This is a genomic window from Caballeronia sp. INML3B (genome assembly GCF_023631305.1).
GTDB lineage: Bacteria > Pseudomonadota > Gammaproteobacteria > Burkholderiales > Burkholderiaceae > Caballeronia > Caballeronia turbans.
This window is the reverse complement of the sequence record NZ_JALQDI010000040.1, coordinates 1-55725: the sequence shown is the minus strand read 5'-3', so window position 1 is coordinate 55725 and position 55725 is coordinate 1. Positions and strand designations below refer to the sequence as shown.

The 55725-nt window shown below is 64.2% G+C and carries 55 protein-coding genes and 1 pseudogene (1 of these 56 only partly in view); 19 read left to right on the top strand and 37 right to left on the bottom strand.

Going from position 1 to position 55725, the window contains the following annotated elements; genetic code table 11:
* The 16 genes from hutG to NCS58_RS15680 form a co-directional block, all read right to left on the bottom strand.
* On the bottom strand, positions 1–787 hold the 5' portion of the coding sequence (gene hutG, locus NCS58_RS15755; RefSeq protein ID WP_061118165.1) for an N-formylglutamate deformylase. It extends 17 nt beyond the left edge of the window; only the first 787 of its 804 coding nucleotides appear in the window; the start codon lies at positions 785–787; its stop codon lies off the left edge, out of view.
* An 8-nt stretch (positions 788–795) separates the two neighbouring features.
* On the bottom strand, positions 796–2175 hold the full coding sequence (locus tag NCS58_RS15750; protein WP_061118343.1) for a formimidoylglutamate deiminase: 1380 nt from the start codon (positions 2173–2175) through the stop codon (positions 796–798).
* 35 nt (positions 2176–2210) lie between these two features.
* Positions 2211–2780: a HutD family protein gene (locus NCS58_RS15745; protein ID WP_086961034.1), complete on the bottom strand. Its 570-nt coding sequence runs from the start codon at positions 2778–2780 to the stop codon at positions 2211–2213.
* 5 nt (positions 2781–2785) lie between these two features.
* On the bottom strand, positions 2786–3481 hold the full coding sequence (hutC, locus tag NCS58_RS15740) for a histidine utilization repressor (RefSeq protein WP_061118167.1): 696 nt from the start codon (positions 3479–3481) through the stop codon (positions 2786–2788).
* Entirely contained in the window at positions 3478–5007 is a 1530-nt protein-coding gene (hutH, locus tag NCS58_RS15735; protein ID WP_061118168.1) for a histidine ammonia-lyase, read from the bottom strand. Before hutH ends, hutC begins: the two co-directional genes overlap by 4 nt.
* Before the next feature lie 128 nt (positions 5008–5135).
* Entirely contained in the window at positions 5136–5609 is a 474-nt protein-coding gene (locus NCS58_RS15730) for a GNAT family N-acetyltransferase (protein ID WP_061118169.1), read from the bottom strand.
* Between the two features lie 163 nt (positions 5610–5772).
* A complete protein-coding gene (gene crcB, locus NCS58_RS15725) occupies positions 5773–6150 on the bottom strand; it encodes a fluoride efflux transporter CrcB (RefSeq protein WP_061118170.1) in 378 nt (125 codons plus the stop codon).
* Between the two features lie 33 nt (positions 6151–6183).
* Positions 6184–6402 carry a hypothetical protein gene (locus NCS58_RS15720; protein WP_061118344.1) on the bottom strand — a complete coding sequence of 73 codons (219 nt, stop codon included), beginning with the start codon at positions 6400–6402 and terminating at the stop codon, positions 6184–6186.
* A 90-nt stretch (positions 6403–6492) separates the two neighbouring features.
* A complete protein-coding gene (locus tag NCS58_RS15715; protein ID WP_061118171.1) occupies positions 6493–7317 on the bottom strand; it encodes a M55 family metallopeptidase in 825 nt (274 codons plus the stop codon).
* Positions 7314–8324: a P1 family peptidase gene (locus NCS58_RS15710; protein WP_061118172.1), complete on the bottom strand. Its 1011-nt coding sequence runs from the start codon at positions 8322–8324 to the stop codon at positions 7314–7316. The genes NCS58_RS15715 and NCS58_RS15710 overlap by 4 nt, the downstream gene beginning before the upstream one ends.
* Positions 8321–9211, bottom strand: a complete 891-nt coding sequence (gene gsiD, locus NCS58_RS15705; protein ID WP_061118173.1) for a glutathione ABC transporter permease GsiD — start codon at positions 9209–9211, stop codon at positions 8321–8323. The genes NCS58_RS15710 and gsiD overlap by 4 nt, the downstream gene beginning before the upstream one ends.
* Positions 9212–9218: 7 nt before the next feature.
* The gene (gene gsiC / locus NCS58_RS15700) at positions 9219–10139 is read right to left on the bottom strand and encodes a glutathione ABC transporter permease GsiC (RefSeq protein ID WP_061118174.1); all 921 of its coding nucleotides are present in this window, start codon (positions 10137–10139) and stop codon (positions 9219–9221) included.
* Between the two features lie 47 nt (positions 10140–10186).
* Positions 10187–11734: a glutathione ABC transporter substrate-binding protein GsiB gene (gsiB, locus tag NCS58_RS15695; RefSeq protein WP_250538629.1), complete on the bottom strand. Its 1548-nt coding sequence runs from the start codon at positions 11732–11734 to the stop codon at positions 10187–10189.
* Between the two features lie 33 nt (positions 11735–11767).
* Entirely contained in the window at positions 11768–13666 is a 1899-nt protein-coding gene (locus tag NCS58_RS15690) for a dipeptide ABC transporter ATP-binding protein (RefSeq protein WP_061118176.1), read from the bottom strand.
* Entirely contained in the window at positions 13663–14628 is a 966-nt protein-coding gene (locus NCS58_RS15685; RefSeq protein ID WP_061118177.1) for an isoaspartyl peptidase/L-asparaginase family protein, read from the bottom strand. Before NCS58_RS15685 ends, NCS58_RS15690 begins: the two co-directional genes overlap by 4 nt.
* Complete coding sequence (locus tag NCS58_RS15680) at positions 14625–15599, bottom strand: MurR/RpiR family transcriptional regulator (protein WP_061118345.1); 975 nt, start codon at positions 15597–15599, stop codon at positions 14625–14627. The genes NCS58_RS15685 and NCS58_RS15680 overlap by 4 nt, the downstream gene beginning before the upstream one ends.
* 219 nt (positions 15600–15818) lie before the next feature.
* On the opposite strand from NCS58_RS15680, the gene NCS58_RS15675 reads away from it, so the two are divergent.
* Together NCS58_RS15675 and NCS58_RS15670 are read left to right on the top strand one after the other, a co-directional pair.
* Positions 15819–17084 carry a mechanosensitive ion channel family protein gene (locus NCS58_RS15675; protein ID WP_061118178.1) on the top strand — a complete coding sequence of 422 codons (1266 nt, stop codon included), beginning with the start codon at positions 15819–15821 and terminating at the stop codon, positions 17082–17084.
* Positions 17085–17271: 187 nt separating this feature from the next.
* Positions 17272–18264 carry a LysR family transcriptional regulator gene (locus NCS58_RS15670; RefSeq protein ID WP_061118346.1) on the top strand — a complete coding sequence of 331 codons (993 nt, stop codon included), beginning with the start codon at positions 17272–17274 and terminating at the stop codon, positions 18262–18264.
* Positions 18265–18277: 13 nt separating this feature from the next.
* On the opposite strand, the gene NCS58_RS15665 is transcribed toward NCS58_RS15670, so the two are convergent.
* Positions 18278–18574, bottom strand: a complete 297-nt coding sequence (locus tag NCS58_RS15665) for a YciI-like protein (protein WP_061118347.1) — start codon at positions 18572–18574, stop codon at positions 18278–18280.
* Between the two features lie 149 nt (positions 18575–18723).
* Between NCS58_RS15665 and NCS58_RS15660 the strand changes: the two genes are divergently transcribed.
* Both NCS58_RS15660 and NCS58_RS15655 read left to right on the top strand, forming a co-directional pair.
* On the top strand, positions 18724–18960 hold the full coding sequence (locus NCS58_RS15660; RefSeq protein WP_061118179.1) for a hypothetical protein: 237 nt from the start codon (positions 18724–18726) through the stop codon (positions 18958–18960).
* A gap of 138 nt (positions 18961–19098) precedes the next feature.
* A complete protein-coding gene (locus NCS58_RS15655; protein ID WP_061118180.1) occupies positions 19099–20913 on the top strand; it encodes an OmpA family protein in 1815 nt (604 codons plus the stop codon).
* A 98-nt stretch (positions 20914–21011) separates the two neighbouring features.
* Here the strand turns inward: NCS58_RS15655 and NCS58_RS15650 are convergent, their stop codons facing one another.
* The gene (locus tag NCS58_RS15650) at positions 21012–21500 is read right to left on the bottom strand and encodes a hypothetical protein (RefSeq protein WP_061118181.1); all 489 of its coding nucleotides are present in this window, start codon (positions 21498–21500) and stop codon (positions 21012–21014) included.
* Between the two features lie 205 nt (positions 21501–21705).
* On the opposite strand from NCS58_RS15650, the gene NCS58_RS15645 reads away from it, so the two are divergent.
* Entirely contained in the window at positions 21706–21957 is a 252-nt protein-coding gene (locus tag NCS58_RS15645) for a GlsB/YeaQ/YmgE family stress response membrane protein (protein ID WP_061118182.1), read from the top strand.
* Positions 21958–22022: 65 nt separating this feature from the next.
* On the opposite strand, the gene hutI is transcribed toward NCS58_RS15645, so the two are convergent.
* The 3 genes from hutI to NCS58_RS15630 form a co-directional block, all read right to left on the bottom strand.
* Positions 22023–23243 (bottom strand): imidazolonepropionase, encoded by a 1221-nt coding sequence (gene hutI, locus NCS58_RS15640; protein ID WP_061118183.1) that lies wholly within the window; start codon positions 23241–23243, stop codon positions 22023–22025.
* A complete protein-coding gene (hutU, locus tag NCS58_RS15635) occupies positions 23240–24913 on the bottom strand; it encodes a urocanate hydratase (RefSeq protein WP_061118184.1) in 1674 nt (557 codons plus the stop codon). Before hutU ends, hutI begins: the two co-directional genes overlap by 4 nt.
* Positions 24914–25057: 144 nt before the next feature.
* Positions 25058–25522, bottom strand: a complete 465-nt coding sequence (locus NCS58_RS15630; RefSeq protein WP_061118185.1) for an Lrp/AsnC family transcriptional regulator — start codon at positions 25520–25522, stop codon at positions 25058–25060.
* A 129-nt stretch (positions 25523–25651) separates the two neighbouring features.
* Between NCS58_RS15630 and NCS58_RS15625 the strand changes: the two genes are divergently transcribed.
* Positions 25652–26278 carry a LysE family translocator gene (locus tag NCS58_RS15625; RefSeq protein ID WP_061118186.1) on the top strand — a complete coding sequence of 209 codons (627 nt, stop codon included), beginning with the start codon at positions 25652–25654 and terminating at the stop codon, positions 26276–26278.
* A 2-nt stretch (positions 26279–26280) separates the two neighbouring features.
* On the opposite strand, the gene NCS58_RS15620 is transcribed toward NCS58_RS15625, so the two are convergent.
* Positions 26281–27504 (bottom strand): ROK family transcriptional regulator, encoded by a 1224-nt coding sequence (locus NCS58_RS15620; protein ID WP_061118348.1) that lies wholly within the window; start codon positions 27502–27504, stop codon positions 26281–26283.
* Between the two features lie 225 nt (positions 27505–27729).
* Here NCS58_RS15620 and NCS58_RS15615 point away from each other — a divergent pair, with 225 nt between their 5' ends.
* On the top strand, positions 27730–27939 hold the full coding sequence (locus NCS58_RS15615) for a hypothetical protein (protein WP_061118349.1): 210 nt from the start codon (positions 27730–27732) through the stop codon (positions 27937–27939).
* A gap of 12 nt (positions 27940–27951) precedes the next feature.
* On the opposite strand, the gene NCS58_RS15610 is transcribed toward NCS58_RS15615, so the two are convergent.
* The 3 genes from NCS58_RS15610 to NCS58_RS15600 all read right to left on the bottom strand — a co-directional run bounded on the left by NCS58_RS15610 (position 27952) and on the right by NCS58_RS15600 (position 32826).
* On the bottom strand, positions 27952–30921 hold the full coding sequence (locus NCS58_RS15610) for a bifunctional diguanylate cyclase/phosphodiesterase (protein ID WP_250477332.1): 2970 nt from the start codon (positions 30919–30921) through the stop codon (positions 27952–27954).
* 156 nt (positions 30922–31077) lie between these two features.
* Entirely contained in the window at positions 31078–31854 is a 777-nt protein-coding gene (locus NCS58_RS15605) for a hypothetical protein (RefSeq protein WP_061118188.1), read from the bottom strand.
* A 549-nt stretch (positions 31855–32403) separates the two neighbouring features.
* Positions 32404–32826 (bottom strand): hypothetical protein, encoded by a 423-nt coding sequence (locus NCS58_RS15600; protein ID WP_014251177.1) that lies wholly within the window; start codon positions 32824–32826, stop codon positions 32404–32406.
* A 227-nt stretch (positions 32827–33053) separates the two neighbouring features.
* On the opposite strand from NCS58_RS15600, the gene NCS58_RS15595 reads away from it, so the two are divergent.
* Positions 33054–34355: an EAL domain-containing protein gene (locus NCS58_RS15595; protein ID WP_086961036.1), complete on the top strand. Its 1302-nt coding sequence runs from the start codon at positions 33054–33056 to the stop codon at positions 34353–34355.
* 3 nt (positions 34356–34358) lie between these two features.
* Here the strand turns inward: NCS58_RS15595 and pip are convergent, their stop codons facing one another.
* Positions 34359–35348, bottom strand: a complete 990-nt coding sequence (pip, locus tag NCS58_RS15590) for a prolyl aminopeptidase (RefSeq protein ID WP_061118189.1) — start codon at positions 35346–35348, stop codon at positions 34359–34361.
* A gap of 157 nt (positions 35349–35505) precedes the next feature.
* Between pip and NCS58_RS15585 the strand changes: the two genes are divergently transcribed.
* Positions 35506–36219, top strand: a complete 714-nt coding sequence (locus NCS58_RS15585; RefSeq protein ID WP_061118190.1) for a 1-acyl-sn-glycerol-3-phosphate acyltransferase — start codon at positions 35506–35508, stop codon at positions 36217–36219.
* Between the two features lie 7 nt (positions 36220–36226).
* On the opposite strand, the gene NCS58_RS15580 is transcribed toward NCS58_RS15585, so the two are convergent.
* Positions 36227–36595 carry a response regulator gene (locus NCS58_RS15580; protein ID WP_250477331.1) on the bottom strand — a complete coding sequence of 123 codons (369 nt, stop codon included), beginning with the start codon at positions 36593–36595 and terminating at the stop codon, positions 36227–36229.
* 201 nt (positions 36596–36796) lie between these two features.
* Entirely contained in the window at positions 36797–37735 is a 939-nt protein-coding gene (gene pcaQ / locus NCS58_RS15575) for a pca operon transcription factor PcaQ (RefSeq protein WP_061118192.1), read from the bottom strand.
* 115 nt (positions 37736–37850) lie between these two features.
* Here pcaQ and pcaH point away from each other — a divergent pair, with 115 nt between their 5' ends.
* The 3 genes from pcaH to NCS58_RS15560 all read left to right on the top strand — a co-directional run bounded on the left by pcaH (position 37851) and on the right by NCS58_RS15560 (position 39561).
* Positions 37851–38552: a protocatechuate 3,4-dioxygenase subunit beta gene (gene pcaH, locus NCS58_RS15570; protein ID WP_061118193.1), complete on the top strand. Its 702-nt coding sequence runs from the start codon at positions 37851–37853 to the stop codon at positions 38550–38552.
* Between the two features lie 6 nt (positions 38553–38558).
* Positions 38559–39167 (top strand): protocatechuate 3,4-dioxygenase subunit alpha, encoded by a 609-nt coding sequence (gene pcaG / locus NCS58_RS15565; protein ID WP_061118194.1) that lies wholly within the window; start codon positions 38559–38561, stop codon positions 39165–39167.
* Positions 39168–39255: 88 nt separating this feature from the next.
* Positions 39256–39561 carry a DUF2288 domain-containing protein gene (locus NCS58_RS15560; RefSeq protein WP_061118195.1) on the top strand — a complete coding sequence of 102 codons (306 nt, stop codon included), beginning with the start codon at positions 39256–39258 and terminating at the stop codon, positions 39559–39561.
* A gap of 20 nt (positions 39562–39581) precedes the next feature.
* On the opposite strand, the gene NCS58_RS15555 is transcribed toward NCS58_RS15560, so the two are convergent.
* Complete coding sequence (locus NCS58_RS15555) at positions 39582–40670, bottom strand: AI-2E family transporter (protein ID WP_061118196.1); 1089 nt, start codon at positions 40668–40670, stop codon at positions 39582–39584.
* Positions 40671–40847: 177 nt separating this feature from the next.
* On the opposite strand from NCS58_RS15555, the gene NCS58_RS15550 reads away from it, so the two are divergent.
* Complete coding sequence (locus NCS58_RS15550; RefSeq protein ID WP_061118197.1) at positions 40848–41375, top strand: OmpA family protein; 528 nt, start codon at positions 40848–40850, stop codon at positions 41373–41375.
* Here the strand turns inward: NCS58_RS15550 and NCS58_RS15545 are convergent.
* Genes NCS58_RS15545 through NCS58_RS15535 form a run of 3 tightly spaced genes read right to left on the bottom strand, consistent with a single transcriptional unit; the run spans position 41365 to position 46185 of the window.
* Positions 41365–43368: an acetyl/propionyl/methylcrotonyl-CoA carboxylase subunit alpha gene (locus tag NCS58_RS15545; protein ID WP_061118198.1), complete on the bottom strand. Its 2004-nt coding sequence runs from the start codon at positions 43366–43368 to the stop codon at positions 41365–41367. The genes NCS58_RS15550 and NCS58_RS15545 overlap by 11 nt on opposite strands.
* Before the next feature lie 17 nt (positions 43369–43385).
* Complete coding sequence (locus NCS58_RS15540) at positions 43386–44993, bottom strand: carboxyl transferase domain-containing protein (protein WP_061118199.1); 1608 nt, start codon at positions 44991–44993, stop codon at positions 43386–43388.
* 10 nt (positions 44994–45003) lie between these two features.
* Entirely contained in the window at positions 45004–46185 is a 1182-nt protein-coding gene (locus NCS58_RS15535; RefSeq protein ID WP_061118200.1) for an isovaleryl-CoA dehydrogenase, read from the bottom strand.
* Between the two features lie 174 nt (positions 46186–46359).
* Here NCS58_RS15535 and NCS58_RS15530 point away from each other — a divergent pair, with 174 nt between their 5' ends.
* Positions 46360–47094: a TetR/AcrR family transcriptional regulator gene (locus tag NCS58_RS15530; protein ID WP_061118201.1), complete on the top strand. Its 735-nt coding sequence runs from the start codon at positions 46360–46362 to the stop codon at positions 47092–47094.
* Here the strand turns inward: NCS58_RS15530 and NCS58_RS15525 are convergent.
* Positions 47084–47980 (bottom strand): hypothetical protein, encoded by an 897-nt coding sequence (locus NCS58_RS15525; protein ID WP_061118202.1) that lies wholly within the window; start codon positions 47978–47980, stop codon positions 47084–47086. The two genes, NCS58_RS15530 and NCS58_RS15525, sit on opposite strands and share 11 nt — an antisense overlap.
* A gap of 217 nt (positions 47981–48197) precedes the next feature.
* Between NCS58_RS15525 and NCS58_RS15520 the strand changes: the two are divergent.
* The 3 genes and pseudogenes from NCS58_RS15520 to NCS58_RS15510 all read left to right on the top strand — a co-directional run.
* Positions 48198–48691 (top strand): annotated as a pseudogene (locus tag NCS58_RS15520) (EmrB/QacA family drug resistance transporter); the annotation flags it as partial.
* A 202-nt stretch (positions 48692–48893) separates the two neighbouring features.
* The gene (locus tag NCS58_RS15515; protein ID WP_061118204.1) at positions 48894–49688 is read left to right on the top strand and encodes an ABC transporter substrate-binding protein; all 795 of its coding nucleotides are present in this window, start codon (positions 48894–48896) and stop codon (positions 49686–49688) included.
* Positions 49689–49882: 194 nt separating this feature from the next.
* Entirely contained in the window at positions 49883–50998 is a 1116-nt protein-coding gene (locus tag NCS58_RS15510) for a succinylglutamate desuccinylase/aspartoacylase family protein (RefSeq protein ID WP_061118351.1), read from the top strand.
* A gap of 9 nt (positions 50999–51007) precedes the next feature.
* Here the strand turns inward: NCS58_RS15510 and NCS58_RS15505 are convergent, their stop codons facing one another.
* Positions 51008–51376: a nuclear transport factor 2 family protein gene (locus NCS58_RS15505; RefSeq protein ID WP_061118205.1), complete on the bottom strand. Its 369-nt coding sequence runs from the start codon at positions 51374–51376 to the stop codon at positions 51008–51010.
* A 239-nt stretch (positions 51377–51615) separates the two neighbouring features.
* Between NCS58_RS15505 and NCS58_RS15500 the strand changes: the two genes are divergently transcribed.
* A complete protein-coding gene (locus NCS58_RS15500) occupies positions 51616–52812 on the top strand; it encodes a porin (RefSeq protein ID WP_061118352.1) in 1197 nt (398 codons plus the stop codon).
* Positions 52813–53167: 355 nt separating this feature from the next.
* Here the strand turns inward: NCS58_RS15500 and NCS58_RS15495 are convergent, their stop codons facing one another.
* Both NCS58_RS15495 and NCS58_RS15490 read right to left on the bottom strand, forming a co-directional pair.
* Positions 53168–54229 carry an alkene reductase gene (locus NCS58_RS15495; RefSeq protein WP_061118206.1) on the bottom strand — a complete coding sequence of 354 codons (1062 nt, stop codon included), beginning with the start codon at positions 54227–54229 and terminating at the stop codon, positions 53168–53170.
* A gap of 55 nt (positions 54230–54284) precedes the next feature.
* Complete coding sequence (locus NCS58_RS15490) at positions 54285–54578, bottom strand: helix-turn-helix transcriptional regulator (RefSeq protein ID WP_061118207.1); 294 nt, start codon at positions 54576–54578, stop codon at positions 54285–54287.
* A gap of 218 nt (positions 54579–54796) precedes the next feature.
* Here NCS58_RS15490 and NCS58_RS15485 point away from each other — a divergent pair, with 218 nt between their 5' ends.
* Positions 54797–55201: a DUF6232 family protein gene (locus tag NCS58_RS15485; protein WP_061118208.1), complete on the top strand. Its 405-nt coding sequence runs from the start codon at positions 54797–54799 to the stop codon at positions 55199–55201.
* Positions 55202–55431: 230 nt separating this feature from the next.
* Here NCS58_RS15485 and NCS58_RS15480 read toward each other — a convergent pair whose 3' ends face one another.
* Positions 55432–55590: a hypothetical protein gene (locus NCS58_RS15480; RefSeq protein ID WP_250538628.1), complete on the bottom strand. Its 159-nt coding sequence runs from the start codon at positions 55588–55590 to the stop codon at positions 55432–55434.
* Positions 55591–55725 lie beyond the last annotated feature (135 nt).

The following is a 55725-nucleotide window of genomic DNA, read 5'->3' as shown; positions in this document are numbered from 1 at the left end:
AGGTCATCGCGGAAATCAGGAGTTCGCGCAGCAAAGGTTGGATCGCGGTCGCCTTGGCTTCGTCGTAAGCGAAAGGCGACGATTCCTCCATGTAGCTGATCTGCGTCAGCTCCAGTTGCACTGCGTGAACGCCCTTCTCAGGCTCGCCGTATCGCCGTGTGATATAGCCGCCCTTGAAGCGCCCGTTGGCCACCGTCGAGAAGCGGCCGTCGCGCTCGACGATCCCCGCAAGGTACTCGGCGAGCCCCGGCGCCGCCGACGCGCCGTCCGCCGTGCCGAAGTTGAAATCGGTCAGGCGCCCGTCGAAGAAACGCGGCACGACCGAGCGAATCGAATGCGCTTCCCAAAGGAGCACGCGGCCATGCGACGCCCGCAACGCGTCGAGTTCACTTGCGAGCGCATCGTGATACGGCTGCCAGTACATCGCGCGACGCGCATCGATCTGCTCGCGCGACGGCTCGTGGCCGGGCTTGTATAGCGGCGCCTTGTCGAAGGTATCGACCGGACACAGGCCCGTCGTGTCGCGGCCGGGATAGAGGTTCGCGTCATCGGGCGGACGGTTCAGATCGACGACATATCGCGCGTATTGCGGCGTCAGTATCGATGCGCCCAGTTCGCGCGCGAACGCGTAAAGCCGCTCGAGATGCCAGTCGCAATCCTCGGTGAGTTTCGCGATGGGCGTCATCTCGTCGGCGAGCGCGCAGGGAATGCTCGTGCCCCGGTGCGGAATCGAAATCAGCAGCGGCGCGCCGCCGCGTTCCAGCGTGAAAATCGAAGACTCGTTCATGGATGACCTCAATCGAGCAAGCCGCGCAACGCGGCGCGATAGCGCGCGAGCGCTTCGTCTTCCTGCGCGTGGCGGCGCGCGTCGATCACCTTGCGGCCGGAGACGAAAACATCGCGGATCGGCGTGTCGCCGTGTTCGCAGAAGACCGCGCTCGAAAGCCACGTTTCGGGCGCATGGCCGCCGATGCCCGGATGCGCGTCGTCGAGCACGAGCCAGTCGGCGCGCGATCCCTGCGCGAGCGCGCCGACGGGCCGTCCTGTGGCGTGCGCGCCGCCGTCGAGCGCGGCATCGAAGAGACGATCGGCGGGACGGCTCTGCGTCGGCGACGCAAGCACGTTGCGCTGCTGGCGGCACAGGCGCTGGCCATACTCGAGCAGACGCAGCTCGGAGCGCCAGTCCACGCCCACATGACTATCCGAGCCGACGCCGATGCGTCCGCCGGCATCGAGATAATCGCGCGACGGAAATACGCCGTCGCCGAGATTCGCCTCGGTCGTGAGACACAGGCCCGCGACCGCGCCGCTCAACGCGAGACGCGCGCACTCGTTTGCATCGATATGCGTCGCGTGCACGAGGCACCAGCGCTCGTCGACGTTGAAATGATCGAGCAGCCATTGAACCGGGCGATGCCCCGTCGCCGCCACGCACGCCTCGACTTCGGCGGTCTGCTCCGCCACATGGATATGCACCGGCGCACGGACGAAGCGCGCGTCGAACCCTTCGATCACCGCCGCGAGCGATTCGCCCGACACCGCTCGCAGCGAATGCGGCGCGACGCCGTAACGCCGCGCGCCGTTTTCGGGCCGCGCGCGGGCGAGCGTGTCGATGAGCGCGAGCAGCGTGTCGGGCGTATTGAGAAAGCGGCGCTGATCCTCGCGCGGCGCAGCCTGGTTGAAACCGCCGTGCTCGTACAGCACCGGCAACATCGTGATGCCGATGCCCGCGCGCCCGGCCGCATCGACGACACGCTCGGCGAGTTCTGCGCGATTCGCATAAGGCGCGCCGCCGGGTGCGTGATGCACGTAGTGAAACTCGCACACCGACGTGTAGCCCGCCTTGAGCATCTCGATGTAGAGCCAGTGGGCGATGTCCGCGAGCGACTCCGGGCCGATCCGCGCGGCGAAGCGATACATGAGGTCGCGCCAGCTCCAGAACGTATCGTTGACGCTCGCGCGATATTCGGTGAGGCCGGCCATCGCCCGCTGGAACGCGTGGGAGTGCAGATTCGGCATGCCGGGCACGACCGGCCCTTTCGCCCGCTCGACGCCCGCGGGCGCAGCGCTGTCCGGCTCGACGCGCAGCAACGTGCCGTCGTCGTCCCATTCGAGCAGCACGTCGCGCCGCCAGCCGCCGGCGAGGCGCGCATGATCCGCGAAGAATGCGCTCATCTTCCTGTCTCCCTTTTCATACGACGCGCGGCTGCTCACACATTGTCGATGCCGATGTGCAGCCACGACGTATCGTCCGACGCCTCGCAATGCAGTTCTGCCCCACGATCGAGACACAGCGTATCGCCTGTTTCGAGCGTATGACGCGTGTCTGCGGCGGCCTTGATATCGATCCTTCCAAGCACGCAAAAGATGAAGGTCAGATCGTGGCCGGCATCGAGCGAGCACGACGCGCGCCGGGCATGCACCGTCGCGCGGGCGCGATCGCGGCGCACCATCACGTTGAAATCGCGCGTCGGGCCGTCGATCAGCGTCGCGTGAATCGGCGTTTCGCCGGCAAAGCGCGCGATCGCGAGCGGCGCATCGAGCGTATGCACGCGGCCTTCCGCTTCCGTCAGACGCATGCCCGCGCCATCGAGCAGCACGAGCACGCGATCGACGCCCGCGAAACTCGAGAATGCGCCATCGGACGCCACATCGGCCAGCGACAGACGCCATGCGAACGCATCGAGCGACGCGCCCGGCGGCCCCGCCGCGATCTCGCGCGTCATGCCGCCGCCGTTCTTCCAGCGCGTAGCCGTGAGCGAATCGGCTCGAATGATCATGGCGTTCAGAAGTGCCCCGTGAATTGATAACGATCGCCCGGATGCCAGAGATTCGCGACCGATGCGACCGCGTCACGCGACCACGTGCGCCGATGCAGCAACAGACACGGCTCATGCTCCGCCATCGCGAGCGCGAGCCGGATCTCGGCCGACGGCACCGAGGCCTCGATCCGGTATTCGACGCGCTGCAACGGCGCGGCCGTCATCAGGTACTGGTTCGGCGTGATCGTCGTGAAATCCTGGCGCGCGTATTCCGGCGCGAGCGCGGGATTCACGTAGCGCTCTTCCATCTGAACCGGCTCGTCGTTCTCGAAGTGCAGCACGCGCGAATGAAACACCGGGCTGCCCAGCGCGAGATGCATTTCGTCGGCGAGCGCATCATCGACGATCGATGCGCCCAGATGCAGCACCTGCGCGCGATACACGTGGCCGCGCGCGACGATTTCATCGGAGATGCTGCGAATCTCGACGAGCGTCGACGCGTATTTCGGCTGCGCGACGAAGGTGCCCGCGCCCTGCACCCGCGTCAGCACCTGCTCGGCGGTCAGCTCCCGCACCGCGCGGTTCACGGTCATGCGCGCGACCTTGAACTCGCGTGCGAGCTCGTTCTCGGAGGGCACCAGATCGCCCTCCTTCCATTCGCCGATATGAATGCGCTGGAGAATGTAGTCCTTGATCTCCTGATACGCAGGCGTGCTCATACAGGCTGTTCCGACGCGAACGCGAACGGGCTGTGCTGCGCGATCGCGCCTTCCTGCACGAGCGTCGCGATCGCGGCGATGTCCGGCGCGAAGTAGTGATCGAGGTCGTAATGCGCCACGTGCGCGCGCAGCGTCTTCATCACTTCGAGCAAGGGCGCGCTCGTCCGATGCGGCGCGCGCAGATCGACCCCTTGCGCGGCCGCAAGCAGTTCGATCGCGAGAATGTTCGCCGTGTTGCTCGCGATGTCGCCGAGCTTGCGCGCGGCGAACGTCGCCATGGAAACGTGGTCTTCCTGGTTCGCGGAAGTCGGCAGGGAATCCACCGATGCAGGATGCGCAAGCGTCTTGTTCTCCGATGCGAGCGCGGCAGCCGTCACGTGCGCGATCATGAAGCCCGAGTTGACGCCGCCATCGCGGACGAGGAACGGCGGCAGGCCCGAAAGCGTGGCGTCGATCAGCAACGCGATGCGGCGCTCCGCGAGTGCGCCGATTTCGGCGGCCGCGAGGGCGAGGTTGTCGGCCGCGAACGCCACCGGCTCCGCGTGGAAGTTGCCGCCCGACAGCACTTCGCCGGTGTCGGGGAAGATCAGCGGGTTATCGGAGACGGCATTCGATTCGATCAGGAGGACGTCGGCCGCGTGGCGCATCTGGTCGAGGCACGCGCCCATCACTTGCGGCTGACAGCGCAGGCTGTACGGGTCCTGCACCTTCTCGCAGTCCGCGTGCGACAGATTGATGCCCGAGCCCTTCAACAGGGTGCGGTAGGCCGCCGCCGCCTCCATCTGCCCGCGATGGCCGCGCAGCTCGTGGATGCGCGCATCGAACGGGACGACGGAACCCGCCGCCGCATCGACGGACAGCGCGCCCGCGACGAGTCCGGTACGGAACAGATCCTCGATCGCGAAGAGGTTGTAGAGCGCGAGCGCCGCCGACGCCTGCGTGCCGTTCAGCAGCGCGAGACCTTCCTTCGCCTGCAGCGTGAGCGGCTTGAGGCCCGCGACCGCGAGGCCGTCGAGCGCACTCGCGCGCTCACCGCGAATGGTGACCTCGCCGATGCCGAGCAGGACCGTCGACATATGCGCGAGTGGCGCGAGATCGCCCGATGCGCCGACCGAGCCCTTGATCGGGATGATCGGCAGCACGTCGGCGTTGAAGAGCGTGATGAGCGCGTCGATGACTTCACGGCGGATGCCCGAATGACCGCGCCCGAGACTCGACAGCTTGAGCGCCATCAACAGACGCACAACCGGCCGCGACATCGGCTCGCCGACGCCCACCGCATGAGACAGCACGAGATTTTTCTGCAGCAGCTCCAGCTGATCGGCCGGAATGTGCGTATTGGCGAGCCGCCCGAAGCCCGTATTGATGCCGTAGGCCGGATCGCCCTTCGCGGCGATCGCGGCGACGGCGCGCGCGCTCGCGTCGATGGCATCGAAGCTGGCCGGATCGAGTTGAAGCGGATCCGAGCCGCGCGCGATGCGGCGCAGTTGCGGGAGCGTCAGTTTTCCGGGCGTAAGCGTGATCATGATTCGTCCTGTCTATACAAGTTAGACTCAAGTCTAAACGGGCTCGAAGGACGAAACAAGGGGATATCCGGGATATCACTAGGATCATCCCGGCAAGCATGACACGTCTTGTCTATACAGATTTGACGTTACAAGACCTTTTCCATCACGAACTGGACGAAGCGCTGCTCGCGCACGATGACCGCCCGCGCCAGCAGCATCGTGAACCCGCAATACTCGAAGAACGGCCGCGCGGTCACGCTCGAGTAGGTATGCAGCGTTTGCAGACCGGCTTCGTCGGCTTCGGCCTCGATGCGCGCGAGCAGCGACGTCGCCACGCTTTTGCGCTGATGCAGCGGATCGACGAACATCATGTCGATGAGACCGTTCTTTTCGAGATCGGCAAAGCCCGCGAGTTCGCCGTCGACGAGCCCGATCCAGGTCGGGCGGCTCGCGCGGGCGAGTTCCCATTCGTCCCGGTCGGCTTGCGCCCACGCTTCGATCTGCGCCTCGTTGTAATCGGCGGATGCCGTTTCGCGAACGGCGCGTTGAAACAGATCGATCACACCGTCGAGATCGCTCGCACGATACGGTCTGACTTCGATGAGCGGCAGGCCTGGCATTTCTTCACCTTCGTTTACTGTCAATAAAAAAACCGCTGCGGAGGCAGCGAGGGTCTAGCGTTGATAACGCGGGAATCTGTACGGGATTGAATCGGAAACGGGCGCGCGCAAACGTTCTAATCGGAGGAAACCGGATGCGGGAAGTGCGCGGTCGGCGAGTCCTTCAGGAAGCCACTGCCACCGTCGCGATGCCGAGCGCGGTCATCACGAGCGATGCGCAAACGTGGAGCGCGATCTCAGTGAGCGCCCAGCCGAGCCGCCCTTGCTGCAAATGCGCGACCACTTCGGCCGAAAACGTGGAAAACGTGGAGAGCCCGCCCATCAGTCCGGTGATGATGAATAGCCGCCATTCAATCGAGATATCCGGAAAGCGTGCGAAGAAGGCGACCGCCACGCCAATGATGTAGCCCGCGATGACGTTCGCCGCGAACGTGCCGAGCGGCAGATTCGGAAAAATCGCATTCAGGCGCAGGCCGAGGACCCATCTGAGCAGCGATCCCAGGCCGCCGCCGAGCCCCACGGCGATGATCGACAGATACATGACTTGTGTGAGTTCGATTCGAAATTAACTGCGTTATGCCTCGCGAGCGAGCCGGTCGATCAGTGCGCCTCGACTCGTCTCGACGATCCAGCCGACCCTGTGCCGCACATGCGCCACCCACGTGCCGTCGCGCCGTTGTTCCCAGCACCCGGCATCGTGGCCGTCGATGAAAAGCGAGCCGCGCACCACGAGCTGGGGATCGGCGGGGTCGAGCACCTCGTCGTCATTGTGTTCGAGCTTCACCGTGTGCATGAGCGTCGTCTGCAAAAACACGTCAAGACCGGAGCCAGTCTCGCGAATGGCTCCATTCTAACGATACTCGCAGGCCCTGCGTCCAAACGCTCACCGTATCATGAAGGACATTGCCGAAAGGCAGTTGAGTATCCGTACGACATGTTCGACGCAAGGCGCATCGAAAGCGAGCGTCACGGCATCGATGCGCTCGAGTGTCGGCCATTGGCAAAAGAGATCGGCGAACGCGGTCGTCTGCGCGCGCAGTTCGCAGCGATGCCCGGTGATCGCCGCACGCTTGGCATGCACTGAAGACGCCGCTGCTTCGATCGTCTCCCGCGCGGCGAGCCGGATCGCGTCGCATGCCGCGGCGGGCGTTTCGGTCACGCCGCTCGAATAGCCGTGCGCGGTCTTCACGCATAGAAAGCGCGCGCCGGGAAACGCGGGCAGCGTCTGGGCGCCGAACACGTCGTCGCCTGTGAGCAGCGCGACGCACGCGCCGTGTTCCTCGGCGAGCCTGCCGTAAAGGCCCGCCTCGCCGACTTCCTCGCCGTCAAGCGTGACGCGCGCGAACGCGGCGCTGTTGATCGTATGCGCGAGAATGCCGCGGCTTTGCGCGCGCGCGTGATAGCCGATCATGAAGACCACTTCCGGCGATGCCTCCAGTCCCGCCATCATGCCGAACGTGCGCGGCTTGCCGAGCACGAGGCGCGCGCGCGGATCGAGCAGGTCGGGCAACAGGTTGCGAAAGCCGCCGTGCGAATCGTTGATCCACACCTGGGATGCGCCGCCATCGAACGCGCCTTGCGCAGCCGCATTCGCTTCGCGCGTCATCCAGCGGCGCGCCTGCTCGTATTCGGCGTTGCCCGCACGCGTCTGCTCCGGATGAAACACGCCCGCGATGCCTTCGATATCCACCGAGATCAGCACTTTCATGGTCTTGTTCTCAATGCGTCCTTGAGCGATATGCGCCGATGGCCGTCGCGCCCGGCAACCGTCTCCGCGCTGAAGAGCGCATCGAGAATCGCTTGTTCAATGCTGTCGGCCGCGGCCTGAAAGAGAGGATCGAGCCGCGTGTCGCTGACAAGCGGCGGCACCGCGATGAAGTCCGCCTCGTGCGGCACGGTGTAAGCGGTCGTGAAAGCGAGCGCGATGTCGCCGCTGCCATGACCGTACACCGAACCCGTGCGCGCGAGGCCGGCGGCAGAGCGCATCGCGAGGCGGCGCAATCGACGCGCGTCGAGCGGCGCATCGGTTGCGATCAGCATGATGATCGAGCCTTGTTCGGGCTTCACGTTCGCTTCTTTCGTCAGCGTCTTTCCGACGGCATCGCCCCCGATCACGAGTTGCGGCAGACGGCCGAAGTTTGCGAGCACGAGCGCGCCTGTCGTGTACGCGCGCTCGTTGACCCGCACGACGCGCGATGCCGAACCGATACCGCCTTTCAGTTCGAAGCACGACATGCCGCGCCCCGCTCCGACCGCACCGCGTTCGAAATCGACGCTGCACGCATCGAGTGCGCTCATGTAATGCGCTTCGTGAATCGCGAGCGCCTGCATGTCGTTGAGGTAGCCATCGTTGCATTCGAACACGAGCGGATTCACGCTCGGATCCTCGCGCCCGATGCGCGGATTCGCCGCGATCGCCGCGCGAATCTGCGCGTTTGCGATGGTGCCGACGCCGAAGGTATTGGTCAGCGCGACCGGCGTTTCGATCACGCCGAGTTCGTCCAGTTGCACGAGCCCGACGCTCTTGCCGAAGCCATTGATCACGCACGCGGCAGCCGGCACCTTGTCGCGATAGACATCGCCATCGTGCGGTCGGATCACCGTGACGCCCGTTTGCACCGCGCCCTCAGAGAGCGTGCAATGACCGACCGTCACGCCCGCAACGTCGGCGATCGTGCCGCGCGGACCCGCTTCGAGCGAACCGATATGCGTCATGGCCGGTCGAGCTTCGGATCGAGCGCGTCGCGCAGGCCGTCGCCGAGCAGATTGAACGCGAGCACCGTGAAGAAGATCGCGAGGCTCGGAAAGATTGCGACGTGCGGCGCCATCGCCATGTCGGCGCGCGCTTCGTTGAGCATCGCGCCCCACTCGGGCGTAGGCGGCTGCGCGCCGAGTCCGAGGAACGACAGACTCGCCGCGGTGATGATCGATGTGCCGATGCGCATCGTGAAGTACACGACCACCGACGAAATCGTGCCCGGCAGAATATGCCGCGCGAGTATCGTCCAGTCCGATGCGCCGATGCTCTTCGCCGCCTCAATGTATGTGAGATGCTTCAGCGCGAGCGTATTGCCGCGCACGAGCCGCGCGAACGCGGGAATGCTGAAGATCGCGACCGCGCACACCACATTGACCATGCCGTTGCCGAGAATCGCGACGACGCCGATCGCAAGCAGAATGCCCGGAAACGCGAACAGCACGTCCGCAATGCGCATCACGATGCGGTCCCACCAGCCTTCGTAGTAGCCCGCGAGCAGACCGAAGAACGTGCCGATCACCGCACCGAGCACGACGGAGACCAGCCCCGCCGTCAGCGAAATGCGGCTGCCCACGAGTATGCGGCTCAGAATGTCGCGGCCCAATGAATCGACACCGAACCAGTGCGCGGCCGAGGGACCGGCGTTGAGCGCATCGTAATCGAAGTAATTTTCCGGATCGTATGGCGCGATATACGGCGCGATGATCGCGATGACGACCAGCAGCAACACGAACACGGCCGCGACCATCGCGACGTGCTGTTGCCTGAACTTGCGCCAGAACTCCGTCCACGGCGTGCGGATTTCTTGCGGCGCATGCACCGCGCTTTCGGCTGTCACGCTCATCGCGTCCTCACTTGAAACGAATGGTCGGATTGATGATCGCGTACAGCACATCCACGATCAGATTGATGACGATGAATTCCAGCGAGAACAGCAGCACTTCCGCCTGGATCACGGGGTAGTCGCGCATCTCGACCGCATCCACGAGCAGGCGGCCCAGCCCCGGCCAGTTGAACACCTTCTCCACGACGATCGAGCCGCCGAGCAGAAAGCCGAATTGCAGCCCCATCATCGTGACGACGGGGATCATCGCGTTGCGCAGGCAATGCTTCACGATGACCATCGGTTCATGCACACCCTTCGCGCGCGCGGTGCGCACGAAGTCCTCGCCGAGCACCTCGACGAACGAAGCACGCGTGAAGCGCGCCATCACGGCGGCGACGGCGGCCCCGAGCGTGATCGACGGCAGCACATAGCCCTTCCATGTGCCGTCATTGACGATGGGCAGCCATCCGAGCTTCACCGAGAAAATTTCCATCAGCAGCATGCCGAGCGCGAAGGCCGGAAACGATATGCCCGATACCGCGAGCGTCATGCCCAGCCGATCCGGCCAGCGATTGCGCCACACCGCCGACACGATGCCGATGCCCATGCCGAAGATCACTGCCCACACCATGCTCGCGAGCGTGAGCCACAACGTCGGCATGAAGCGCTCGGCGATTTCCGTCGACACGGGCCGCTTGCTGCGCGTAGACATGCCGAAGTCGAAATGCACGACCTTGCCGAAGAAGCTCACGAGCTGTTGCGGCAGCGGCTTGTCGAGGCCGAGATCCGCGCGCACGAGCGCGACCGTCGCTTCGTCGGCTTCTCCGCCCGCGGCGAGCCGTGCGGGATCGCCCGGCAGCATGTGCACGAAGAAGAACACCAGCACCGCGACGATGAAAAGCGTCGGCAGAAGACCTAACAGGCGTTTGGCGATGAAGTTGAGCATCGTTTTGAGTCAGATGCGGCCGGGCGATGGAGCCCGGCCGAAAGCGATTACTTGATCGCGATCTCGTCGAAGCTGAACGAGCCGTCGGGCATCACGTATGCGCCGGAAAGACGCTTGCTGCGCGCATACACGACCTTCTCCGTGACGAGGAAGATCCACGGCGCGTCCGCCCAGATGCGTTTTTGCGCATCGGCATAGAGCTTCGCTTTCTCGCCGCGATCCGTCGTGGCGAGTGCCTTCGAGAGATCGTCGTCGACCTGATCGCTCTTGTAGTACGCGGTATTGAAGAGCTTCGGCGGAAACGACGTGCCCCCGAGCAGCGGCGAGATCGCCCAGTCCGCTTCGCCCGTCGAGGACGACCAGCCGATATAGAGCATGCGAACCGGCGCCGTCTTCGGATCGGGCGCGCTCTCGATGCGCTGCACGCGCTGGCCCGCTTCGAGCGCTTCGACCGTTGCTTTCACGCCGACTTGCGCGAGTTGCTGCTGCACGAACTGGATGATCTTTTGCGCCGTCGTGTGGTTATAACCCGACCACAGTACGGTTTCGAAGCCGTTCGGATAACCCGCTTCCTTCAGCAGCTCGCGCGCTTTCGCGGGATCGTATTTCCACGGCCCGAGCTTCGTCGCATACTCGACGCCCGGCGGCACGACGCCTTCGGCCGGCACGGCATAACCTGCGAACGCAACCTTGACGAGCGCTTCCTTGTTGATCGCGTAGTTCATCGCCTCGCGCACCTTCTGGTTATCGAAGGGCTTTTGCAGCACGTTCATGCTCACGTAGCGCTGAATGATTGACGGCGCCGCGATCAGGTCGACCTTCGGGCTCGCCTTGAGCGTCGCGGCCTGCTCGAAGGGAATCGAGAACGCGAAGTCCGCTTCGCCGGTCTGCATGAGCGCGGCGCGCGTGTTGTTATCGACCACGGGCTTCCAGTCGATCATGTCGATCTTCGGCAAGCCCTTGCGCCAGTAGCCCGCGAACTTCTTCACCTTCAGGTCGTCGGTCTGCTTCCATTCGACGAACTCGAACGGACCCGTGCCGACCGGATGAAACGCGATGTCCTTGCCGTACTTCTGGAGCGCGGTCGGCGAGATCATCACCGCCGACGGATGCGCGAGCACGTTGATGAACGCCGAGAAAGGAATCTTCAGCGTGATCTTCACCGTGTATGGATCGACCACTTCGGTCTTGTCGATCTTGTTGAAGAGGTTGTAGCGCTTGAGCTTGTTGTCCGGGTTCGTCACGCGGTCGAAGACGGCCTTCACCGCGTCCGCGTTGAAATCGGTGCCGTCCTGGAACTTCACATCCTTGCGCAGATGGATCGTGTAGACCTTCGCGTCGGGGCTCGCCTCGTAGCTCGTCGCGAGCACGTTGCGGATCTTCATGTCCTTGTCGAACCCGAAGAGGCCCTCGTAGAAGGACTTCGCCACCGCCTGCGAGAGCGTGTCGTTCGCGTCGTACGGATCCATCGTCGTGAAGGTCGAAGCGACGGCCATCACGGCGGTGCTTTGCGCATGCGACGCGACAGGCGCGAGTGAGGTCAGTGCGGCGAATGCGCTTGCAGCGAGAATCGAGCGCAGTTTGAAAGACGGCATCGTTGGACTCCTTGGCTTGACGTCATGGTGTTATCAATACGCGCCGCCTACGTGATGCTCGGCAACGTAATGGTCTGGTCCTACGGCTACGAGTTTCGCGACGGTCGGCTCGTCGCCGAGCTTGCGGATCGGGCTCGGAATCTCGTCGGCGGCGAGCATGCGTTTCGCATGTCTGCGCGACGGGTCGGCGACCGGCACCGCGCTCATCAGCTTGCGCGTGTACGGATGCCGCGGCGCTTCGAACACGGCGGCGCGCGGTCCTATCTCGACGATCTGCCCGAGATACATCACCGCCACGCGATGACTCACACGTTCCACGACTGCCATGTCGTGCGAGATGAAGAGATACGCCACGCCCAGCTCGCGCTGAAGATCGAGCATCAGATTGACGATCTGCGCGCGCACGGAGACATCGAGCGCGGAGACGGATTCGTCGGCGATCACGACTTTCGGATTCAGCGCGAGCGCTCGTGCGATCGCGATGCGCTGTCTTTGACCGCCCGAGAATTCGTGCGGATACCGCTGCGCCGCTTCGGGCGGCAAGCCGACCTTTTCGAGCAGCCAGTCGACCCGCGCCTGTGCTTCCTTTCCGCTCGCGACGCGATGCACGAGCAACGGCTCCATCACGGAGAAGCCGACTGTCAGACGCGGATTGAGCGAAGCAAACGGGTCCTGAAAGATGAACTGGATATTGCGCCGCAGTGTCTGCAGCGCATGGCCTTCGAGCTTGCTGATGTCGCGTCCGTCGAATTCGATCGAACCGCTCTGGCTTTCGACGAGCCGCAGCAACGAACGTCCCGTCGTCGATTTGCCGCAACCCGATTCGCCGACGAGCGCGAGTGTCTCACCAGGGCGCAGGTCGAAGCTGACGCGCTCGACCGCATGGACCGCCGCCGTCGTGCGGCCGAATAAACCGCTCTTCACCGGAAAGCGCGTGACCAGGTCGCGTACGCGCAGAATCGGCCGGATGGTTTCATCGACGGCAGGCTGCGTTTCCTTCTCGACCGCTTCCGATGGCCGCAACGCGCTTGCATCGTCGGGCGCGATATCCGCCGGCTCGACTCCGAGAATCGGGAATTTCGCGGGGCGATCCGTGCCGTGCATCGCGCCGAGCGTCGGCACGGCGGCGAGCAGCGCCTTCGTGTAGGGATGCGTCGGCGCATGAAACAGCGTATCCGAAGGCGCTTCCTCCACCTTTTCGCCGCGATACATCACGAGCACGCGATCGGCGACCTCCGCGACCACGCCCATGTCGTGCGTGATAAAGATCACGCCCATGTTCATTTCGTCCTGCAGCCCGCGCACGAGTTGCAGGATCTGCGCCTGAATCGTGACGTCGAGCGCAGTGGTCGGCTCATCGGCGATCAGGAGCGCGGGCTTGCACGAAAGCGCCATCGCGATCATCACGCGCTGGCGCATGCCGCCCGACAACTGATGCGGATAGCGCGCGAACACGCGCTTCGATTCGGGAATGCGCACGAGATCGAGCAGACGCAGCGCTTCCGCGCGGGCCTCGGAGCGGCTCTTGCCCTGATGCAGCGCGATGGCTTCCGCGATCTGGTCGCCGACCGTGAATACGGGATTGAGCGATGTCATCGGCTCCTGGAAGATCATCGCGATGTCCGCGCCACGCACGCTGCGCATCGCCGCGGATGACGCCTTCGCGAGGTCCAGCACTTGCCCGTTGCGCCGCCTGAACGCGATGCTGCCCGAGACGATCCGCCCGCCGCCATGCTCGACGAGACGCATCAGCGCGAGCGAAGTGACCGATTTCCCCGAACCCGATTCGCCGACGATCGCGAGCGTTTCGCCGCGATCCACGGAAAACGCGATGTTGCGCACGGCTTCGATCGTGCGCGAGCGCGAACGGAACGAGACCGACAGGTCGCGCACGTCGATCACGCGGGAATCGGGCAAGCTCTCGTTCATCATCGATAGATCGCCGTGACGGGCGCTTCGCCTGCTCGCGCATAGCCGCGATACATGCCTTCCGTGTTGAACGGCAGCACGACGTTGCCCTTCGCGTCGACGGCGACGAGGCCGCCGCGTCCTTCGATGCGCGGCAACTTGTTCATCACGACATCGTGTGCCGCGTCCTCAAGCGACACGCCGCGATATTCCATCTGCGCCGATACGTCGTACGCCGCGAGCATGCGGATGAACATCTCGCCCGTGCCGGTGGTCGAGACGGCGCAAGTCGCGTCGTTCGCGTAACAGCCCGCGCCGATCAGCGGCGCATCGCCGACGCGGCCCGCCTGCTTGTTGGTGATGCCGCCCGTCGATGTCGCGGCCGCCAGATGGCCGTTCGCATCGAGCGCGACGGCGCCGACAGTGCCGAACTTCCTGTCGGGATCGATGGGATCGCTGTCGAACGCGAACTTCGTCATCGCATCGTGATCGAGCATCGTGCCCGACGTGCCGCGCGCCTTGAGCCATTGCTGATAACGCGCTTCCGTGCGGAAGTACGAGGGATCGACGAAGTCGAGCCCTTGCGCCGCGGCGAACGCTTCCGCGCCCGCTGCCGTGAACATCACGTGGTCGCTCACGTCGAGCACGCGGCGCGCGGCGAGCACGGGATTCTTCACGCGCGTCACGCAACTGATCGCGCCGGCTTCGAGCGTCGCGCCGTCCATCACGGATGCATCGAGCTCGTGCGTGCCGGCTGCCGTGAACACCGCGCCGTGGCCCGCGTTGAAGAGCGGGCAGTCTTCGAGCAGACGAACGGCTTCGGTGACGGCGTCGAGCGCGCTGCCGCCGGCGGCGAGAATGCGCTCGCCCGCGCTCAGGATTTCGCCGAGCGCCGCGTGGTAGCGCCCTTCCGTTTCGGCGTTCATGGCGTGGCGCAGGAGCGTGCCTGCCCCGCCGTGAACGGCAATGACTGGTGTTGCGTTCATGTCTCGCGCGGTTCCGTGTGAGTGTGTCGTTTCGCGGCCGTACGGCGCGGCGCGGGGACCGTCGGTGGCGCTTTGACGATCGACGGCGCGACGAGCCACGGCAGCACGAATTCGGTCAATCCCGATGCCGCCTCGACCGAGCGTTTCGCCCGATGCGCGACCGCATCGCAGAGTGCTTCGATGACGGCGAGCACCGCCGTGTCGCAATTCGCCGCGAGCCTGCGCTCGGCCTGAATCGCGAGCAGCACGTCGGCGACCGGCGCGAGCGGCGACGCGGCGCTGTCCGTGAGTGCGATGACGCGCAAGCCGTGATCGCGCGCAAGCCGCGCCAGCGTGATGGTGTCGTCGACATAACGCGGGAACGCGATCGCGATCAGCACATCGCCCCGCGACGCCGTGAAGAGCCTGCGCGCCGCATGCGACGGTCCGCCCATCAGCGCGAGCGACTGGACGTTCGCGCAATACGGCGTGAGTCCGTGCTCCATCAGTCCCGCGAGGAACGCGCTCGCGCCATAGCCGACCACGAAGACGCGCGGCGCGGCGAGGATCATGTCGACGATTGCGCCGGCCTTCGCGCCATCGACGGATGTTTGGGCAAGACGCAGATTCGCTGCCGCCTGCGCGAGCGATGCATCGAAAACTTCGGCGCCGCTCGCCGGCGATTCGAGCGCGGTGCGCAAGCGCTCGACCGGCGCGATGGTCGCCTCGAAGCCGCGCACGAGCGCCTCGCGAAACGCCGGATAGCCCGAGAAACCGAGCGCCCGCGCGAAACGGTTCGCCGTCGCCACCGACGCGCCCACGGCGCCCGCCAGTTCGTCGATGCGCATCGTCGCGGAACGGAACAGGTTCGCCAGCACGAACGCACCCATGCGCCGGTGGATGGGCGTGAGCGTCGGCATGGCCGCTGCGATGCGCGCGGAAATCAGAACGTCGGTGCTCGCCGGTGCACGAACCGATAGTGAACGGGACATGGAATGCGCTGCGGCCTCATGGCAATCAAACGCGATGAAAGTATATTTACTCGAAAAGCCCGCCAAAAAAAATTCATTTTCATCGAACTCGGGTTTTCGATAAGGCGCGCGAGCGTGCCGCGACCGATGCATCGAACGTGCACGATCATGCACAATACGGTGCGCGTCGCGTCGCAAAGGACGCACGATGCGCACGCTTCCCAGTCCTGACCGAACGGTATGAATTTCGACTTCCTTCCCGATCCCCTGCCGCATCTGCTCGCCGCTCATCCGTGGGCGCAACTCGTCGCGGGTCTCGTCGCGCTCGCGCTGATCGCGCTCTTCCTGCAATGGGTGGTCGCGCGCATCGTGCTGTATGTCGCACATCGGCTGCTCGTGCTCGCCGGTCATCAGAAGTGGGACCGCGCGTGCATCAAGCATCGCGCCTATCATCGCCTCTGGTACGCGGTGCCGTTCGCGACCGTCGCGCTCGGCATCGACGACGTGCCGCGCATCGGCCACTGGGCCACGGTCATCGGCCGCGTCGCGCACGGCGGCGCGTGGGTCTGCTTGTTTTTCGCCGCGGGCAGCGCGCTGTCCGCGTGGCAGGACGTCTATGCGGAAAGCAAGGAAGCACAGACGCGCTCGATCAAGGGCTATATCCAGATCGGCAAGCTGGCGCTCGCGCTCGTGTGCGGCGTGCTCGTGCTGTCCATTCTCATCGACCGCTCGCCGCTCTGGATGCTCTCCGGTCTCGGCGCGTTGTCCGCGGTGCTGCTGCTCGTCTTCAAGGACACGCTGCTGTCGCTCGTCGCGAGCACGCAACTGACATCGAACGACATGCTGCGGATCGGCGACTGGATCGAAATGCCGCAAGCCGCCGCCGATGGCTTCGTGAAGGACATCGCGCTGCATACGGTCAAGGTCCAGAACTGGGACAACACCGTGACCACCGTGCCGACGTACAAGCTCTTTTCGGAGAGCTATCGCAACTATCGGCACATGTTCGAATCGGGCGGACGGCGCATCAAGCGTACCTTGCGCATCGACGCGCAATGCGTGCGCTTTCTCACCGAGGAAGAGACCGCACGCCTGAAGCGCTTTCGGCTGCTGCACGATTATCTGGAACAGAAGCAGACCGAGGTCGAGCAGGCGAACCGCAATCTCGGCGAACTCGCGAACGAGCCTGCGAACCGGCGGCGGCTCACGAATATCGGCACGTTTCGCGCGTACGGGCTCGCTTATCTGCAACGCCATCCGGAAATCCGCCAGGACATGGCGATCATGGTCCGCATGATGGAACCGCAATCGGAGGGCATCCCGGTCGAAGTCTATTGTTTCACCGCGACGACCGCGTGGACCCAATACGAGCGCATTCAGGGCGACGTATTCGATCATCTGCTGTCGATCCTGCCGGAAATGGGGCTGCGCCTTTATCAGGCACCCTCCGGCGCCGACATGACCGGTTTCGCGGGCCGTCTGCGCGGCGAAATGCCGGCGCTGTAAATGGCGCGATTCGCGCCGTCAGAAAGGATCAGGCAAGAATCCTCCATTTTTGTGTATTCACGTTGACGCTTCCCGTCCGTACGATCTAACCATCGCCGATGCGCCTTTTTTCCGCCGCTTCATAGCCGCGGTGGATACGCTTTTTTTCGCGCATCGCCATTCAATCGTCATAAAAGGAAAACACAACGTGATCGATCGCGTCCATGCCATGCGTGTCTTCACGCGTGTCGTCGATACGAACAGCTTCACGCGTGCGGCCGAGTCGCTCGGCATGCCGCGCGCGAGTGTTTCGACGACCGTGCAACAACTCGAAGCGCTGGTCGGCGTGCAATTGCTCGCACGTACGACACGGCGCCTGAATCTCACCGTCGATGGCGCCGCTTATTACGAGCGTTGCGCGCAAATCCTCGCCGATATCGACGAGCTCGAATCCGGCTTCGGCGCGGGCGAGGAGCGTCTGCGCGGACGGCTGCGCGTCGAGATGCCGGATACCGTCGCGACCTCGATCGTCGTGCCCGCGCTGCCGGAGTTTCATGCGCGCTATCCGCAGATCGAGCTGTCGATCGGCATCGGCAATCGCAATGTGGATCTCGTCGGCGAAGGTGTCGATTGCAGCGTGCAGCTCGGCGAATTGCCCGATTCGGGTCTGATCGCGCGCCGGCTCGGCGTGCTCGAACAGGTGACGTGCGCAAGTCCGGCGTACCTGGAGAAGCACGGCACGCCGGAAACACTCGACGATCTCGCGCAGCACGTCGCGGTCAATTGCATCTCCGAGAAAAGCGGCCGCCCCGCCGACTTCGATTTCGATGTCGACGGCGCGCCCGTCACCATGAAGATGCGCGGCTTCGTGCAGGTCGCCGACGAGCATGCGTACCTCGCATGCGGCATCGAAGGGCTGGGGATGATCCAGCCGCTGCGCATCGCGGCGCAGCCGTATCTGCGCTCGGGGCAACTGCGCGAATTGCTGCCGCAATGGAAGTCGCCGCCGCTCAAGGTATCGGTGGCGTTTCTGAAAAGCCGTCAGGCAACGCCGCGCGTGTCGGTGTTCGTCGACTGGCTCGCGGCGCTCTTCGAGCGCTCGCAGCAAATCGACGACACGCTGACGAGCCTTTATCGTTCGGCGCAGCGCCGCGGCCCCACCCGCCGGGATCGTCCCGAGGAAGAAACCGCCGGCGCGTGATGCCCGCGCCGCGCTATCTCACGGGCGTGGCCGCATTCGTGCCCACGACCGTGTTCCACTTGCGCACTTCCCAGCGCTCGACCAGCCCGTTCGTCACGTACGGATCGTTTTTTGCGAAGTCTTCCGCGACGGCGGGCGAATTGCTGTGAAACAGCAGCATCGCGCGATCGGCGGGGGCATCGAGCGCACCAGCGAGCACGATGTCTCCCCGCTCGACCGCAGCCCATGCAAGGGCGAGATGCGCGTCGCGAAATTGCGCGCGGCGCTCCAGATAGTCTGAACAGAGATCGTAAATCAACAAATAGTGCATCGCCGCCTCCTTGCGCTGAAACAGTCCCGGATTCATCGAGTTAGTTTGTCCTATTTCCGAGATGAAAACCAAGAGTTCAATCGGAAGTATCTGATCGCCTAACGATAGCGTATCGAAGATCATATGCGGATACCCAGAAGGATTCCGCCATGAACCGCAATCAACCTCCCTGCAACGCGTGCCCCAAGCACGATTGCCGCAGCTGCGCGTGGACGTCGCCGCTCGACGCGTCGTACCGCACGCTCATCCAGTCGCATTCCATACTGTCGTTCGTCGCGCTTGCCGTGAAGGAAGCGCAACCCGCGCCCGCGGAGCCGGGCTCGCTCGGCGCCGCCGCCAGACGCGTCGTCAGATTCTTCTCGGAACTGAGCCTGCGCGCACGTTAAAAAGCACAACGCGAATCGCATTTAAGCACCGTTTTCGTAAAGAAGTTTGCACGGTTCTTTTTAGGATACCTGTGCATATAGAATCCGCTACGTACTTGCGCTTGCGTTAAGCGTTCATGTAGAAAGGAATCTCAGTCGATGAGCATCAATCTGGTCCAGGCGGTCAATGCCGCGATCTCGGAACCCATCGCCGAGCAGTTGTCGCAACAATTCGGCATTCCCGGTCAGATCGTCCGGCAGCTCGTGATACGCATCGCGCCCGGCCTGGTCGCATCGCTGATGGATCGGGCGACGCTCGTACCCGGCTCGCAGTCGGTGTATTCCGTCATCATGCAGTCGGAGACCAACGCCCACATCGCGGATCACTTATCCAAGGTGATCGCGACCACCGGCGGACTCAAGCAGCTCGAAGCCAATGGTCATTCGCTTGCCGCGCTCGCGACGGGCCAGCGCGTCGATGCGCTGACCGACGCTGTTTCGGCCGAAACCGGCGTTCCCACGCAAGCCACGTCGGCGCTCGCGGGCATCGTCGCCGCCGTGCTGTTCGGCATCATGAAGCGCCACTTCCTGCTCGCGCAGTGGGGACTGCCGCAGGTGCCCAAGCTGCTGCGCGATCAGGTCGGCGAAATCAATTCGTCGATGTCGAACGCGGTCGCGACAGCCATCGGCGTCGGTAACACAGAAGGCTTCACGAGTTGCATCACGCCGCGGCTCGATACGGTCGCATCGAGCCTCGAGCCGCGTACGGATGGCGATGTAGCGATGGCCGCGGCAGTTGCACCCGCGCCCGCGCCCGTTATGCAGACCGCTCCGCCCGTGCAAACTGCGCCAGCTTCAAAATCCGCGCCGCCCCCGATGCGCGCACCGGTGCGCAAACCCGCGCCGAAACGCTCGAACAAGTGGATCTGGCTGCTCTTTGCCGTGCTGGCCGCCGTTCTCGCGCTGGTTTATTACCGCGGCTTCACGCATGGCGACAGCGTGGATCTGAGCGCCGCGCCGGCCACGCAGCACGTCACGGACATGTCAATGCCGGCGTCGTCCGCAGCGCTATCGACTACGCCGGTCACCGACACTGCGCCGGTAGCGGCACCTGTGAACACGCCGGTCGCAACCGCGGCAGAGCCGGAAACGGCCTCGGCGCCGAAGGCCGCGCCCGCCTCCTGGAAAGACGCGCAGTTGTTGTTCAGCGTCAACGCGGCAGGCGTGCCGGCGATCGAGGCGACCGTGGGCACGCAAGCAGAGAAGAAGCATCTGGTCGACACGTTGACCGCCCGCTTCGGAAAGGCCTACACGGCGGACGTTTCGGTCATTCCCGAAACCCGCCCGGCAACCTGGCTCTCGCGCCTGAACGACTTCTTCCCGCTCATGGCCGTGCCTGGTGCGGAAGCGAAGGTCAGCGGCTCGAAAGTCGAGTTGAGCGGCACGGCGGCGAACGGGAAGCTCGGCTGGACCGATCGTCTGAAAGGCACGCTCGGCGGCATGTTCCAGGTTGCGGCGTTCGACGTAGACGGCGCCGTCGCCACCGCAACGCAATCCTTTCGCAACGCGATGAAGAGCCTGCTCGCCACTGACACGCCGTGCTCTGGCGACAAGCTGACGCGGGTACTCGACCTTCAGGTTGTCAACTTCGCGCGCTCGAGTGCACAGGTGCCGGAAAGCGCGTACTCCACGCTCGGCGAGACGGCGCAGTTGCTCAAGAGCTGCGCCGCCAAGGGTTCGATCGTGAATCTCGAAATTGCGGGCTATTCGGATGCGCAAGGTGCAGCAGCGGCGAAGCTCGAAGTATCGAAGGAACGCGCTGAGGCTGTCCGGGGCTACCTGGTGCGAAACGGCGTACCGCCGCAATCGCTCACGGCCACGGGCTTTGGCGACGCCAATCCGATTGCCGACAACGATACTGCGAGCGGACGTTTCGCCAATCGACGGATCGAGTTCGTCGTCAGGAAACGCTGAGATCCGATCCGACTCACGGCATCCTTCTCCCGACGCCGTCTCACGAAAGTGAGACGGCGTTTTCCTTTTAGGCATGCGCGATGAGCACAATGGGCGATTCAGTTGGGCTTCGCGAACTCGTTCTCGGCCCATCGCTCGGCGCTCGCCTTGCTGAGTTTGAATGAAGGGGACACGCGCACGTGCGCGAGCTGCGCGCCGTACGCATCGAAGGCTTTGAGATTCGCGTAGGGATCGTCCTCATCGGGAACGATCTCCAGCGTGACGGTAATGTCCTCGCCCCGCAGATCGACGGTGACATTCTTGTTCAGCATTGCATGACGCTGCTGTTCGTGCCGGCGCAAGACTTCCGACGCCGTCTTGACTAATGTTCGAAACGCGTTTGCGTCGAGCGGCTTTGGATTTTTCTTGTCGCGGCCCATCGTCCACGGTCCGACGAGCGCGGGCTCCGTCTCGCCCGCCTGAATCATCTCGACGGCCCAGCCGTCGTCGTCCTCGTTCTTGATCACGCGCGCGGTCCAGCCGTCGTCGCGCCAGAGGCGATCTTCGTGGATCGTATCGTCGTTGGAGGGGAATTCGGAATCGGTCATATCGTAGCAAGGCACGGATTGAGGCAATGCGACGAATTTTACCTTGGGCGATGCACGGGGCATCGTTCGTGCTTCAAGGATTGGCCAGACGGCCAGTGTCTTACCCAAACGCATTGCGCCGTGCTACTTTGAACGTACCGGGACCGTCCGGAATCCATCGGCAACGCAATCAAGAAACTGTAAAACTCTGTCAAGGAGCAACCGCATGTTTGCATTCATCGGCACTTTGATCGTCGGACTCGTCATCGGGCTCATCGCGCGCGCGCTCAAACCGGGCGACGACAACATGGGCTGGATCATGACCATCATCCTCGGCATCGCCGGCTCGCTCATCGCGGGGTACGTGGGCCGGGCGCTCGGCTGGTATCAGCCGGGACAGCCAGCGGGATGGATCGCCTCGGTGCTCGGCGCCATCATCCTGCTCGTCGTCTGGGGAATGATCCGCAAGCGCACGTAACGCCACGCTTCATCGTTTCTTTTCTGGCGCAACGCCTCGTCCCGGCCCGGACGAGGCGTTTTGTTTCATCGCGCGATGCGCTCGAAATCAGTCTCCGCGCCGCCACGCACGACGCGATTTTGCAGCGCGCCGCCGAGCCAATACGAAAGCTCAGCAGGCCTGTCGATCCGCCAGGCGACAAAATCCGCGGCCTTTCCTGCTTCGAGCGAGCCGTGCGTCGATCGCAGTCCGAGCGCGCTCGCCGCATTAATCGTCACGCCGGCGAGCGCTTCTTCCGGCGTCAGGCGAAACAGTGTGCATCCCATGTTGAGCATCATGCGCAACGATAGCGCCGGCGACGTACCGGGATTCAGATCGCTCGCGAGCGCGATCGGCACGCGATGACGCCGCAGCGCGTCGATGGGCGGCACTTGGGTTTCACGCAACATGTAGAACGCGCCCGGCAGGAGCACGGCGACGGTGCCGGACTGCGCCATCGCGATGGCATCGTCCTCCGTCATGTACTCGAGATGATCCGCCGACAGTGCCCGATAGCGCGCCGCAAGCGACGATCCATGCAAGGACGACAACTGCTCGGCATGCAACTTCACGGGCACGCCGAGTTCGTGCGCGCATCGAAACACACGCTCGACTTGCTGCGTCGAAAACGCGATGTGCTCGCAAAATGCATCGACGGCATCGACGAGACCTTCTTCGACGAGCGCCGGCAACATCTCGTCGCAGACATAGGCGATGTAGTCATCCGCGCGGTTCGCGTATTCGGGCGGCAACGCATGCGCGGCGAGGCAGGTCGCGCGCACGGTGAGCGGCAGCGTGTCGCCGAGACGTCGCGCCACGGCGAGCATCTTGCGTTCGCTGGCGAGATCGAGCCCGTAGCCGGATTTCACTTCGAGCGCGGTCACGCCTTCGCGCATCAGACCGACTGCGCGCTTCTTCGCGACTTCGAACAACGCGTCTTCACTGGCTTCGCGCGTCGCGCGCACGGTGCTCGCGATGCCGCCGCCACGCGCCGCGATTTGCGCATAACTCACGCCTTCGAGCCGCTCTTCGAACTCGCCGCTCCGATCGCCGCCGAAAACGAGATGCGTGTGGCAGTCGATCAACCCCGGCGTCACCCACGCGCCTTCGAGATCGACACGCCCGCAGTCGCCGATTTCCGGCGCCGAAGCGGACGGCCCGATCCATTCGATGCGCGCGCCGTCGGTCAGGATCGCCGCGTCTTCGATGATCGAATACTTGCCACCGGCCATCGTCGCGGCGTGGCAGTGGTGCCAGAGGGTTTTCATCGCGTGATCATCGGCAGATCGAGGCCCTGCTCGCGCGCGCATTCAATGGCGATGTCGTAGCCCGCGTCGGCGTGGCGCATGACGCCCGTCGCGGGATCGTTGTGCAGCACGCGCGCGATGCGTGCATCGGCTTCGCGGCTGCCGTCGCACACGATCACGACGCCCGCATGCTGCGAGAAGCCCATGCCGACGCCGCCACCGTGATGAATCGAGACCCACGTCGCACCGCTCGCCGTATTCAGGAGCGCGTTCAGAAGCGGCCAGTCGGACACGGCGTCCGAGCCATCCTGCATCGCTTCGGTTTCGCGGTTCGGACTCGCGACCGAGCCAGAATCGAGATGATCGCGGCCGATCACGACCGGCGCCGACAACTCGCCGTTGCGCACCATCTCGTTGAACGCGAGGCCGAGCTTCGCGCGCTGGCCGAGCCCGACCCAGCAGATGCGCGCCGGCAGGCCCTGAAAGCTGATGCGCTCGCGCGCCATGTCGAGCCACCGATGCAGATGCGCGTCATCGGCGATGAGTTCCTTCACTTTCGCGTCCGTCTTGTAGATATCTTCCGCATCGCCCGAGAGCGCGGCCCAGCGGAAGGGCCCGACGCCGCGGCAAAAAAGCGGACGGATGTAGGCCGGCACGAAGCCCGGAAAATCGAACGCGTTGTCGACGCCCTCTTCCTTGGCCATCTGGCGGATATTGTTGCCGTAATCGAACGTCGGTACGCCCTGTTCGCGGAACGCGAGCATCGCGCGGACGTGCTCGGCCATCGATTGCTTCGCGGCCTTCACCGTGCCCGCCGGATCGCTTTGCGCGCGGTCACGGTATTGCGCCCAGGTCCAGCCTTTCGGCAGATAGCCGTTGAGCGGATCGTGCGCGCTCGTCTGATCGGTAACCATGTCCGGACGCACGCCGCGGCGCACGAGCTCGGGCAGTATGTCCGCCGCGTTCGCGCACAGCGCGATGGAAATCGCGCGGCCTTCGGACGTGTAGCGCTGGATGCGCGCGAGGGCGTCGTCGAGATCGGTCGCCTGTTCATCGACGTAACGCGTCTTCAGACGGAAATCGATGCGGCTTTGCTGACATTCGATGTTCAGCGAACACGCGCCCGCGAGCGTCGCTGCAAGCGGCTGCGCGCCGCCCATGCCGCCGAGACCGGCGGTCAGCACCCAGCGGCCTTTGAGCTCGCCGCCGTAATGCTGGCGTCCGGCTTCGACGAAGGTCTCATAGGTGCCCTGCACGATGCCCTGGCTGCCGATGTAGATCCAGCTGCCGGCGGTCATCTGTCCGTACATCGCGAGGCCCTTCGCGTCGAGCTCGTTGAAGTGCTCCCAATTCGCCCAATGCGGCACCAGGTTGGAATTCGCGATGAGAACACGCGGCGCATTCTCATGCGTCTTGAACACGCCGACCGGCTTGCCCGACTGGACGAGCAGCGTCTCGTCCGCTTCGAGGCGTTTCAACGTCTCGACGATCTTGTCGTAGCACGCCCAGTCGCGCGCCGCCCGCCCGATGCCGCCGTACACCACCAGTTCCTTCGGATTCTCGGCCACTTCGGGGTCGAGATTGTTCATCAGCATGCGCAGCGGCGCTTCGGTCAGCCAGCTCCTGGCGTTGAGTCGGGTGCCGCGCGGCGCGCGGATCTCGGTGTCGCGAAAACGGGAGGATGAAGTCACGAATGCTCCTGCGCATCAAGAAAGAGAGTGTCGATGGGACGCCATCGAATGAGTCTCATGTTCTTGTATATACAACTTAGGTTGTATTAGGGGAATCCCGGAGCTATTCTCGCCGTGTTCGCCTCAGCCTTGTATAGACAATTATCAGGGCACGGGCACGCCGCTGTCGCGCTTCACCTCGCGCAGCGAGAGCATCGATTCGACGGCTGTCACGCCCGGCAAGGTTCGCAGGATGTCGCGCATGAAGACGCCGTATTCGTCGAGATCGCGCGCGATGATCTGGAGCAGATAATCCGCCGTCCCCGAGATGTTGTGACACGACACGATGCGCGGAATCCCCTGAATTTCGCGCTCGAAGCGATCCGACAGCGCGCGATCGTGCACGCTGAAGCGCACCTGCGCGAACGCGACGACGCCCAACTGGAGCGCCTTGCGTGACAGCACCGCGCGATAGCCGTCGATGTAGCCCTCGCTTTCCAGACGCTTGAGCCGGCGCGCGCACGGCGTCTCGCTCAGGCCGACGCGCTCGGCGAGTTTCGCGACAGGCATGCGGCCGTCCTGCTGAAGCGCGGCCAGCATGGCGCGGTCGATACGATCGATTTCGATCATGGAGCTTTCCCCTTCTTATTGATCCGATTCTAGGGGAAAGTCTCGCTTGATGACCATATCGGGAGTAAAAAAGCCAGAAAACGCTCCCTCCGAAGTGGCACGATATCGCCATCGAAACAGGAGCGCATCATGGTCTCGGCACACTTGCTATGGGTTTTCATCGGCGCGCTCGCGGTGGTGTATGCGCTGCCCGGACCGGACATGGCGCTCGTGCTTCAGACGAGCGGCACGCGCGGTTTGAGCCACGGTCTCGCCGTGGCCGGCGGACTCGCCACGGCGCGGGCGACGCATGTGACGCTATCGGCGCTCGGCGTCGCCGCGCTCTTGCGCAGCGCGCCGTGGCTTTACGACGGCGTGCGCATCGCGGGTGGTTTGTATCTCTCTTACGTGGCGATTCAGATTTTCCGATCGCCCGCGTTCGGGCTCGACGCGACGCCCGGTCAGGCGGCCGCATCCACGCTGCGTTCGGCCTACGCGAAGGGCATTCTGAGCAGCATTCTCAATCCGAAGGCGCTGCTGTTCTGCTCCGTGCTGCTGCCGCAATTCGTGCGGCCGCAGAGCGGTCCGGTCTGGTCGCAAGTGCTGGAACTGGGGGTCGTGCTGGTTGCGGTCGGCGTCCTGTTCGACCTCACGCTGGCGGCGGGCGCGGTGCGAATTTCCGGCTGGCTGCGCCGCCATCCGAAAGCGCAGACCGTGCAGCGCTGGACGTTCTCCGCCGCGCTGCTCGCGTTCGCCGCGCGGCTCTCACTGGACTGACCTCAGGCGTCGAGCGGCTTCAGAAAAAGCTCGTGCTTCGGCGCGAAATGCGCATAGAGCGGCAGGATCGCGCCGCCCATTGCGCGGGCGTCGGGGCCGATCTGCCCTTCGACGAGGCGCGGGCGCGTCATGCCTTGCCAGTCGAACGCGGCGAGCGCGTCGTCGGTGCGCCCGATGACCTCGCGCAGCAAGATCCGGTCGATTTCACCGTCGATCACCACGGCTTCGAGATCGAGCAGCGCCGCCGACGCTGCGATGCCCGTCGCGATCGCGGGACACGTCCCGCGCATCCACGCGTCCGATAGCGCGCGCAACGGCGGCGAACATGCGCGCTCGTCGTGCGCGGCGGCGGCCGGCGCGCCCGCCGCGACGAACGCCTTTTCGAGCACATACACCGACGCCTTGTCGAGCAGTTGCCCCGCGCGTCGTCCGTTGCCGTGGCTCATCAGCGGCAACGAGCCGATGGCGCCCGCGTTGCCGCTTGGGCCCGCGTGCAATCGGCCGTCGATCACGAGTCCGCCGCCGATGAATGTGCCGATGAAAACATAGAGGAAGTTGCGCAGCCCGCGTCCCTGGCCCATCACCAGTTCGGCGGCGCACGCGGCCGTCGTGTCCTTGGCGAACTCGACCGGCAGCGCCGTCATCGCTTCGATCCGTTCGCGGATGTCGATGTCGTCCCACGCCGCGAGCACATCGGGCGGCGTGTCGAAGAAGTCGCGCCAGCCGCCCAGCCACAACGGCGCCGCGACGCCGATGCCCGCGATCTTCCGTGCGCCGTCGCCGAGCGCGCCGATCGTGCGCGCGAGCCGCTCTTCCAGCGCGGGAAAGAGCGTATGCGGATCGGGATACGGATAGGCCAGCGTTTCGCGCGCGCGCACGTTGCCGGCGAAGTCCATCGACAGCACGTCGAGACTGCGCCGCCCCACTTTCACGCCGATGGAAAACGCGCCGTCCGCACGCAGGGAGATCGGCACCGACGGCTGACCGATGCGGCCGCGCACGCGCGCGCGCGGCTCTTTGGCGAGCAGGCCGTCCTCGATCAGATGATCGACGATCAGCGAGACCGTCTGCATCGACAGGCGCGTCATGCGCGCGATGTCGGCCTTGGGCAGCGCGCCGTGGAGCCGGATCGCCTGCAGGACGATGCGCTCGTTGAACTGGCGCATGCCGAGCTGATTCGAGCCGACGGAATGCGCCGAGGCTTTGCGCGCGGGCCGCTCAGACATCGGCTCGCGCCTCTCCGGGCAGCCGCGAGCGCCGGACATCGTTCATGTGTTCGTCCCCGTTCGATTAAATCCAGTCTTTTTATTTAGTAAAGACATCCGGGCCGATTTTATCAAGCGCCCGTTCATAGACCGGCCGCGCGATGCAGGCCGATTTTTTTCACGAATTTTTGGTCGGTTATGGTCGGCGAGATGGTCATCCCCGACACACACACGCCCGGCAAAAACATGAGCACACTCGAAGCCCTACACGCGATCGTCAAGGACGAGAACGCGCCGCAGATCATTCGCGATCACATCGTCGATTCGCTGCAGTTCGCGCTGCGCAATCACGCGGGCTATTTCACGCGCAAGGAGATTCAATGGCTCGCGCAATGGGACGACACGCGCATTCCGATTGCGGCGGCAAAGGTATTGAACGAGATGAAGACGGCCTGAGCCGTGCCGGGCTCAGTGCGTCCCTGAGGCACGCGCGTGCCATTCGTAGTCGAACACGTTCGCCTGTGCCGGCTCCGACAGGCCTTCGACGAAACTGATCACTTCCGGATCCTTCACGAAACTCGCGGCCGAGCTCGCCGCGAGAATCGCCGAGCTCTCCTGCGGCCGCGCGATCAGGAAGCCCTGCACGTAATCCACGCCGATCTCCTGCAACGCGCGCAAGGTATCGACGTCCTCGACCCACTCCGCGACGCTGCGCATGCCGAGATTGCGCGCGAGTGCGACGATCGCCTCGACGATCGCAATGTCCGCCGGATGCGCGCACATCGAGCGCACGAACTCGCCGTCGATCTTCAGCGCATCGGCGGATAGCGCCTTCAGATATTTGAACGACGTGTATCCCGCGCCGAAGTCGTCGAGCGCGATCTTGCCGCCCATGTCGTGCACGCGCGCGATGAAGCGCTGCGTGTTCTCCAGATCGTGCAGCGCGACGCTCTCCGTGATCTCGAGACACAGGTAATGCACGATCGACTGATGACGCGCGAAGAGCGCGAAGATGTCCTCCATGAACTGCTCGTCGTTCAGCGAGCCGCCCGACAGGTTCACGCAAATGAACTGCGTGTTGCCGAGCCGGTGCTGATGCGCCTCGATCCAGTCGAGCAGCGTCGAAATGACCCAGCGGTCGATCGCGGCGATATTGCCCGATTCCTCCGCCGCGACGATCACCTTGCCCGCGGGCAGTGTCGCGCCGTCGGGCGCGCGCATGCGCAACAGGACTTCGAAGTTGAGCGATTCGGTCGGCGCGGACAGCGACATGATCGGCTGCATCACGAGGAAAAGCCCCGGCGGAAGGCGATTGCGCCCGAGCGTCTCGACGAGCCTCAGTTCCTCCGCGCGCTCCTCGAATGCCGCCGCGCCCTTGCGATAGGTGACGAGATGCGTGTGCGCGACCTTCTTCGCTTCACGGCACGCGCGATCCGCGTGTGAAAGCGCGTCCTGCACGCGCACGCCCTGCGAGCATTCGACGAGACCGATCGACGCCTTCACCTGGAACGCGCGATTGCCGACCTGGTACGGCGCGTCGGAGAGAATCGAAATGAGCTCGCGGCATTGCGCGATGGCGTCTTCGATCGACGTGTCGTGCATCACGCAGACGAACTCGTCGCCGCCGATACGCCCGACCGGATAGCTGCGCGAGAAGTGCGCCCGTGTGCGCGCCGCGACCTGGCGCAGCACTTCGTCGCCGCTGCGATGGCCGAAGAGATCGTTGACGAGCTTGAAGCGGTCGAGGTCGACATACGCGAGCGCCCACGGGAGCGTCTCTTCGCTCTGCGCGGAAATCGCCTTCTCTACGCCGCGGCGATTCAGCGAGCCCGTCAGCGAATCGTGCTCCGCGAGAAAACGCAGCCGCTCGACGGCCTTCGAACGTTCCGTCGTGTCCTGCAGCGAGCCTTCGATCCATCCGTTCGAGCGGATGGCTTTCAGCAAGTAGCGTCGTTCGCCGGTGCCGCGCTCGGGCGAACCGCCCATTTCGAGTTCGCCGTCGCTGCCCTTCGAGGCCAGCGCCTGCAACGCGCCCCACGCGCCCGCCTCGAAATAGTCGTTCCAATGGCGCGCCTTGTAGTCGCTCTTTTGCAGATCGAGCATCGCGCGCAACGCGGGATTGGCGCGCACGAAGTGACCGTCGGCATCGAGCGTGAAGAGGCCGATCGGCGTGACTTCGTAGGTGTTGCGCAATTCCATCTGCGCCTGACGGCGGAAATCGCGTTCGGCGCGCATCTGCTCGGCGATCGCGAAGGCCGCCATCATGCTCGACGACAGCGCGGCCATCACCGTATTGACGCCGCCGACGAGCACCTTCAGGCCGAAGGCCGCGCCGAGCACTTCGGAGAACGTCGAGAACAGCACGACGCCGAGCGACGCGACATACCAGAGCACGGTGCGCGAGCGCGCCATCCACACGAGCCGCGCGAGGAAAAACAGCAGCACGCAGATGCCGAACCCCGCGATGATCCAGAGCGTCGGAATGAAAAGCGCATACGGCAGTGCGAACGCGGCCGCCAGCAAGACAATGCCGACATACTGGATCACGCGCAGCAGCCAGCGATAGCCGACTACGCGCAACTCGCGCCGGAAAAGCTGCTGGAAGAGCGCGGCCGTCAGCAAGTAATAGGCGGCGAAGGTAAACTGTCGCAACGGCTGCATGAATTCCGACGGCAGCACGCGGCCGAGCCATTGCATGTCCCAGCCCATCGCGTTCGCGCAGAGCCGCAGATTGCCGACGAGCCACACGGCGAAAATCACATACGTCCATTCCTGATTGATGAGCGCCGTGACGAAGACGAACACCGCGAGCGTCAGCAAACCACCGGCGATCAGCCCCGAACTCTCCTGGAAATCGAGCGCCGAACTGCGCAGGCCCTGCCATTCCCACGCGTACGCATTGATCTGCGCAGGACCGGAAAAGGTGCCCCGGCACAGAACGTTCTCCGCCTGTCTGATACGGCCGACCTGTATGAAGAAGCCCGCCTTCACCGTGCGAATCTCGCCGCTCACGCTGTCGCGGTCCGCCTGGCCGAGCAGCGCGAGCGTGCTCGCGTTCCAGCAGGCAAGCGTTTGCGCATGGCGCGATGGCAATTCGACGACCGTCGATGATTCCGCGCTCATGCTAGGCGTTGTGAAGCTGAACCAGATTGGCTTTTCGGACAGACGCGTGCTGTAGCGCGAAACGGGCGCAGCGCCTTGCAGCGCGTCGAGCGCCTCGGCGGGTGTGGTGATGCCGCCGTTATCGGCGACGACACGCAGCGCGAGAGGGACCGCGCCGCGTGTTTCATATTGACGCGGCAGGAAGTAAAGCGTCGCGATCGTACCGAGCAAAATCAGGATCGGCACGGCATAAACGGCGACCGCGTACAGCGCGTCGTCGATCCACGAGCCCGTGCGTCTGAATCTCGATAAGGAAGCTGGAATAACCGACGCCATACCTGGAAAAACCCCCGTTTGCGCGCAGCGAGAAATGCGCCGGCGCAGACAGCGGCGGAGCGCGAAGGATCCCCGCGCACCACCGCTTTTGGCCTACCGGACCGCTCCTTGATCCGGTTATTCGCTTTTACCTTCCTGGATACGATCGTGCCTTTCTCACCTGCCGTAAGCCATCAGCGGAGCTTCAGGGCATCGTACCGGTTCCCAGTCAAAAGATAAATCTACAGAATGCAAATCGATGTCGGGATGATGCGTGTGCACCATGTAATTGAAGAGCGGATGACGGGCTTCTTCCCAGCGCTGGCGCGCAGCGGCGACGTCTTTCGCCAGCACCCGATGCGGCAGGCCGCCGACATGGGACATCGGCAGAAATTCGCCCGCGCCGAAAACATCCTTGAAGAGCATCGCCTCATACTCCCGATCCAGCGGCGTACGCGCCGTAATCACCATGTAATCGATCTCGTGCAATTCGCAGAACATCCAGAGCGCCTTGCACAATGCCACCTTGACCACCCGGCCCACCATCCCGCCCGCGACGCCGAGACGCGTCGCTTCGGCGAGGCGGCTCGTCGCCAGATGCTCGGGCAGACGCACCGACTGCTCGACGGCGAGCGGACCATAGGCATTGGTCTGAATGCGCATGGTGCCGAGCGGTGCGCCGTCCAGCTTGGATTCAGCCAGAAGCACGGCCGTCCCGCGATCGTGATCCGAGGACTCGATCGTCATCTTTTCGGCGAATTCGGGCAGATGCCGCCCATAGGCCGAACGTCTGATGCTCACGGCTTTTTGCAATCCGGCATCGTCACGGACGATACGGATAGTAAACGGCATACGCTCGCTTTTCTGAAGTGCGGGCACGACCGTGAGAGCTGGGCGAACCGCCGGTTCGGATTGGTTAGCGGCGGCGTTCTTGGCAAGGTTCAGACGTTCCATTTGTAAACCCCATTTTTTCTTGGCGATTGAAAAGATGCCGCGTGTTGAGGACGTTTATTGGAGGGTTCCCTACACGGGCAAAACGAGCCTCTCACGAAGTCGAAAAACGGGGTGCGCGCTTGCTACTGTTTCTCAGCAACTTTCAGGCTAAAGCTGTGGAAGAAAGCTTCTAATCGACGAAAAAGCCCATCGCCGGTAGCCGCCGCAAACCATATACGCATATGCCGTGAGCGAATATGCGAGCCCGATGAGGGTGAAAGAACGAGGGCGAGCAGCCACCAATCGACGCGAGAGGCAATCAGGAGAATAGCCTTCGCCGAACCGCCGCGGAGCATCGCGTAAACGCTGGAAAACACTTATAAAAAGGGGTTCGGTAACGTTTGCTTACATTTTTTCTTCGCACAATGTGCGAAATCGGGAAAGCGCAGAGATTGGGATTCGGAAGCCCGAAATGTGAAACGAAAAGCGGGCGTTCTTTTGGAAGAACGCCCGCCCTATCACGACATAATCATGTCGACTGCGTGAATTCCGCTGAAGCGGATTAAAAATTCAGTCGTCTTCGTCGAGCCACGGGATGTCGACATCGGTTATGAAAGCCACCATCGCGAGCGGACGGCCTTCCTGTCGCCCGATATTGCCGTCGGCGCGTTGCCACTCGCAGCGAAAGATCGTCGCGGGGGTATCGGCAAGCAGCGTGATCGTGCGGATCTCGTCCGGATCGTTTTCTTCGACCGGTCCATCGAGCGACACCAGCAATTGCTGAGGCCACACGCCGTCGGCGGGATCGTAAATCTTGTCGCCATCGTGAATGACGACGTGCGCCTCGACGCCGATGGTCGCCGATGCTTCCACGATCATCTTGCCGAGCGCGCGCAGCACGGCGGTGGCGCGGCCCGAGTTGGCCTGGCGGATCGCGAGATCGCCGCGTGTCAGCGCCTGCTCGAGTTTGGGATTGGTTTTCTGTTGCGCCATATCTCTCTCTAGGGGTTCGTTGCAACTTTCGACGAGTGCGGCCCGGCTTAAGTTGCAGGCGGATCGTAGCACCGCACCAACAAAGATAGGACGCGCGGGCCCCGGCGGCAAACCGCCGACGCATGGACCGATTCGATGCTCAAGTTTGCGCACGACCGGCCGATATTGCGCTCATCCCCACCGAAACGCGTGACTGCCGTGCCGTTCATCGACCTGACTGCTCCCTCGTGCGTTCGTCTGCCGGCGCGCGCTTCCCGTACGCCCTCGCCGGGCGCCGCGCGGCGCCCGGCCTCCACGTCCGCCTGAACGTGCTGACCCGACAGACGGAGGTCGTCGACGGCATCGCGCTGCGCACGCATCTGCAACCGATCTACAGCCTGCCGCATCAACGGGAGGTGGGCTACGAGGCGCTGTTGCGCGGCGAGACGGGCGGCGGCGCGCTCGTCGGACCGTTCGATCTCTTCGGGCGCGCGATCGTGGCGGGCAAGCTGACCGAACTCGACCGCATGAGCCATCTCGCGCATCTGCGCAATGCGGCGGCCATGCTGCCCGCCGCGCAGTGGCTCTTCATCAACATCAACCCGGCGACCTTCACGAAACCGGGCTATGCCGCGCGGCTCGCTTCGGCCACGCGCGAAGCGGGTCTCGCGCCCGAGCGGCTCGTGATCGAAGTGCTGGAGTCGGGCGGCACGGACGTCGAGGACATCTCGCGCGCGACGCGCGCGTTTCGCGCGCAGGGCTTTCTTGTCGCGGTGGACGATTTCGGCGCGGGGCACTCCAACATCGACCGGCTGATCACGCTGCGGCCGGACATCGTGAAGCTCGATCGCAGTCTCGTGCGGGCCAGAAGCGCACACATGCGCGACGCGCTGATGCCGAAGCTCGTCGACCTTCTGCACGAGTCGGGGATGTTCGTGGTCGCCGAAGGCATCGAGACGGGCGAGGATCTGATGCTCGCCGCGCGCTCGAACGTGGATTTCGTGCAGGGCTATCTGTTCGGCATGCCGTCGGCGCAACTCGCCGAACGGGGCGCGGCCACGCCGCTTTTCGAAGACGTGTTCGATGCGCTCGCGCAGATGCGCCGCACCGAGCGCCTCGCGGGCGATCTGCTTCTGTTGCCCTATCGCGCGGGACTCACGCAGGCCGCACGGCGCTTCGCCTCCGGCGCGACGACCGAATCCGCCTGCGCCGATCTGCTCGCGCTGCCCTGCACGCTCAGTTGCTTCTTCCTCGATCAGAACGGACGCGAGTTCCTGCCCGGGCTAGCGGGCGCGGCCGCGATTGCACCGAGCGAGCGCTTCGCGCCGATCGCCGATCCGTCGACCGGACGCTGGGACAATCGCCCGTACTTCGTCGATGCGCACGCGAAACCGCAGCAGGTGGTGACGAGCGCGCCTTATCTCTCCGTGACGGGGACGTCGCTGTGCGTAACGCTTACGGTCGCGATGCAGCGCGCCGGCAAGCCGGTCGTGATCGGCGCGGACCTGGACTGGCGCAGGCTGAGCCAGGCGGCGCCCTCGGTCTTCTGAGCCTCAGGCGGCGGCGCTTTTCACTTGCGCGATCGAACTGGCAAGCGCCGCCGCGCCTGCGCGCAATGCCGCGAGATTGCCCGGCTCGAACGTCCAGTGCCCCGCCGCATTCACGACGGCCAGCTCCGCGCCGGGCCAGCGCGCGGCAAGGTCCACGGCCTGATCGGCCGGGCACACCATGTCGAAGCGTCCATGCACGATCCGGCAAGGCAGATGCGCGATGCGCACGACGAGCGGCAACAGCGGCGCCGGCGGCAGCTCGTTCGCCATGTAGTGACGCTCGAGGAGCGCCATTGAAATGGCGGCGGCGTTGGCTTCCGCGCTCGGGCGCTTCTCTTCCTCGGCGGGTTCCTTCTCCGGCTTGTTGACGACGGACAGCGTCGTCTCGTATTGCGTCCACGCGCGCGCGAGCCGTGTGCCGGCCTCGTCGAAGCGCGCGAGCGGCGCTTCGGTCATCTGCAGGATCTCGTGCGCGTTCGCGGGACGCTTGCCGCACGCGGCCTCGATCGCATCGAGAAACGCGCGATGCGCCTCGGGAAAGACGCGCCGCACGTCCCACAGGAACCAGTCGATGTCCTCGCGCCGCGCGAGAAAAACGCCGCGCAGCAGGAAGCCCGTGCAACGCTGCGGATGCGCAACGCCGTATGCGAGCCCGAGCGTCGTGCCCCACGAGCCGCCGAAAATCGCCCATTGCTCGATCTTCAACGCGACGCGCAGCTTTTCCATGTCGCCGACGAGCGCGTCGATGCCGTTCGCCTCGAGCCTGCCGAACGGCGTGGACTTGCCGCAGCCGCGCTGATCGAAGAACACGACGCGCCACTTGTCCGCTTCGAGCACCTCGGCCCACTTCACGTTCATCGCGCCGCCGGGGCCGCCGTGCACGACAAGCATCACGGGCGCCTCGCGCGGGCCCTGCGCGCGCCAGTAGATCGAATGACCGTCGCCCACGTCGAGCATGCCTTCGTCGAACTGCACCGGCGATTGATTGTCCATTGCGCTTTATCCTTGCTGAATGTGTTTCGTCGGGGTCCATTGTTGCATCGGTTCGATGACACCGGATGACGCGCGATGCCCGTCCGGCGCATTTCGCCCGATACGCTATGCTTGCGGATTCCCGCCGTTCGTCATTCCCGTCATCTCACGAATCCCGATGCGACGCACCTTCGTCAAGTGGCTCTTTGCAACCTATTTGCTCGGCAGCGGCATCGTCTGGTCGATTCTGATCCTGCCATTGTTTCCGTTCGTCGGCCGCAACGGGCGTTACTGGCTCGCGAAGCTCTGGTGCCGCGCGATGGTCGGGATGATGCGCGTCATCACCGGCGTCACGTGCTCGATCGAAGGACTGGAGCATCTGCCCGACGGGCCGTGCATCATCCTGTCGCGACACGAATCGACCTGGGAGACGCTCTCGTTCATGGCGCTCTTTCCCCGGCGCATCAGTTTCGTGTTCAAGCACGAACTCATGAATATTCCGTTCTTCGGCTGGGTGCTGCGCGGCCTCGACATGGTGAGCCTCGACCGCGGATCGATCCGCCAGGCGCACGCCGCCGTGACGCGCGAGTGCGCCGCGCGGCTGAAGAAAGGCGATTCGGTGGTGATCTTTCCGGAAGGCACGCGCGTCGCGCACGATGCGCCGCTCAAGCTCGCATCGGGCGGCGTGCGCCTCGCCTGCGCGACGAAGGTGCCGGTCGTGCCCGTCGTGCATGACGCGGGCAAGGTCTGGCCGGCGAAGGGCTGGCCGGATCGCGGCGGGCATATCCGCGTCATCGTCACGCCTTGTCTGCCGCTCGATTGCGAGATTCCACAGGAGTTGAACCGCCTCGCGCAGTCCCAGATGGATGAGGCGCTGGCGGAATTGCGTTGAACGACGCTCAATACAGAGGCCGCTTCTTCGCGGCGCACAGGCGATTGACAGCGGAAATCAGCGTCTCCATGTCGACGGGCTTGCGCAGATAGCCGTCGTAGCTGACGAAAGCCGGCGGATTCGGATGCCCCGAAATCATCAGAAAGGGAATGTGCGCGAGCGCCGCGTCGTTCTTCATTGTCTGGCAGAGCAGCGCGCCGCCGAGGCCGGGCATCATCCAGTCGGACACGACGATGTCCACCCGCTCTTCCCCGAGTATCGTCAACGCGCCGTTGCCGTCGAACGCGCATAAGACGGTGCAGTCCTCGCCTTGCATGCAGAGGGTCCAGGCTTCGATGGTGGCGGGGTCGTCGTCGACGAGCAGTACGGTCTTCATCTTGCGAACATGTTCGAGTGCGGCGTGTGTGTGCGATGGGGTGTCCACGGCGGAGGCGGCGAACAACCTCGGATGTGACCGCCGCCATCGGCGTTTGTTGCAGTCACTTCGTACTGCCGCTTTCGTCATAGTATTTCTTCCGCGCGAAATCTGCGCGGTAAATGCTGCCTCAGCAACTTGCGCGCCGCCCGGCGTCGCCGGTCATTTGCTCCCGGCGCGCGATCGGCCGGCTTCGCGCAACGCATCGACGAGCGTTTCTTCCACCGGCGTGCGCGCGGCGTCGTTGCGGCGAATCAGGCCGATGGGCTCGTCGGTGCCGGCGAAGGGCATCGGCAACGCGGCGAGCAGCCCGAGTGCGATGTCCTGCTCCACCGCGCCGGCGGGCACGAACCACACCGCGTCGTTGTTCATCGCGAGCGAGCGCCCGAGCGACACCGACAAGGTTTCGACGAGCGCCGTCAGCGCATGCGCGCCGAACGCCGTCAGCACGCTTTCAGCCGATTGACGAATCAACGTGCCGAACGGCGGCACGACGATCACGAAGCGCGCGAGCAAGGCGGGCGTGAGCGGCGTCTCGAGCGTCAGCGGATGCTCGCGGCGCACGACCACGGCGAGCGGCTCGCGATAGATCTGCTCGAAGGACAGCCCGTGCATCGCCTCCGGCTCCGACAGCCGCCCGACGACGAGATCGACGTCGCCCGCCTTGAGCTTCTCCAGGAGGAGCGCGTTGGAATCCGTCCAGACGGACAGCGACACCGCCGGCCACTGTTGCCGGAACGACATCAGCGCGGGCGAGAGCAGCACGGGCGCGACCGTCGGCAAGATGCCGATTGCAATGGACCCGGGCATGTCGCCGCGTTCGCGCAAGAGCATGTCGACGCCCTCCCGCAAGGACGCGACACACGCGCTCGCGTGCGGCGCGAAGAGCCGCCCCTCGCGCGTGGGCACCGCGCCGCGCCGCCCGCGCTCGAAGAGCCGTACGCCTAGAATGGATTCGAGTTCTCCGATTGTCTTGGAGACTGCGGGCTGCGTGATCGACAAGCTGTCGGCGGCGCGCTGCACGCTGCCGAGCTGCGTGACGGCAAGAAAACACTGCAGATGCCGGAACTTGACGCGGGTGTTGGTGAAGTCGGTATCCATGACGATCCGTTATGCAAGATGGCACGAAACATCATTTTCCATAACTTGCGTCGTTCTATAAAGTAGCCGTCAGAAACATCCTATTCAACTTCCACAAATACAGGAGACAGTCGACATGACCTCCCCCATCCTCACACCGCGCGATTGGGAATCCCATCCCGCGTATCTGTCGCCGGGCTACAAGTCGTCGATCCTGCGCAGCCCGGGCTTGCCGCTCATTGCGCTGAAGGAAAATCTGCGCAACCGACGTGTGCCGGTCTACGGTGCTGACGATCTGGGCGTGCTCGACAACGATCTCACCCGCAACGCCGCCAAGAACGGCGAACCGCTCGGCGAGCGCATCATCGTGACGGGGCGGGTGCTCGACGAGGGCGGCCGTCCGGTGCGCAACACGCTCGTGGAAGTGTGGCAGGCGAACGCCGCGGGCCGCTATGTCCACAAGGCCGACCAGCACGACGCGCCGCTCGACCCGAACTTCCTCGGCGCGGGCCGCTGCCTGACCGACGACGAAGGCCGCTATCGCTTCATGACGATCAAGCCGGGTGCGTATCCGTGGGGCAATCACCCGAACGCGTGGCGTCCGCAACACATCCACTTCTCGCTCTTCGGCGAATACTTCGGCTCGCGCCTCGTCACGCAGATGTACTTTCCCGGCGATCCGCTGCTCGACCTCGATCCGATCTACCAGGGCATTCCCGAGCATGCACGCGAGCGTCTCGTCTCTTCCTTCTCGATCGACACGACGCAGGAAAACTACGCGCTCGGCTACGAATTCAACATCGTGCTGCGCGGCCCGGATCAAACGCCGACGGAGTAACCGAACATGACCACGCTGAAACAGACCCCTTCGCAGACCGTCGGACCGTACTTCGCTTACGGCCTGGTTCCCGAGCAATACAACTTCGATCTGAAGAGCCTCTTCACCGCATCGGCGGCGGATCGTGAAGTGCCGGGCGAGCATATCGCCGTCGTCGGCAATGTCTTCGACGCCGAAGGCAAGCCCGTCAACGACGCGCTGATCGAAGTCGCCCAGGCCGATGCGAACGGCCGCTATGTGCAGAACGTGCAGGAAGCGCGCGAATCGGGCTTCCGCGGCTTTGCCCGCGTGGGCACGGGCACGGATCCGAAGCTGCGCTTCATCGTCGATACGGTGAAGCCGGGCGCGACCGCCGATGACTCCGCACCGCATCTCGACGTCATCGTGCTGATGCGCGGCATGCTGCTGCATGCGTACACGCGCATCTACTTCGAGGACGAAACCGAAGCCAATGCGAAGGACGCCGTGCTGCAGAGCGTGCCGGCCGAGCGCCGTCATACGCTGATCGCGAAGCGCGAGGCGGGCGCGTCGGGCAAGCCGGGTTCGTCGGGCACGATCTATCGTTTCGACATCCATCTGCGCGGCCCGAACGAGACCGTATTCTTCGATCTGTAAAGTTTCTCGCAGCAGTTGTTTGAAACGAAAGGCGTCCGGCACTGCGCTATAGTGTCGGACGCCTTTTGTCTTTTATCCGCTTTCTTCCATGTCCGACGCTCCCACGCCCAGCCCGCTCTACGTCAAGCTCCTCGGTGAAACCGCCCAGATCGGATGGTCCGAACTGGAGCGCTTCTTCGCGCAAGGCAAGCTCATCTGGGTGAAGGGCGATCTCGATCTCGTGAGCGTCGCAGAATCCCTCGCCGCCGACGACACGCAACAGGTCGCGCAATGGCTCGCCGCCGGGCTGATCGAGCGCATGCAGGCTGAGACGGCTGCGGATCTCGCCGCGCGCGATCCGCAATTGTGGGCCGTCGTCCTCTCGCCGTGGGTCTGCGTGCAGGAACGCGGCTGATTTCACGGCCTCGAAACGCGCTAGCTCCGGTCGACGACGTAATCCGTCCAGAGCACGACGAGAATCGTCATCAGCGCCGGGCCGATGAACAGCCCGATCAGCCCGAAGGTCTCCGCGCCGCCGAGAATGCCGAACAGCACGAGCAGAAACGGCAACCGCGCCGAACCGCCGATCAGCACGGGCCGCACGAAGTGCTCGGCGACAAACACCACGATCATCCCGAACACGGCGACGCATGCCGCCGCGATCATCGAGCCCTGCGCAAGCAGCCACAGCGCCGAACCGAGAAACACGATCGGCGCGCAAAACGGCAGCATCGCCGCGACGGCCGTCAGCATGCCGAGCAACGTGGCGTGCGGCACGCCCGTCACCGCATAGGCGATGCCGAGCAGCGCGCCCTCGCCCAGCCCGACGACGACGAGACCCACCACCGTGCTGCGCACCGACTCGCCCATGCGCCGCACGATCGCGGCGCCATCCGGGCCGAACGCGCGGCGCGAGCCCGCGAGCAGTTGCTCGCCGAGCTTCGAGCCCGCGAGAAACACGAAGAAAAGTGTCATCAGCATGAAGCCGAAGATGACGACGGCGTGGACCACGCGACCGCCGAAGTGCCGCGTCATCGCGACGACGTTCGCGCCGTGCAGGTTCTTCACGGCGGGCGAAGTTTCGAGCGGGGTGGAGAGATTCTCCTGCCACCAGCGCCCGATCTGCTGCGAACCCATCGGCAGATGTTCGATGAAAGCGGGCATCGGAATGCCGGTGCGCAATACCTCGTGAAACCAGTGGAGCATGTCGTGCGCTTCGTTCGCGGTCTGCGCCGCGACGATGAAGAACGGCACGACGAACAACAGGCCGATTGCCGCCGTCAGCACGACGGCGAGCAGGTTGTGATGCCGCCTGAACATCGGCCGGCGCTCGAGCCAGCCGAACGCGGGCCATAGTGCAATCGCGATCACGCTCGCCCACACGACCGCCGGAATGAAGGTGCGCGCCGTATAGAGCGCGACCAGCACGAGCACCGCATAGAACACCGCCGACGCGGCGCGCTGCATCTTGCGCGTGTGTTCCGATGCGCCCGATGTCGGATCGTTGCGCGGTTGGATCGCCATGAGTGAGTGGTTCCTCTTCGTGATGTGTCGATTGTCGGCAGAACATGAATCGCCCGCCAGCATTGTAATCACGCACGAATCATTCCACTCGATGCGCGCAGTGATGCACTTTATTTACAAAAGGCATGTTTCGCGCTCCCATAATCAAAACTCGCCATCGACGCAGGAATCTTGCAAATGAAGGACATAGCCTCACGCGCAACGGCTGGCGCATGCTTGTCGCTCGCACTGCTCGCCGGATGTTCCAGCGGCCTCAACCGGTCGAAGGAAGATCAGTTGAACGCGCAAAACGGCATCATCATGTTGCCGGTCAAAGGGGGCGTGGAGATGCGGTTGCCCGAGGCACCGCTCTTCGATAGCGACGAATCGACGATCCGCGCGGGCTATTCGCCGCTGCTCGATCGCGCGGCTCAAGTATTGAAGCGCAGCATGCGCCCCATCTTGATCGAGGGCCATACCGACAACCAGGGCACGCTGGCCTATAACCGTGCGCTTTCCGATGCGCGCGCCCAGGCGGTCGCACAAGCGTTGATCGCGCGCGGCGTACCGGCCGAGCGCATCGCGACGAAAGGCATGGCGTGGCAGCGGCCGATCGCCAGCAACGACACGGCGCAAGGCCGCGCGCTGAACCGCCGTGTGGAGATTCTGGTGCGCGCCGAGAGCGAAGAGACGCTGCTCGGCACGCCCGCGAAGGTCAAGCGCTAGCCGCCTGCTCCACCTCCAGCACGAGCAACTGCGAGCCGTCGGCGACCTGATCGCCGACTTCGAACAGAATCTCGCCGATCTTGCCCGTGGCCGGAGCGACGATCGTATGCTCCATCTTCATCGCTTCCATTACCATCAGCGGCGCGCCCTTCGTCACCGTCGCGCCCGCCTCCACGAGCACCGCGATCACCTTGCCGGGCATCGGCGCCGTGAGACGGCCTTCGTGCTCGGCATCGCCCGCATGGGCCATCAGGTTCTGCCACTCGAACTGGAACGCCGCGCCTTCGTGGAAGACGTGGAAGACGTCGCCGTCGGTGAAGACGTGGCCCTTGATCAGCGCATCGTCGAGCCGGACCGCGAATGACGTCGCGCCGCTGTGCGACCAGTCGAAGCGCGCGCTTTCGTCATCGAACCGCAAATGCTTGTCGCCGTTCTTCGTGAACACGACCTTGAGCGTTTCGTCCGTATCGAGCGCACGCCAGTTCAAATCCTGGCTGTAGCCGCCCGCCATGCGCCAGTGCGACAGCGCATCCCACGGCGACTGGCCATGCGCCTCGCCGCCCTCGCGCGTGAGCAGCGCCGCGCACGCGAGCGCAAGCCCTTTCTTGCGCGAGACGTGAGTAGGCTCGAACAGCGCGTCGTGATGACGCTCGATCAGGCCCGTGTCGAGATCGCCCGCGCTGAACGGCTCGCTCTTCACGATGCGTTGCAGGAACTCCACGTTCGTCGAGAGCCCGACGATCTCGCACTCCGCCAGCGCGCGCGCCATGCGCGCGAGCGCATCGCGGCGGTCGCGGCCATGCACGATCAGCTTCGCGATCATCGGATCGTAGAACGGCGTGATCGCGTCGCCCTGACGCACGCCGCTGTCCACGCGCACGTCGCCGTCGATCGAGAACTCGACCGCGTGCGGCATGCGCACGTGCTTGAGCGTGCCCGTCGACGGCAGGAACCCGCGCGACGGATTTTCCGCGTAGATGCGCGCCTCGATCGCGTGGCCGTGCACCTTCAGCTCGTCCTGCTTCAGCGGCAAGGGCTCGCCCGCCGCCACGCGCAGTTGCCATTCGACGAGATCGAGCCCGGTCACCATCTCCGTCACCGGATGCTCGACCTGCAAGCGCGTGTTCATCTCCATGAAGTAGAACTGGCCGTCCTGCGTCAGGATGAATTCGACCGTGCCCGCGCCGACGTAATTCACCGCGCGCGCCGCCGCGACCGCGGCTTCGCCCATCGCGCGGCGGGTTTCGTCGTGAAGGCCCGGGGCGGGCGCTTCTTCGAGCACCTTTTGATGGCGACGCTGCACGGAACAGTCGCGATCGAAGAGATAAACCGCGTTGCCGTGCTTGTCGGCGAACACCTGGACTTCGACGTGACGCGGGCGCAACAGATACTTCTCGATCAGCACGCGATCGTTGCCGAAGCTCGACGCCGCCTCGCGCTTGCACGATGCGAGCGCCGCCGCGAAGTCCTCGCTCTTCTCGACGACACGCATGCCCTTGCCGCCGCCGCCCGCGCTCGCTTTCAGAAGCACCGGATAGCCGATGCGATCCGCTTCGCGCTGAAGCAGCGAAGGATCCTGATCGTCACCGTGATAGCCGGGCACGAGCGGCACGGAAGCGGACTGCATCAGCGTTTTCGCGGCCGCCTTGGAACCCATCGCGCGGATCGCTTCGACGGGCGGTCCGATAAAGACGAGACCCGCCTTCTCGCACGCATTGGCGAAGTCCTCGTTCTCCGACAGAAAGCCGTAGCCCGGATGAATCGCCTGCGCGCCGGTCTTCTTCGCTGCTTCGACGATGCGCTCGATGCGCAGATAACTCTCCGCCGCGGCCGATCCGCCGACATGCACCGCTTCATCGCAGACATCGACGTGCTTGGCTTTCGCGTCCGCGTCGGAATAGACGGCGACGCTGCCCACGTTCAGGCGCTTTGCCGTCGCCGCGACACGGCACGCGATCTCGCCGCGGTTCGCAATCAGTATTTTGTTGAACATGGCATTACATCCGTGGGTCACATGCGGAACACGCCGAAGCGCGTGTCTTCGATGGGTGCGTTCATCGTCGCCGCCAGGCCGAGGCCCAGCACGTCGCGCGTTTGCGCGGGATCGATCACGCCGTCGTCCCACAGACGCGCGCTCGCGTAGTACGGATGCCCCTGCGCCTCGTACTGATCGCGGATCGGCGCCTTGAACGCTTCTTCTTCCTCCTTCGACCACGTGCCGCCCTTCTTCTCGATGCCGTCGCGCCGCACGGTCGCCAGCACGGAGGCGGCCTGCTCGCCGCCCATCACCGAGATGCGCGCGTTCGGCCACATCCACAGGAAGCGTGGCGAATATGCGCGGCCGCACATGCCGTAGTTGCCCGCGCCGAACGAGCCGCCGATGATCACCGTGAACTTCGGCACCTTCGCCGTGGCCACGGCCGTCACCATCTTCGCGCCGTTGCGCGCGATGCCTTCGTTCTCGTACTTACGGCCGACCATGAAGCCCGTGATGTTCTGCAGGAACACGAGCGGAATCTTGCGTTGCGCGCACAGCTCGATGAAATGCGCGCCCTTCAGGGCGGATTCGCTGAAGAGAATGCCGTTGTTCGCGACGATGCCGACCGGATGGCCCCAGATATGCGCGAAGCCGCAAACGAGCGTGGTGCCGTAGCGCGCCTTGAACTCGTCGAACGCGGAATCGTCGACGATGCGCGCGATCACTTCGCGCACGTCGAAGGGCTTGCGCGTATCGACGGGGATCACGCCATAGACGCTTTGCGGGTCATAGCGCGGCGGCAGCGGTTCTTTCAACGCGAGCGTCGGCGTCTTCACGCGATTCAGATTGCCGACGATGCTGCGCGCGATGCCGAGCGCATGCGCGTCGTTCTGCGCAAGATGATCGGCGACGCCCGAGAGACGCGTATGCACGTCGCCGCCGCCCAGATCTTCGGCGCTGACTTCTTCGCCCGTTGCGGCTTTGACGAGCGGCGGGCCGCCCAGAAAGATCGTGCCTTGATTCTTGACGATGATCGATTCATCGCTCATCGCGGGCACATACGCGCCGCCCGCGGTGCACGAGCCCATCACCACGGCGATCTGCGCGATGCCTTGCGCCGACATGTTCGCCTGGTTGTAGAAGATGCGGCCGAAGTGATCGCGGTCGGGGAAGACGTCGTCCTGATTCGGCAGGTTCGCGCCGCCCGAATCGACGAGATACACGCACGGCAAACGGTTCTGCTCCGCGATTTCCTGCGCGCGCAAATGCTTCTTGACGGTCACGGGATAGTACGTGCCGCCCTTCACGGTCGCGTCGTTGCACACGACGACGCACTCCTGCCCCGCAATGCGCCCGATGCCCGTGATGATGCCCGCGCCCGGGGCGTCGTCGTTGTACATGCCGTATGCCGCGAGTTGCGACAGTTCGAGAAACGGCGTGCCCGGATCGAGCAGTTGCGCGATGCGATCGCGCGGCAGCAGCTTGTTGCGCGACACGTGCCGATCGCGCGCGGCCTGTCCGCCGCCTTCCGCGATCTTCGCGACCTTCTCCTTGAGGTCTGCGACGAGCGCCTCGAGCGCCGCCGCATTCGTGCGGAACTCCTCGCCGCGCGGATTCAGTTTCGATTCGATGATCGTCATGTCGCGCGCCTCAGGCCGTCTCGGCGAACAGTTCGCGGCCGATCAGCATGCGGCGGATCTCGCTCGTACCCGCGCCGATTTCATAGAGCTTCGCATCGCGCCACAGCCGACCGACCGGGTACTCGTTAATGTAGCCATTGCCGCCGAGAACCTGAATGGCTTCGCCGGCCATCCACGTGGCCTTTTCGGCGGTGTAGAGGATGACGCCCGCGCAGTCCTTGCGCACCTGGCGGACGTGGTCCGAGCCGAGCGTATCGAGCTGGCGGCCGACAGCGTAGAGATACGCGCGGCAGGCCTGCAGCGTGGAGTACATGTCCGCGACCTTGCCCTGAATGAGCTGGAATTCGCCGATCGCCTGGCCGAACTGCTTGCGATCGTGGATATACGGTACGACCGCGTCCATGCACGCGAGCATGATGCCGGTCGGACCGCCCGCGAGCACGGCGCGCTCGTAGTCGAGGCCGCTCATCAGCACCTTCGTGCCGCCATTCAGTTGACCGAGGATGTTTTCTTTCGGCACTTCGACGTTCTCGAACACGAGCTCGCCGGTATGCGAGCCACGCATGCCGAGCTTGTCGAGCTTCTGCGCGACGGAAAAACCCTTCATGCCCTTCTCGACGATGAACGCCGTGATGCCGCGCGGACCGGCTTCGATGTCCGTCTTCGCGTACACGACGAGCGTGTCGCAGTCCGGGCCATTGGTGATCCACATCTTCGTGCCGTTGAGCACGTAGTGATCGCCTTTTTCGTCGGCGCGCAGCTTCATGCTGACGACGTCCGAGCCCGCGTTCGGCTCGCTCATCGCAAGCGCGCCGATATGCTCGCCCGACACCAGCTTCGGCAGATACTTCTGCTTTTGCGCTTCCGTGCCGTTGCGATGAATCTGGTTCACGCACAGATTCGAATGCGCGCCGTACGACAATCCGACCGACGCCGACGCCCGCGAAATCTCCTCCATCGCGACCATATGCGCGGTGTAGCCCATGTTCGCGCCGCCGTATTCCTCGGAGACGGTCATGCCGAGCACGCCGAGGTCCCCGAACTTTTTCCAGAGATCCATAGGAAACTGGTCGCTATGGTCGATTTCGCCCGCGCGCGGCGCGATTTCCTTCGCCGCGAAATTGGCGAGCGAGTCGCGCAGCATGTCGATGTCTTCGCCCAACGCGAAATTCAGTCCGGGTACGTTGCTCATGAGTCGTCTCCTCCAGATGCGATGTTTTCGGCGCGCCCTGAATTTGAGTTTCACTCACACAGGGCAGCAAACCACGGAATGAGGCAATTTCACGCTCAAATCGGCTAGCCGTCAATAGGTTTTTGAGCTACGCTCACATTTATTTCGCACGCTCATTTTTCCGGGCCCACGCCAATGTCGACGCAAACTACCGCCACCGGCCGCCGCGCGCCCGCCGGCGTCAAATCGCAGCAGCGCGTGAAGGACATCCTCCAGGCGGGTCGCGACGTGTTCGCCGAGAAAGGCTACGACGCCGCGACGAGCGCCGAGATCGCGCAACGCGCGGGCATCTCGGAAGCGACCGTGTTCAGCTACTTCAGCGGCAAGCGCGAACTATGCGCGCGCGTGATCGCCGATTGGTACGACGAAATCATCAACGCTTTCGAGACCGGCCTGCCGCGCGACGGCTCGGTGCGCCAGCAGTTTGCGTTCATCGTCAGGACGCACATGCGCTTGATGCTCATGAACGGAACAGGGCTGTGCGCGCTCGTGCTGTCCGAAGGCCGCAGCAAGCAGCACGATCTGTCGGACACGCTGACGGAATTGCAGCGCCGCTATACCGCGCCGCTGATGGACGTGCTCGCACGCGGCCAGGCGCTCGGCCATGTACGCAGCGACCTGCCGTTGCGCCTTTTGCGCTCGCTCGTATTCGGCCCGATGGAGCACGTGCTGTGGGATGCGACGCTTGCCAAGCGCCGTCTGAGTCAGACTCAGATCGAGACGACGGCGAACGAACTGGTGGAAGTATTGTGGACGGCGCTACAGCCGCCGAATGCGCAACTGGCGGCGCTCGCGCAGTTCCGGCAAGACGTGGAGGAAGCGTCGCGGCGCTTTGAAACGAGCGCCGCGCGAGAGAAGCCTACTTCCTGATGAAGCGTAACGCGAAGCGCGCGAGCTTCGGCACGGTGGTCGGGCGCAAAAGCCGCGCGTCGTAGCCCCCCATCCGGCGATCGTTTTCAGCGAGACACAGTTCGATCAACGAGCGAACCGATACGTCACCCGCCACCGAATCGCCGACATTCGCAGGAAAGTTCACGTCCTGCGCCGCACCGCTCTTGTCGAAGCCGCGCGCGAGCGAGATGCGGTCGCGGATCAGCGAGAACCAGACGCTCGCGGTCTTCGCCAGGAACCACGGCTTGCGATACCAGGGCAGGCTGCGCCGATACCACGCGACCCAGTTCGCGAAGAACAGAATGTGCCGCGCTTCTTCCTGAATGACCGGCTCGAAAGTTTCGACGAGCGCTTCGGGGAAATATCCCGATTGCCGCGCCGCCTCGAAAAGCCCGAACGCGAAGAAACTGTCGATGCACTCGCTGTAGCCCGTGAGCATCCATGCACGCAGCGCATCGGCGGGCGCGGGATACGGCGGCTCCGGCGCAAGGGCGATGCCGTACGCCTCGACCAGCTTCGAGAGCACGAGCTTGTGCCGCGCTTCTTCGCCGCCGTTCATGCGCAAGGCTTCCCGCAGTTGGGGGTCCGCGACGGTGCCCGCGTAGGTCGCGACGCGAATCGACGCGCGCCCCTCGGTCTGAACGGCGATATCCCAGATCGGCAGCGAAGTCACACGCTTCAGCGCGGCGGGATCGAGCTTCGGCCAGTCGATGACAGCGGGCTTGTACGGATTGTGTGTCGTCAGCAGCATCTCGCAGAACATGCGCTTGTGCAGGTCCGAACCGATCGGAATGGTCCCCATCGACCGGTACGTCCAGTTGCGCATCGCATGATCTGCTTCGAGTGTGTTGAGCGTATCGGACATATTCGAATATTGGCCGCCGATTGGGTACGTTCTGCGGATTTTGGCATACGGGAGGCTGACTCACAGCATCGCGCGCTTTTTGCGCCTAGCGCGAGATTTTCTCCAGCGCGAGATCGCGCGTTGGCGGCCCCATGAAGCCAATCGCCGCCATCACGATCAGCATCGCCGGCGCAATGAACACGAAGACTCCGGTCGTCCCTGATCTTTCCCGCCCGTTCGATACCGCTTCTTCCCGATCATGGGCACGGCGCTCGTCTCGCTGCGATGCTGCTGCTCTCGACGCTCGACCTCGACACGCCGCTCGCCGTCATGAACATCTACATGGCGCTGCTCGGCCTCGGGCTCGGCATGGTGATGCAGGTGCTCGTGCTCGCGGTGCAGAACGTCGTCGAGTTCCGGCTGACGGGCGTGGCGACCTCCAGCGCGACACTGTTCCGCTCGATCGGCGGCTCGGTCGGCGTGGCGGCATTCGGCGCGATCTTTTCAAACAGCTTGCGGTCTCGCCTCGAAACGCTGATTCCGCCGGGCACCGAGCTGCCGCAATCGCTCGGACCGCAGGCGGTCGCGCATCTGCCGGCCGCGTTGCATGACGATTACCTGCACGCGTTCGCGGGCTCGATGCACACGGTCTATCTCGTCGCCGCGTGCATTGCGCTCATCGCTTTCGCGCTATCGTGGTTCCTGAAGGACCATCCGCTCAGGAAGCGCTGATGGAAAAGGAACGCGAAGAAAAGCTCTAAAGCCCTGCTATCCGGGCTTTTACTAGCTCCCGAACTATTTTGGCTTGGTAACCTTCTGCCGATTCTGAGCGGACACGATCCGCGGAATGCCATGCTCCGGCGCTCATCGACGCGCCGGACGCCCGGATACGAGACCTTCCGGGCTGAACTGACCACCTTCTGGAGTTAAAACAGTGAAGAAACTGCTCGCGGCACTGACGATGTCCCTTCTCGCCGCCACGTCGCTCACCGCCGTCACGCCGGCGCTTGCGAAGGACTATTCGACGATTCGTTTCGGCGTCGACGCAAGCTACCCTCCGTTCGAATCGAAGGGTGCCGACGGCAAGCTGGTCGGTTTCGACATCGATCTCGGCAACGAGATTTGCGCGCGCCTGAAAGCGAAGTGCGTGTGGGTCGAGAACGATTTCGACGGCATGATCCCCGCGCTCAAGGCGAAGAAGTTCGACGGCGTGCTCTCGTCGATGTCGATGACGCCGCAACGCGCCGAACAGATCGCCTTCTCGAGCAAGCTCTTCAACACGCCGACGCGCCTCGTCGCGAAAAAGGGCAGCAACATTCTGCCGACGGCTGAAAGCCTGAAGGGCAAGAACGTGGGCGTCGAACAAGGCACGATCCAGGAAACCTACGCCAAGACCTACTGGGCGCCGAAGGGCGTGACGGTCACGCCGTATCAGAACCAGGACCAGGTCTACGCCGACCTGATTTCGGGCCGTCTCGACGCCGCGCTGCAGGACGCCGTGCAGGCCGAAATCGGCTTCCTGAAGACGCCGCGCGGCGCAGGCTATGACTTCGCCGGCAAGAACATCGACGATCCGAAGACGCTCGGCAACGGCGCGGGCATCGGTCTGCGCAAGGAAGACACCGACCTGAAGGCGAAGATCGACAAGGCGATCGCCGACATCATCAAGGACGGCACCTACAAGAAGCTCGAGAAGAAGTACTTCGACTTCGACGTGTACGGCGGCTAAGCCTCACGCTCACGCCGACCGGCTGAGAAACGGGCTCCGCGCTCAAGGGCGCGGAGCCCGTTTTCCTTTTGGAGGCCCGCCGCGCCGATTTCGGCTAAGATCGAACGTCCGGTAGGACGCCGACGGACGGAGACACCGCGGCGCCCGGCAATTCCCAGAGGCAAGACCCGCGCATTCGCGTGCGCGCGACCAACATGCAAACCAGAACTCATCCCCTGATTTCGCCGACGCTCGGCACTTCCCGCACCATCACGAGTTTTCACTACGGCCCCGGTGGCGGCCAGAAGATCTATATCCAGTCCTCGCTGCACGCGGACGAACTGCCCGGCATGCTCGTCGCGTGGCGTCTGCGGCGCCTGCTCGCCGAATTCGAGGCAGCGGGGAAGCTGCGCGGCGAAGTGGTCATCGTGCCGGTGCCGAATCCGATCGGCCTCTCGCAGCATCTGCACGGCACGCTGATGGGCCGCTTCGAGACCAACAGCGGTCACAACTTCAATCGGAATTTCTACGATCTCGCCGCGCTGATCGCGCCGCGGATCGAAGCGCGCCTCGGGAAGGACGCCGGCGCCAACAAGCTCGCGGTGCGCGCCGCGATGAAGGAAGCGCTCGACGAACAGACGCCGCACACCGAGCTCGAATCGCAACGCCTTGCGCTGCAGAAGCTCTCCTTCGACGCCGATGTCGTGCTCGATCTGCACTGCGATCTCGACGCCGCGCTGCATCTCTACACGAACCCGGACATCTGGAACGAAGTCGAGCCGCTCGCCCGCTATCTCGATGCGAAGGCTTCGCTGCTCGCGCTGAATTCGGTCGGCAATCCGTTCGATGAAATCCACAGCTTCTGCTGGTCGGATCTGCGCCAGCGTTACGGCGAGCGTTTCCCGATCGAGAACGGCGGCATCTCGGTGACGGTCGAGCTGCGCAGCCAGCACGATGTCTCCTACGAGCTCGCCGAAAAGGACGCGCGGGCGATCGTCAACTATCTGATCCATCGCGGCGTGATCGATGCGCCCGTGCCGGAGCAGCCGCCGCTCGTGCATCCGGCGACGCCGCTCGCAGGCGCCGAGCCGATCGTCGCGCCGGCGTCCGGCGTACTCGTGTTCCGTGCGGAAGTGGGCGCGTTCATCGAAGCGGGCGCGCCGATCGCCGATATCGTCGATCCGCTCACCGACACCGTCACCACGCTCAAATGCACGACCTCGGGCGTGATGTACGCGCGGCACATCACGCGTTTCGCGACCGCGGGGCTCGAAGTGGCGCGCATCGCGGGCGCGAAGGCTTATCGGACGGGCTCGCTGTTGTCGGCGTAAGCGCTTGCGTCAGAACGGCGCAAGACAGCATTGCGCGGCCACGATCTTCCACCCGCCGCCGATGTCTCCCCACGTTCGCGTGTAGCGCAAGCTGCCCGCGAACGGGGCGCCCGCGAAGGTCCCTGAAAGCGCCACACGCGTCACCGTGACGGCAAAGGCACCGTACACGCGCACGCTCTGTTCTTCGACATCCAGCTTCTCGATACGCTGCATGCCGTAGCGATGCCCATTCAGGTCGTCGGCCTTGGTCCACACCTTGCCGGTCGCATCGACGAAACTCAGGTCGTCGGCCAATAGCGCATCGAGCGCGTCCACGTCCGACGCCACCATCGCCTTCTTCAGGCGCTCCTCCAGTTCGCGGATTCCTTGCTCGTCCATGATTTCGCTCGCGGTGACGGAACCGTGAGCATCGCATCGGACCTGCCGGATGCACAAGCGGCGATGTTTCACCAGCCGTGTTGCACACACGACACACCGCAAGCGGGTTGCAAGCAGTGTCACATTTCTTTCTTCAGCGATCGCTACATTTGCGCCCGTCGCCGCCACGCGCCGTCAGAGCGCGACGCACCGCAGACACCGTCAACAACCACACCGCGAACCAACTCACGGAGCTTGTTTTGAAGAAGAACCTCCTGGCGACCGCCGCGCTCGCCGCATTTGCCGCCCTCGCCGCCACCTCCGCCCACGCGCAAAGCAGCGTGACCCTCTACGGCATCATCGACGCCGGCATCAGCTATGTGAACAACAGCTCCGCGAGCCCGACGCGCGCCGGCGATTCCCTCGTCAAGTACGACGACGGCGTCGCGCAAGGCAGCCGTTGGGGCCTGCGAGGCGCCGAGGATCTCGGCGGCGGCCTGAAGGCCATCTTCACGCTGGAGAATGGCTTCAACAGCGGCACGGGCACGCTCGGTCAGGGCGGCGCGGAATTCGGCCGTCAGGCCTACGTCGGTCTCGCGCAGAACAACGTGGGCTCGCTGACCTTCGGTCGTCAGTACAGCTTCAGCACCGACTACCTCGGCTCGAACTATGCGATCGGCGGCCAGACCGTCGCGGGTAACTACGCGTACCACATGAACGACTTCGACCAGCTGACGTCGAGCCGCATCAACAATGCGGTCAAGTTCTCGAGCGCGAACTTCTACGGCTTCACGTTCGGCGCGATGTACGGCTTCTCGAACACGGCCGGCGCCTTCGCGGGCACGCCCAACACGACGGTCGGGACCACGACGACCCAGGGCTCGTCGCGCGCTTACAGCTTCGGCCTGAACTACAAGGCCGGCCCGCTCGGCATCGGTGCGGCGTACACGGACATTCGTTATCCGACGGCTGCGACGCCGGCATTCAGCTCCACGATCGCCAACATCAACACGACCGGGACGACCAACAACGCGAAGGATCTGCGCACGTTCGGCATCGGCGCTAACTACGCGTTCGGCGCGGCGACGGTTTTCGGCCTGTGGACGAACACGCGCTTCGAGCCGATCGTCGGTTCGAGCTCGCGCCTGAACGCGTTCGACATCGGCGGCAAGTACGCATTCACGTCCGCGATGACGGCCGGTCTCGGCTATACCTACATGGACCTGTACGACAATTTCAAGGGCCACTGGCACCAGATCGACGCGAGCTTCGATTACGCGTTGAGCAAGCGTACCGACGTGTACGCGCTCGCGGTCTATCAAAAGGCGTCGGGGTCGAACAACGGCGTCGAGAATCAGGCGTCGATCGGTTCGTCGTCGTCGAGCTACTTCGGCACGTCGGGACTGGGCGAAAACAACCAGCTCGCGTTCCGCGTCGGCATCCGCCACAAGTTCTAAGCCTCGGCCGCTCGGCCGACATGAATCGGGCCGCGTCGAGCGGCCCGTTTTTTTGCTTCGCGCGATTACTTGCCTTTCTTGCCTGGCCTTGTGATCGTCCATGGCGATGGCCGCGAGCAAGGTCGCCGTCACCGCGCCGAGGCTGAAGCCGCGAAAGCTCTTCTCCCCCGTGGTTCGTTCGGGGCCCTTCCTGGGTCGAAGATCGTCCGGTACGCTGCGACGAACGACGCGCACTTACCTTAATTCGCAATCTTGACTACGCGGAATTTTTATCGATCCATGCTTTCACGATCCCAAAAAGCAAACAGCGGCCGAAGCCGCTGTTCTCACATCGGGACGCAGACTGCCAGGCGTCTTATTCCGCCGTTTCGAGCAACGGATAATCCGTATAGCCCTCGGCACCGGCCGCATAGAACGTCGACGTATCCCAGTCGTTGAGCGCTGCGTCGAGTTCGAAGCGGCGCACGAGATCCGCATTCGCGATGAAGGGCTTGCCCCACGCGACCGCGTCCGCATCGCCGCGAGCGATGATCGCTTCGGCGCTTGCCTTCGAGAAGCCTTCGTTGGCGATATAGACGCCGCCGAACGCCTTCTTCAATTGCGGCCCGAGGCTGTCCGCTGCTTCATGCTCGCGCGCCGCGATGAACGCGATCTTGCGGCGGCCGAGCTCACGCGCGACATGACCGAACGTCGCGGCGCGATCGCTGTCGCCCATCGTGTGGGAATCCGCACGCGGCGCGAGATGCACGCCGACACGATCCGCACCCCACACATCGATACATTGATCGACGACCTCGAGAAGCAGACGAGCGCGATTCTCGATCGAACCGCCGTAAGCGTCGGCACGCTTGTTGGTGCTGTCCTGCAGGAACTGGTCGAGCAGATAGCCGTTCGCGCCATGCACTTCGACGCCGTCGAAGCCCGCGCGCTTCGCGTTCTCCGCACCCTTGCGGAATGCCGCGACGACACCGGCGATTTCATCGAGTTCGAGCGCGCGCGGCGTCACGTACGGACGCTGCGGACGCACGAGACTCACATGCCCGCCGGCCGCGATCGCGCTGGGCGCCACCGGCAGCTCGCCATTCAGGAAGACCGGATCCGAGATACGGCCTACGTGCCACAACTGCAGGAAGATCTTGCCGCCCGCGTCATGTACGGCCTTCGTCACGAGCTTCCAGCCTTCGACTTGTTCGTCGGACCAGATGCCCGGCGTGTCCGCATAGCCGACGCCTTGCGGCGTGACGGAGGTCGCCTCGCTGAGAATGAGACCCGCCGCTGCGCGGTCCGCGTAGTACTGCGCCATCAGCGCGTTGGGCACGCGCTCGACGCCCGCGCGCTGACGCGTGAGCGGCGCCATGATGATGCGGTTCTTGAGCGTGAGTGCGCCGAGCTTGAGCGGATCGAAGAGTGTCGACATGAATTGGTGTCCTAATGAAGTTGAAAGAAGACTTTCACCGTGCGGTAAGCAAAACTCAGAGATTCCGAATGGAATCGCGGAACGCCTGGATGACCGCTTCGTCGCGCTTGAAGAACACCCACTGTCCAACGCGCTTCGTGGTGACGAGTCCGGCTTTTTGCAAGGTCGCGAGATGCGCGGAAACAGTGGACTGCGACATGCCGCAGCGCCCATCGATCTGGCCCGCGCAGACGCCATGCGACAACGGCAGTTCCTGATCAGGGAAATGCTGCTGGGGCTCCTTCAGCCATTCGAGAATCTCGCGGCGAAGGGGGTTGGCGAGGGCCTTGTGAATTGCGTCGATGTCCATTTCGTTGCTCGTGCGTCTGACGATTGGAACGCACAGGTTGTTCGAATCGTCTTGCGGCGAAGTATATATCGTAAATTCACGATATGCAAATCGTGACATGACGAGCGTCGTGCAGAATATTGTCAGAAGTCGCTCCGCGCGTTGTCAGTAACTGCCGCCGCCCGGCACGGTCTGGTACGCTCCCGGGTTTCACCGGCCGTAAGAAACTACGAAACCTTATGGATACTCCTTTCAACGAACGTGGCGTCACGCTCTCGCGCGCCGGCCTGTCGGCGTCGGGTCAGATGATTCCGCTGCGCGATTTGCGCGCCGCGCGCGTCGTGATGATTCCGCGCCAGAAGCCGCTGCCCGTCATCATTGCGCTGCTCGGCCTCGTCGCGCTCGGGGCGGGAATCATCACCGGCTCGGGTGCGGCGCTCGTGCTGGGCGTGATGACCACCGTGGTGGGTTATCTCACGTGGATCACGCAGGACGTGATCTATCAGTTGATAGTCGCGACGCCCGACGGCGAGCGCGAAGTGCTCATCACGAAGGATCAGGAATTCGCGGACAAGGTGGCGGCGCTCGTCGGCGAGGCAGTCGCGAAACACGCGGCAAGCGCGGCGGCCAAGCCGCAAGCGTGATCTTGATACGGCGTTTATACGGCGGCGCACCACTTTAGCCCGGCCTTTAGGCGCGCGACGCTACAGTGCAAGCGTTGCCACTACGAGCCGTCATCGGACGGCTTACATCGATGGACCTCCGCACATCCGATTCAGCCGGCCTTCCCCATACGCTCAGCGGCGGCTCGCCACGCCGCCGCGAAACGCGTCGTTGCGTCGCCTTCGATCTGACCGTTCCGGGACTCGACTCGTCAGCCGCGCGTGAAGTCCTCGCGTATGCATTCGGCGCGCGTGCGCAGGCGTATGTCGTCGAGACGAGCCGTCTTCACGACTGCACGACGCTCCATGTCGAGACCGACAGCGAAGACATCAACGACGTCATCGGCACGCTCACCGCACATTTCCCTCACGCAACGCTCGGCCGCGGGGGGGGGGGGGGGGGGGGGGGGGCGCCCGCCCCCCCCCCCCGCCCCCCCCCGCCCCCCCACCCGCCCCGTGGGGGCCCGCCCGCCTGGCGGCCCCCCAAAACCCCCCCCCCCTGGGGG

What these genes read in the sequence shown, in the direction of transcription:
- NCS58_RS15750 (WP_061118343.1), bottom strand. Translation starts at nt 2,175, where the DNA reads ATGAGCGCATTCTTCGCGGATCATGCGCGCCTCGCCGGCGGCTGGCGG.
- NCS58_RS15745 (WP_086961034.1), bottom strand. Translation starts at nt 2,780, where the DNA reads ATGATCATTCGAGCCGATTCGCTCACGGCTACGCGCTGGAAGAACGGC.
- hutC (WP_061118167.1), bottom strand. Translation starts at nt 3,481, where the DNA reads ATGAGCACGCCTGCGTATCAGGAGATCAAGGACTACATTCTCCAGCGC.
- hutH (WP_061118168.1), bottom strand. Translation starts at nt 5,007, where the DNA reads ATGATCACGCTTACGCCCGGAAAACTGACGCTCCCGCAACTGCGCCGC.
- NCS58_RS15730 (WP_061118169.1), bottom strand. Translation starts at nt 5,609, where the DNA reads ATGCCAGGCCTGCCGCTCATCGAAGTCAGACCGTATCGTGCGAGCGAT.
- crcB (WP_061118170.1), bottom strand. Translation starts at nt 6,150, where the DNA reads ATGTATCTGTCGATCATCGCCGTGGGGCTCGGCGGCGGCCTGGGATCG.
- NCS58_RS15720 (WP_061118344.1), bottom strand. Translation starts at nt 6,402, where the DNA reads ATGCACACGGTGAAGCTCGAACACAATGACGACGAGGTGCTCGACCCC.
- NCS58_RS15715 (WP_061118171.1), bottom strand. Translation starts at nt 7,317, where the DNA reads ATGAAAGTGCTGATCTCGGTGGATATCGAAGGCATCGCGGGCGTGTTT.
- NCS58_RS15710 (WP_061118172.1), bottom strand. Translation starts at nt 8,324, where the DNA reads ATGACGCATATCGGTTCGCTCGAAGCGGGTCCGCGCGGCACGATCGCC.
- gsiD (WP_061118173.1), bottom strand. Translation starts at nt 9,211, where the DNA reads ATGAGCGTGACAGCCGAAAGCGCGGTGCATGCGCCGCAAGAAATCCGC.
- gsiC (WP_061118174.1), bottom strand. Translation starts at nt 10,139, where the DNA reads ATGCTCAACTTCATCGCCAAACGCCTGTTAGGTCTTCTGCCGACGCTT.
- gsiB (WP_250538629.1), bottom strand. Translation starts at nt 11,734, where the DNA reads ATGCCGTCTTTCAAACTGCGCTCGATTCTCGCTGCAAGCGCATTCGCC.
- NCS58_RS15690 (WP_061118176.1), bottom strand. Translation starts at nt 13,666, where the DNA reads ATGATGAACGAGAGCTTGCCCGATTCCCGCGTGATCGACGTGCGCGAC.
- NCS58_RS15685 (WP_061118177.1), bottom strand. Translation starts at nt 14,628, where the DNA reads ATGAACGCAACACCAGTCATTGCCGTTCACGGCGGGGCAGGCACGCTC.
- NCS58_RS15680 (WP_061118345.1), bottom strand. Translation starts at nt 15,599, where the DNA reads ATGTCCCGTTCACTATCGGTTCGTGCACCGGCGAGCACCGACGTTCTG.
- NCS58_RS15675 (WP_061118178.1), top strand. Translation starts at nt 15,819, where the DNA reads ATGAATTTCGACTTCCTTCCCGATCCCCTGCCGCATCTGCTCGCCGCT.
- NCS58_RS15665 (WP_061118347.1), bottom strand. Translation starts at nt 18,574, where the DNA reads ATGCACTATTTGTTGATTTACGATCTCTGTTCAGACTATCTGGAGCGC.
- NCS58_RS15660 (WP_061118179.1), top strand. Translation starts at nt 18,724, where the DNA reads ATGAACCGCAATCAACCTCCCTGCAACGCGTGCCCCAAGCACGATTGC.
- NCS58_RS15655 (WP_061118180.1), top strand. Translation starts at nt 19,099, where the DNA reads ATGAGCATCAATCTGGTCCAGGCGGTCAATGCCGCGATCTCGGAACCC.
- NCS58_RS15650 (WP_061118181.1), bottom strand. Translation starts at nt 21,500, where the DNA reads ATGACCGATTCCGAATTCCCCTCCAACGACGATACGATCCACGAAGAT.
- NCS58_RS15645 (WP_061118182.1), top strand. Translation starts at nt 21,706, where the DNA reads ATGTTTGCATTCATCGGCACTTTGATCGTCGGACTCGTCATCGGGCTC.
- hutI (WP_061118183.1), bottom strand. Translation starts at nt 23,243, where the DNA reads ATGAAAACCCTCTGGCACCACTGCCACGCCGCGACGATGGCCGGTGGC.
- NCS58_RS15630 (WP_061118185.1), bottom strand. Translation starts at nt 25,522, where the DNA reads ATGATCGAAATCGATCGTATCGACCGCGCCATGCTGGCCGCGCTTCAG.
- NCS58_RS15625 (WP_061118186.1), top strand. Translation starts at nt 25,652, where the DNA reads ATGGTCTCGGCACACTTGCTATGGGTTTTCATCGGCGCGCTCGCGGTG.
- NCS58_RS15620 (WP_061118348.1), bottom strand. Translation starts at nt 27,504, where the DNA reads ATGTCTGAGCGGCCCGCGCGCAAAGCCTCGGCGCATTCCGTCGGCTCG.
- NCS58_RS15615 (WP_061118349.1), top strand. Translation starts at nt 27,730, where the DNA reads ATGAGCACACTCGAAGCCCTACACGCGATCGTCAAGGACGAGAACGCG.
- NCS58_RS15610 (WP_250477332.1), bottom strand. Translation starts at nt 30,921, where the DNA reads ATGGCGTCGGTTATTCCAGCTTCCTTATCGAGATTCAGACGCACGGGC.
- NCS58_RS15605 (WP_061118188.1), bottom strand. Translation starts at nt 31,854, where the DNA reads ATGGAACGTCTGAACCTTGCCAAGAACGCCGCCGCTAACCAATCCGAA.
- NCS58_RS15600 (WP_014251177.1), bottom strand. Translation starts at nt 32,826, where the DNA reads ATGGCGCAACAGAAAACCAATCCCAAACTCGAGCAGGCGCTGACACGC.
- pip (WP_061118189.1), bottom strand. Translation starts at nt 35,348, where the DNA reads ATGGACAATCAATCGCCGGTGCAGTTCGACGAAGGCATGCTCGACGTG.
- NCS58_RS15585 (WP_061118190.1), top strand. Translation starts at nt 35,506, where the DNA reads ATGCGACGCACCTTCGTCAAGTGGCTCTTTGCAACCTATTTGCTCGGC.
- NCS58_RS15580 (WP_250477331.1), bottom strand. Translation starts at nt 36,595, where the DNA reads ATGAAGACCGTACTGCTCGTCGACGACGACCCCGCCACCATCGAAGCC.
- pcaQ (WP_061118192.1), bottom strand. Translation starts at nt 37,735, where the DNA reads ATGGATACCGACTTCACCAACACCCGCGTCAAGTTCCGGCATCTGCAG.
- pcaH (WP_061118193.1), top strand. Translation starts at nt 37,851, where the DNA reads ATGACCTCCCCCATCCTCACACCGCGCGATTGGGAATCCCATCCCGCG.
- pcaG (WP_061118194.1), top strand. Translation starts at nt 38,559, where the DNA reads ATGACCACGCTGAAACAGACCCCTTCGCAGACCGTCGGACCGTACTTC.
- NCS58_RS15560 (WP_061118195.1), top strand. Translation starts at nt 39,256, where the DNA reads ATGTCCGACGCTCCCACGCCCAGCCCGCTCTACGTCAAGCTCCTCGGT.
- NCS58_RS15555 (WP_061118196.1), bottom strand. Translation starts at nt 40,670, where the DNA reads ATGGCGATCCAACCGCGCAACGATCCGACATCGGGCGCATCGGAACAC.
- NCS58_RS15550 (WP_061118197.1), top strand. Translation starts at nt 40,848, where the DNA reads ATGAAGGACATAGCCTCACGCGCAACGGCTGGCGCATGCTTGTCGCTC.
- NCS58_RS15545 (WP_061118198.1), bottom strand. Translation starts at nt 43,368, where the DNA reads ATGTTCAACAAAATACTGATTGCGAACCGCGGCGAGATCGCGTGCCGT.
- NCS58_RS15540 (WP_061118199.1), bottom strand. Translation starts at nt 44,993, where the DNA reads ATGACGATCATCGAATCGAAACTGAATCCGCGCGGCGAGGAGTTCCGC.
- NCS58_RS15535 (WP_061118200.1), bottom strand. Translation starts at nt 46,185, where the DNA reads ATGAGCAACGTACCCGGACTGAATTTCGCGTTGGGCGAAGACATCGAC.
- NCS58_RS15530 (WP_061118201.1), top strand. Translation starts at nt 46,360, where the DNA reads ATGTCGACGCAAACTACCGCCACCGGCCGCCGCGCGCCCGCCGGCGTC.
- NCS58_RS15525 (WP_061118202.1), bottom strand. Translation starts at nt 47,980, where the DNA reads ATGTCCGATACGCTCAACACACTCGAAGCAGATCATGCGATGCGCAAC.
- NCS58_RS15510 (WP_061118351.1), top strand. Translation starts at nt 49,883, where the DNA reads ATGCAAACCAGAACTCATCCCCTGATTTCGCCGACGCTCGGCACTTCC.
- NCS58_RS15505 (WP_061118205.1), bottom strand. Translation starts at nt 51,376, where the DNA reads ATGGACGAGCAAGGAATCCGCGAACTGGAGGAGCGCCTGAAGAAGGCG.
- NCS58_RS15495 (WP_061118206.1), bottom strand. Translation starts at nt 54,229, where the DNA reads ATGTCGACACTCTTCGATCCGCTCAAGCTCGGCGCACTCACGCTCAAG.
- NCS58_RS15490 (WP_061118207.1), bottom strand. Translation starts at nt 54,578, where the DNA reads ATGGACATCGACGCAATTCACAAGGCCCTCGCCAACCCCCTTCGCCGC.
- NCS58_RS15485 (WP_061118208.1), top strand. Translation starts at nt 54,797, where the DNA reads ATGGATACTCCTTTCAACGAACGTGGCGTCACGCTCTCGCGCGCCGGC.